The following is a 57,190-nucleotide window of genomic DNA, read 5'->3' on the forward strand; positions in this document are numbered from 1 at the left end:
GGCGTTGACTTTTGGCACGCTGTTGAGTTCTCAAGGAACGGTCGCTTCCTTTGTACTCACCCTCTCGGGCTTTCCTCCGGGCGCTTCCCTTCGGTGTTCCAAACTCTATCAGTGTTTTTCCGACCCTCTGACCACCGTCCTGCAGGCATGCAGAAGGTGACCCAGAGATAGGATCTGACGAGTTTGGTTGCTGCCGGGCCAGGACGCGTGCGTCGCTCAGCCCCAAGCAGGAGTACGACTGTACACGCGGCGGCGGAGCGGGTGCAAATCGATATGCGGTATGGTCTAGACCACTTCGAGGTGCTCGCGCGGAACCGGCACTTCAGGTGACATACGCTGCTGAACAGTGTGCCGTCCGGTACCTACAGGGACGGCCATATCGATCTCCACCCCTGGGAGGCTTCCCATGACCACCGTGACGTCCCCGCTCGCAGGACGCGCCATCGGACTGGCAGCCGTGCCGGATCCGGTCTTCTCCCAGGCCATGGTCGGCCCGGGTACAGCGATCGACCCCGTACGTGAGCCCTCCGAGGCCGTCTCACCCGTGGACGGCGTCATCGTCTCCCTCCACCCGCACGCGTTCGTCGTCGTCGACGAGAGCGGACACGGCGTGCTCACCCACCTCGGCATCGACACCGTGCAGCTCAACGGCGAGGGTTTCGAGCTGCTGGTGAACAAGGGCGACACCGTGCGGCGCGGGCAGGGCATCGTGCGCTGGAACCCGGCCGCCGTCGAGGCCGCCGGCAAGTCCGCGGTCTGTCCCGTGGTGGCGCTGGAGGCCACGGCCGAGGCCCTCTCCGATCTTCGCGACAACGGCGATGTGAAGGCCGGCGACAGTCTCTTCCTCTGGAAGTGATGTCAGTGCCGTCGCATGACGGCGAGTACGACAACCAACGCGGCGGCGGGGCCCGCCGCACTATCGGAGACGGGTGAGATGGAGACAACGCTGCGAGGCGTCGGCGTCAGCCACGGTGTGGCGATCGGCGAGGTTCGGCATATGGGAACGGCGGTGCTGGAGCCGCCCGCGAAGCAGATACCGGCGGAGGAGGCGGAGCGCGAACAGGGGCGCGCCCGCAAGGCCGTGGAGGCTGTGGCCGCCGACCTGATGGCGCGTGGCAATCTCGCCGGGGGCGAAGCCCAGGCGGTGCTCGAGGCGCAGGCCATGATGGCTCAGGACCCCGAGCTGATGGCCGACGTGGAGCGGCGGATCGCCGTCGGCAGCACGGCGGAGCGGGGCGTGTACGACGCCTTCGCGTCCTACCGCGAACTGCTGGCGAACGCCGGTGAGTACCTCGCGGGTCGCGTGGCCGACCTCGACGACGTGCGGAACCGGATCGTCGCCCGTCTGCTGGGAGTCCCGATGCCGGGTGTCCCGGACAGTGACGAGCCCTACGTGCTCGTCGCCCGTGACCTAGCGCCGGCCGACACGGCGCTGCTCGACCCGACCCTGGTGCTCGGTTTCGTCACCGAGGAGGGGGGTCCCACCAGCCACAGCGCGATCCTGGCCCGGGCGCTCGGCGTTCCGGCCGTGGTGGCACTGCCGGGTGCGGGTGAGCTCGCCGAGGGCACGATGATCGCTGTCGACGGCAGCACCGGTGAGATCTTCGTGGAGCCGAGCGACGAGAAGAAGGCTCAGCTCGAAGCCGCTGCGGCCGAGCGGCGGGCGGCGCTGGCCGCTTCCACCGGGCCCGGCGCCACGGCGGACGGGCACAAGGTGCCGCTGCTGGCGAACGTGGGCGGCCCCGCCGATGTGCCGGCCGCGGTCGAGGCCGGTGCTGAGGGTGTGGGTCTGTTCCGTACCGAGTTCCTCTTCCTGGACGACAGCAAGCAGGCGCCGTCCGAGGAGAAGCAGATCGCCGCGTACCGGCAGGTGCTGGAGGCGTTCCCCGAGGGGCGTGTCGTGGTGCGGGTGCTGGACGCGGGCGCTGACAAGCCGCTCGACTTCCTGACGCCGTCCGACGAGCCCAACCCGGCTCTGGGTGTGCGGGGCCTGCGGACCCTGCTCGATCACCCGGAGGTCCTGCGCACGCAGCTGACCGCGCTCGCCAAGGCCGCTGAGGGCCTGCCGGTCCACCTCGAGGTGATGGCCCCGATGGTGGCGGACCGTGCGGACGCACGGGCGTTCGCGGACGCCTGCCGTGAGGCGGGGCTCCGGGCGAAGTTCGGTGCGATGGTCGAGATCCCGTCGGCCGCGCTGCGGGCGCGTTCGATCCTGCAGGAGGTCGAGTTCCTGTCGTTGGGGACGAACGACCTGGCGCAGTACACCTTCGCCGCCGACCGGCAGGTGGGGGCGGTCTCCCGGCTGCAGGATCCGTGGCAGCCCGCGCTGCTCGACCTGGTGGCGCTGTCGGCCGAGGCTGCGAAGGCCGAGGGCAAGAGCTGCGGTGTCTGCGGTGAGGCCGCGTCCGACCCGCTCCTCGCGTGTGTGCTGACCGGTCTGGGCGTCACCTCTCTCTCGATGGGTGCGGCGTCGATCCCCTACGTGCGGGCGACTCTCGCGAAGTACACGCTGGCGCAGTGCGAGCGCGCTGCCGCGGCGGCGCGTGCGACGGACAGTGCCGAGGACGCGCGCAGTGCGGCGCAGGCGGTGCTCTCGGGCGAGTAGGTCCGGCTCGGCAGGCCGATGACGGTCCCGGAGGGGCGCTCCACCGCGGTGGGGCGCCCCTTCAGGGTTTTCAGTGGTGGTGCCCCTGGCGGGGTGCCTCTTCCCCGAGGTCGGGTGGCGGGCAGTAGTCGACGTTGGATTCCGGGGAGATGAGGTCGCCGGATTCGATGTCGGTGCAGTAGGCGTCGAAGACCTCTCCCGCGGTGAGGGGGGCGAGTCCGTGGGAGCGGAGGCGCCAGCCGTAGACCCGGTCGGGGGTGTCCGGGGCGCTGACGCGGACGACGAGTCCGCCGGGGCTTTCGGTGGCCAGGCCGAGGGCGAGGACGGTGGTGAACTCGAGGGCCTCGGACTCGTCGAGTGCCGGAGCGTCCCCGGTGCCGTCGGTGTGGAGGGCTGCGATGAGCGTCTCGGGTGATCCGGTGACGCTGCAGACGAGGTGCCGGTCGCCGGGTGGGGCGGTGTCGAGGATGCGGGCAAGGAGGTCCGCGGCGCGGGTGAAGGCGGCTCGTCCGATGTCCTCGCCGCAGGAGGCGCAGGCGCCCAGGCGGGCGAGGAGCGTGGTCGCGTACTCCCAGGTGGCCTGCCGGACGGCCTCGTCGACCAGGGCCGTGAGCAGGTCGGGCAGGGGCCGGCCGTCGTACGGGAGGGTCGGGCCGGTGAGGGCGAGCTGTGCCGTGAAGCGGGTGCGGCTGGACGGGCGGTCCGGGTCCAGGTCCTTCCGCCTGCAGAAGTCGGCGTACTCCTCCGGGTCGAAGAGGGCGACCGCGGTGTGGCTGCCCTGCAGTGCGCGGGTCCGGAGGAGGCCTTCGACCTGTTTGAGGTAGGTCGCGTGGTCGTCGAAGGTGAAGGTGCGGTAGCGCCGCATGGCGCGGAAGTCGTGTTCGTCGGTGAGCAGGCCGATGGTGCCGGCGATTTCGCGGCGCAGGACGCGTCGCATGGTCCGGCTGTCGGTGTGCGCCATGTGTTTCCCCCTGTGCACGGTCGATCAATGCTCACTCACAGTAATCGCCAGCACTGACAGTCCGGACCGGGAGCCTCGGTGACGGGGTGTGCCGCGGATCAGGCTCGTTTGCGGGCCAGGTCCTCGTAGAAGCTCAGCAGGTCGAGGTTGTCGATGGAGCCCGGGTTGACCGCCTTCTCCAGGGGGGTGCCTTGCAGGAGGCGCTTGACGGGGACCTCGATGCGCTTGCCGGTGAGGGTGTGCGGGATGCCGGGCACCTCGATGATCTCGTCGGGGAGGTGGCGCGGCGACAGCTGCTCGCGGATGGTCCGCTTGATGCGGTCGAGCAGTCCGTCGTCGAGGGTGGCGCCGGGCGCGAGGTGGACGAAGAGGGGCATCCAGTAGCCGCCGTCGGGCTGCTCGATGCCGATGACCAGGGATTCCTTGATCTCGGGGAGGCGCTCGACGGCTTCGTAGATGTCGGCGGATCCCATGCGGACGCCCTGACGGTTGAGGGTGGAGTCGGAGCGGCCGTGGATGATCACGGAGCCGCGTGAGGTGACCGTGATCCAGTCGCCGTGCCGCCAGACGCCGGGGTAGGTGTCGAAGTAGCTGTCGTGGTAGCGGCTGCCGTCGGGGTCGTTCCAGAAGTGGATGGGCATCGACGGCATGGGGTTGGTGACCACCAGCTCGCCGACCTCGTCGATGAGCGGGTTGCCGCTCGGGTCCCAGGACTGCAGGTCGGTGCCCAGGCAGGGCGCCTGGAGTTCGCCGACGTGGACGGGGAGGGTGGGGACGGCTCCGGCGAAGCAGGAGCAGACGTCCGTGCCGCCGCTGACGGAGGCGATCCACAGGTCGTCGCGGACCTCGTCGTGGAGCCAGCGGAAGCCGTCGGGCGGCAGGGGCGAGCCGGTGGTGGCGACGCACTGGACGGACGAGAGGTCGAAGTCGCGGGAGGGGTGCACCCCGGCCTTGCGGCAGGCCATGACGTAGGCGGCGGAGGTGCCGTAGAGGGTGGCCTTCGTGCGTTCGGCGATCCGCCACTGGGCCCCGGTGTCCGGGTATCCGGGGCTGCCGTCGTAGAGCACGATCGTGGTGCCGGTGAGCAGGCCGGAGACGAGGAAGTTCCACATCATCCAGCCGGTGGACGTGTACCAGAAGAAGCGGTCCTCGGGGCCCAGGTCGCAGTGCAGGCCGAGTTGCTTGAGGTGCTCGACCAGGATGCCGCCCTGGGACTGGACGATGGCCTTGGGCAGGCCGGTCGTGCCGGAGGAGTAGAGCACCCAGAGGGGGTGGTCGAAGGGCACCTGCTCGAAGACGGGGTCCGTGTCGGCGGAGGTGAGGGCCGACCAGTCCAGGGCGCCCTCGGGTGCGTCGGTGCCGAGGAGCGGGATGTGCACGACGGCGCGCAGGGTGGGCAGTTCGCGGCGCAGTTCGGCGACGATCTCGCGGCGGTCGTGTTCCTTGCCGCCGTAGCGGTAGCCGTCGACGGTGAAGAGCACGACGGGTTCGACCTGCTGGAAGCGGTCCAGGACGCTGCGCGCTCCGAAGTCGGGTGCGCAGGAGGTCCAGACGCCGCCGACGGCCGCTGTGGCGAGGAGGGCGACCACGGCCTGGGGGATGTTGGGGAGGTAGCCGCTGACGCGGTCCCCGGGGCGGACGCCGAGGGCGCGCAGTTCGGCGGCCAGGGAGCCGACCTGGCGGCGAAGTTCCGACCAGGTGACCGGGCGCGGTTCGTGCGTCTCGTCCACGTGGAGGAGGGCGGGTTCGTCGGCGCGGGTGCCGGCGGCGCGCAGGGCGTGTTCGGCGTAGTTGAGGGTCGCGCCGGGGAACCACTGGGCGCCCGGCATCGAGCGGTCGCCGAGCACGCGCGCGCAGGGCGTGGAGAACCGTACGTCGAACCACTCGGTGACGGCGGTCCAGAAGGCTTCCAGGTCGTCGACGGACCAGCGCTGCAGGGCCGCGTATCCGCCGTCGGCGGGGGCGCCGTGGTGGTCGGCGGCCCAGGCCTGGAAGCTGGTGATCCGTGCCCGTGCGATGCGCTCGGGGTCTGGCTGCCAGAGCGGCTGAGGACTTGCGGTCGACATGGTCGGCTCCCGGACTGTGCGCGTCGTGTGCGTCCTCCGCGCACGGGCTGGGGTGTGCGCGTGACGCGGCTGGGACGGACAATGCCACGTGATCGACTTCGGCACCAGGGTGCGCCCCACATAGTCCGTGTCGTGAAGATGTGGTCTTGGCACGGGTGAACGGCAGTTGAACGCGACGCGCTCGGGCGGCGGTCAGTGGCAGGGTGAGCAGCATGAACGGTCGTGACCTGGTGCGTTCGGTGAAAGCGGTGGGCTCGGTGGGGGCAGCGCAGGGTGTGCGTACCGTACGAGCAGCGTGGCGCAGGCGGCGGGCCGACGCCACCGGGCTGCCGGCGCGCGGGGCGGAGCGGGCGCGGGTGCCCGGGGCCGTGCGGGAGGTGGAACCGGGGCCGGGGGGCGGTGTGGTCCGCTTCAGCCGGTCCGACCTGCGGATTCTCGTGGCGGTGAACGGCGCCGTCTTCTGGGGCTGGGACGGCGCGGAGCCGGAGCCGTCGTATGCGCTGGCCGGTCGCTGTCCGGAGCCGGATCCCCGGGCGGTGCTGGAGCCGGACAAGGACGGTGGCTGGCGTGTGGTGGCGGAGCGGGTCACGGTCGTGGTGTCGCGGCACGGCGCGGTCGAGGTGCGCACGCCCGGGGGTGTGACGCTGCGGCGTGATCTGCCGCCGCGGTGGTGGGAGCCGGTGGGCGGCGGGCCCGCGCGGTGGATGCAGCGGTCGGAGGTGGCCGCCGACGCCCGGTTCTTCGGGCTGGGCGGACGGGCGTCGGGACCGCGGCTGCCGGACGGCGCGTACCGGCTGTGGAACACCGGCCCCGGACGGGCCTCCGGGCCCGGTGACGACCCGCTCTCCGTCACGATGCCCGTGCAGATGGTGGTGGCCGACGGCGGCACCCACCTGGTGTTCCACGACAGCACGTGGGACGGCACGGTGACCTTGCGGGAGGGAGAGGAGGGCGCGGGTTCCGGGCACGACCGGGCCGGGACGAGTGAGCTGCGGATGGACGGCGGCCCGCTGCGCTGCTGGGTGATGGTGGGCACCCCCGCGCGCGTGCTGCTCGCCTGGGCCTCGCTCACGGGGGCTCCCGCGCTGCCGCCCGCCTGGGCGCTGGGTCATCACCACGCGCGGTGGGGGTTCGGCAGTGAGCAGGAGGTGCGCCGGGTCGTCGCGGGGTATGTGGAGCACGGTCTGCCGCTGGACGCGGTGCACCTCGGCATCGATCATCTGGACGCGCATCAGGTGTTCACGGTCGACGAGGACCGTTTCCCGAAGCTGCCCGTGCTGGCGGAGGAGCTCCTGCGGGACGGTGTCCGGCTGGTGTCGGTCGTCGGCCCGGGCGTCGAGGCGGTGGCCGGGAACGCCGTGTTCGACGCGGGCACGGCCGGGGACGCGTTCGTGCGGGACGCGGTGGGGCAGGTCGTGGAGGGGGTGGTGGGGCCCGGGGAGGCGGTGTTCCCGGACTTCACGCACGCGCGCGTGCGTGAGTGGTGGGGTGGTCTGTACGAGGAGCGGCTGGCGCACGGGTTCTCGGGCTTCTGGCACGACCTGAACGAGCCGACCTCGTTCACGGCCTTCGGGGAGCCGACCCTGCCCCGGTCGGCACGGCACGCCCTGGAGGGGAGGGGTGGTGACCATCGCGAGGCGCACAACGTGTACGCGCTGTGCATGGCCAGGGCGGCCTTCGAGGGGTTGCGGAAACTGGCTCCGGAGGCACGGCCGTTCCTGCTCTCGCGCTCGGGGTGGGCCGGCATGCAGCGCTACGGCGGGACGTTGTCGGGGGACGCGGCCACCGGCTGGCCCGGTCTGCGGGCGTCCCTGGCGCTGGTCCTGGGCCTCGGTCTGTGCGGCGTGCCGTACGCGGGGCCGGACGTCGGGGGCTTCGGCGGGGACCCGTCGCCCGAGCTGTACCTGCGGTGGTTCCAGCTGGGCTCGTTCCTGCCGCTGTTCCGTACCCACGCGAGTGCGCGGGCGGGGCGCCGGGAGCCCTGGGAGTTCGGTTCCGAGGTCCTGGAGCACGCGCGCGTGGCGCTGATGGAACGCCGCCGGCTGCTGCCGTACTTCGTGACGCTGGCGCATCTGGCCCGCCGTACCGGGGCGCCCTACGTGCGGCCGGTGTGGTGGACGGCGCCGGAGGACCGGGCGCTGCGCGACTGCGGGGACGCCTTCCTGCTGGGTGACTGCCTGCTGGTGGCGCCGGTGCTGGATCCGGGCGTGGACCGGCGTGCGGTGCGGCTGCCGCGGGGGCTCTGGTACGACACGCTGACGGAGCGGGCGTACCAGGGGCCGGCGCAGGTGCTGGTGGACGCGCCCGTGTCCCGGGTTCCGGTGTTCGCGCGCGCGGGTGCCGTTCTTCCCGTGCGCGGGGAGGACGGGGGTCTGGAGCTGGAGGTGTGGGCGCCCGCCCGGGGGCGGACCGGGAGCGGGCTGGTCGTGCCGGACGGGGGCGAGGGCTGGGACGAGCCGGAGATCGAGCGCTACACGGCCCGGTGGGCGGGCCCGCGGCTGATCGTCGAGCGGGAGGACGGCGGGGGCGAGCCGTCCCACCCGGTGCGGGTCCGCGGGGCCGGTGGGCCCCGAGGTCAGTAGCGGCCCTCGAACCAGGCCCGTACGGCCACGGTGTGCAGGGGGAAGGCGAGCTCCTCGGGCCTGCGCAGGAGGTGCCAGCCCTCCGTCTCGTCCGTGGCGGCGGAGGGCGGCAGGCCCTCCGCCGGGCGTCCCGGGAGGAGACCGAAGAGCAGCAGGTGCCCGTCGGGTGCGCTCATGGCGTCGACGAGCCGTACGTCGCGCGCAGCCGCGTCGATTCCGGTCTCCTCCGCGAGTTCGCGCACGACGGCCTGGCGCCAGTCCTCACGGTGGTCGACGTAGCCGCCGGGCAGGGCGACGCCCCCGCGTGCGGGCGCGACGGTTCGGGTGATGACGACCAGGGCGGTGCCCTTGGTGTCGTACACGGGCTGGAGGGCCACCGCGACCGGGAGGGGGTTGCGATAGGCCACGGCGCCGCACGCGGGGCAGGTGCGGGGCCAGCCGGAGACGCCCTCTCCGTAGGGCGCGCCGCAGCTCGAACAGTGGGAGTCCGGCGCGGAGTTGGAACTGGAGTGCTGAGTTTCGGACACGCGGCGGACTGTAGCCGATCACTCGGACGACGTCGCGGGCGGGCTCAGTGCGGGTGGCCGAGCGACCTCCTGGAGACGGGGAAGTCGAAGTAGGTGTCCGGATAGGGCTCGGGCTTGAAGGTGTAGTGCCACCACTCCTCCGCCAGGTTCACGAACCCCTGGCCTTCGAGGGTGCTCTTGAGCAGCAGCCGGTTGGCGCGCTGGATGCCCTGGACGCGGGGGTCGAGCGTGTGCGAGAGGGTGTCGAAGCAGTCGAAGCCGGTTCCCATGTCGGCAGAGTTGTCGGGGAACCTCTCTTCCTGGGGCGCCACGCAGGGCACCAGGGGTTCTCCCGGGCGGTACGGGCGGGCCGGTCCAGCCGGGAGCCGGACGAGGGTGACGTCGAGTGTCGAGCCACGGCTGTGGCCCGACTTCTCGGCGATGTAGCCGTCGCTGAACAGCCGGGTCTTGTCGACGTTCGGGTAGAACTCGCCCTTCATCGCCTGGTCGTCGAGTTCCTGGGCCCAGCGGACGAAGTGGTCGACCGCGCGCTGCGGCCGGTAGCAGTCGTACACCTTGAGCGTGTAGCCCTTGCGGAGCAGCTTCCGTTGCGCCCGGTGGAGTGCGTCGGCGGCGGGGCGGGTGAGGAGGCAGGCCGGCTGGACGTAACCGTCGATGCGCTCGCCGACGAAGTTGTGCGGGGTGAAGTAGCGCATCTCCTGGAGGATCGTCGGGTCCACGCTGCGCAGCGCCACGAAGTCCCGCGGTGCCTCGGGCTCGGTCCTGGCCTGCGCTGCCGGGGTGGGGACGGTCGCCGACAGCAAGGCGGCGAGCGTGGTGAGCAGGCCGCGTGCCACGGTGGTGAGTCGGGTCATGCCCCTGCGTCTACCAGGCCCGGGTGCCGCTGCGGAAGCGCGGTGCGGCGACTGCCCGCCGACGGCGCGTCAGCTCCCTGCCCTTCTCGTGCGGGCCGTGCCCCCGTACCTCCCCGTTCCTACGCTCTGTGACCGCGCCGGAATGCTGCGTGAACGTCTCATGAACTGCGCTCGGGCGTACGCCGGTCACGCCATCATGCTCGCGTGCACTCCTGGACGGACACTCTCCGCTTCGCTTTCCAGCCGGTGGTCAACCTGACGACCGGCGCGGTCGCCGGACTGGAGATACTCGCCCGCCCGGAGAGCGGCGACATCCTCGCGGAAGCCCGGCGGGATCCGGAGTCGGACTGCCGGCTCGCCGTGTCCGCGGTCCGCGCGGCGGTGCGCAAGGAGACGCTGCTCCCGCTGTACGTCAACGTCTTCGCCGGCACCCTCGCCGACCTCGGCGGGCTGCCGTCGCTGCACGACGCCGTGCGCGAGGCCGGACGGCTCCCGTGGGAGGTGACGATCGACCTCTGCCCGCCGTACGCGCACGTGCCGCAGCCCGCGCTGCTGGAGGCGGTGGCCGCGCTGCGCCGCCAGGGCTTCCGGATCTGCGCGGACGGGGTCGGCGACGGGGACCTGCCCCTGCGGCTGCTCGGCGACCTCGCGCCGGAGCTGGTGAAGCTGGACGCCTCGCTGCTGGCGCGGCCTGCGGTCGTGCGGTCCATGCGGACGCTCTGCGACGAGCTGGGCGCGCTGCTGGCCGTCGAGGGCGTGGAGACGGAGGGACAGTGCGCCGCGGCCCTGGCGGCCGGGGCCCAGCTGGCGCAGGGCGAGCTGTTCGCGCCGCCGGCCCGGCTGCCCGCCGCGGACGTGTACGTCCCGCCGCGCTCCCCCGCCGACCTGTGCGCGCCGCGGCCGGGGCCGTCGGTGCGGGAGTTCGTGCGGCCCGCCGCGCTGCTGCCCGCCACGGCGTCGGCGGGCCAGGTCCGGGCGCTGCTGACCGGGTCACCGGACGTGTCCGGCGTGCTGCTCGTGGACCCCGCGGGGGTGCCCGTCCGGTCGGTGCACCGCTCCCGCTTCCTGCTGTCGATGTCGGGACGCTACGGGCACGCGCTGTACGCCGACCGGCCTGCGGCCAAGCTCGGGGACCCGCCCCGGACGGTGGGCGTCGACGCGACGGCCTGGGAGGTCCTGGACGTGGTCGCGGTCGGCGCGCGTGACCGCACCTCGGACGATGTGGCGGTGGTGGACGCGTACGGACGGTGCGTGGGGGTCGTCCGGCTGGCGGACCTCGTGCGGGCGCTGGCCGAGACGCGGGTGGAGGAAGCGGCCGGGCTCAATCCGCTGACGCGGCTGCCGGGCTCGGACGCGATCACCGGCGAGGTGGACCGGCGGATCGCCGCCGGGCGGCCGTTCGCCCTGAGCTGGCTGGACATCGACCACTTCAAGCAGGTCAACGACGGGGCGGGGTTCGCGGCGGGCGACGAACTGATCCGGGCCGTGGGGCGGGCCCTGCAGCAGGCCGCGACGGACAGCACACGTGTGGGGCACATCGGCGGGGACGACTTCCTGGTGCTCACCGATCCGGAGGGTCTTGATCCGCTGGCCTCCTCCGTCCTGGACGCGCCCTGGTCGGCGGGGGGCCGGCCGGTCACCCTGTCGCTGGCGACGGTGGTGTGCGCGCCGGGCAGCGTGACGGATCACCGGCAGGCCGCGGGATGTCTGGCACCGCTGAAGAAGGCGGCGAAGGCGCTGCGCGGGGCGAGTTGGGTGCTGGGCCGGGCCGGGGTGCCCGGTCACGAGACCCGCCGGGGGATGGCACCGGCGGCGGCACCGGCGGGCTGCGGGGTGGCGGAGCCGGGCGGGCGTTAGGGCGGCGGGACCTCCGGCAGGCCAGGTGGGTCTTCTTCGGCGGAATGTCCGGGCGGCGGCACCGGGGTGGCCCGGCCGCCGAGGAGAGGGAGGGCCGAAGAGAGGGAGGGCCGGGGAGAGGGAGGGCCGGGGCCGAGCCGCAGCGGGGGCGGTGCCGTACGGCTCAGGGTGCCCCGGCCGGACGGGGCCGCGTCCGTCCCCTCGGAGGAATCAGCCCGTCCGGTTGAGAAGCCGCCAGGTCAGGTAGATCCTGGACACTAGCAAGCGCGGTGTCGGGGACGGCTGAGCGAGTGCCGACGGCGAGGTTCGGTACGGCCGGGCACCGGGCGGAGGCCGGACACCATCCACCGGGCCTCGCGGGCCGCACCCGCGGCGCGCGGGTCCGAACCAGACCTGAACAGACAGACGAGCCCCCGGGCGCCGCCACGGCCGTGCAACCGGCCCCGGCCCGGCAGTCGCCCGGCGACCGTCACACGGCCGTCAACCGTTGCGGTCGGCGACCTTGACGCCTTTCGGATGCCGGTGAACACTTCCGGTGTCAGTCGACATCGCCGTACATACTCGGCGTATTCCGGCACTGCGGCGCGCGGACGCGCCGGCGCCAAGGCCCCTTCCCCCACGGGCGAGTCGGCTGCGACGGCACGCCGTCACGGACGCCGGGCGGGGCGCGGGACCTCCCTGCCCTCGGCTGAAGCAGCCATGGGAAAACGCACCCTGCACGTGAGGCCCGGGGTGGATCGTCCCGGGTCACGGCCTAGGAGCCGCCATGAGTAACGGAGACATCTTCTTCGGCGAGTTGATCGGCACCGCCATCCTGATCCTGTTCGGTGCCGGCGTGTGCGCCGCCGTCACCCTCAGGTTCTCGAAGGCGCGGGCCTCCGGGTGGATCGTGATCGCGTTCGGCTGGGGTTTCGCGGTGCTGGCCGGCGCGTACACCGCCGCTCCCCTCTCCGGAGGACATCTCAACCCGGCCGTCACCCTCGGCCTCGCCGTCGACACCGGCGTCTGGGACAAGGTCTGGGTCTACGTCCTGGGACAGATGGCCGGTGCCATGCTCGGGGCCGTGCTGGCCTACCTGGTGTACTTCGCCCAGTTCCAGGCCAACACGCGCAAGGGCGGCACGACCGAGGGAACGGCCGACGAACCGGTCCCGACCCTGGGCATCTTCTCCACGATCCCCGAGATCCGGAACCCGGTCGCCAACCTGATCACCGAGATCCTCGCCACCATCGCCCTGGTGCTGCCCCTGCTGGCCCTGGTCGGCAACAACCGGCACGTGGAGGGCATCGGCATCGGGCAGATCGCGGGTCAGGGGGAGGGCATCTACGGATCCGGCATCGTGATCCTGCTGGTCGCCCTGCTGGTCGTCGGCATCGGTCTGTCCCTGGGCGGTCCCACCGGCTACGCCATCAACCCGGCCCGTGACCTCGGACCGCGCATCATCCACTCCGTCCTGCCGATCCCGAACAAGGGCACCTCCGACTGGGGTTACTCGTGGATCCCCGTCGTCGGTCCGGTGATCGGCGGCTTGCTGGGTGGCGTCATCTACAACGCAGCCTTCTGAACGAGCCCGAGGGGTAGTCATGACGGACAACGCCGAGAAGTACGTTGCGGCCATCGACCAGGGCACCACGTCGAGCCGCTGCATCGTCTTCGACCAGAACGGCGCGATCGTCGCCGTCGACCAGCGCGAGCACCGCCAGATCTTTCCCAAGCCGGGCTGGGTGGAGCACGACGCCACCGAGATCTGGTCCAAGACGCAGGCGGTCGTGGCCGGCGCGCTGGCCAAGGCCGGTCTGCGGGCGGATCAGCTGAGCGCGATGGGCATCACCAATCAGCGCGAGACGACGCTGCTGTGGGACCGCGCGACGGGCAAGCCGGTGCACAACGCCGTCGTCTGGCAGGACACGCGCACGGCGGCCCTGTGCAACCAACTGGGCGGCTCGGACGGGCAGGACCGGTTCCGCGAGCAGACGGGGCTGCCGCTGGCCACGTACTTCTCCGGGCCCAAGGCGGCCTGGCTGCTCGACAACGTGCCCGACCTGCGCGCGCGTGCCGAACGGGGTGAGATCGCCTTCGGCACGATGGACTCCTGGCTGATCTGGAACCTCACCGGCGGCACGGACGGCGGGCAGCACGTCACCGACGTGACCAACGCCGGCCGCACCATGCTGATGAACCTGGAGACCCTCCAGTGGGACTCCTCGATCTGCGCGGCGATGAACATCCCGGAGGCCATGCTGCCCGAGATCCGCTCCTCCGCCGAGGTGTACGGCACCGCGGTCGGGCAGCTGGCCGGCGTACCCGTGGCCTCGGCGCTCGGCGACCAGCAGGCCGCCGTGTTCGGCCAGGCCTGCTACGACGTGGGCACCGCGAAGAACACCTACGGCACCGGAAGCTTCCTGCTGCTCAACACGGGCAACCGGCCGGTGGCGTCGAAGAGCGGTCTGCTCACCACGATGGGCTACAAGATCGGCAACGAGGCGCCGGTCTACTGCCTGGAGGGTTCGATCGCGATCACGGGTGCCCTGGTGCAGTGGTTCCGGGACCAGCTCGGCATCATCCGCACCGCCGACGAGATCGAGCCGCTCGCGGCGAGCGTGGAGGACAACGGCGGTTCCTACATCGTGCCGGCGTTCTCGGGTCTGTTCGCGCCGTACTGGCGCTCCGACGCCCGTGGCGTGATCACCGGTCTCACCCGCTACGTCACCAAGGCACACCTGGCGCGCGCGGTGCTGGAGGCGACGAGCTGGCAGACGCGCGAGGTCGTGGACGCCATGTACCAGGACTCCGGGGTGCGCATCACCACCCTGAAGGTCGACGGCGGCATGACGAAGAACAACCTGCTGATGCAGCACCAGGCGGACGTGCTCGACGTCCCGGTGGTGCGCCCGAAGGTCTCCGAGACCACCTGTCTGGGCGCCGCCTACGCGGCCGGCCTGGCCACGGGCGTCTGGAACGACCTGGACGAACTCAAGGCGCACTGGCAGAAGGACGTCGAGTGGACGCCTTCCATGGAGGCGTCGGTCCGGGACCGCGAGTACCACAACTGGCGCAAGGCGGTGGAGAAGAGCTTCGGCTGGGAGGAGAGCGAGAGCTGACCGCACGCGCGCGCAGCGGCGTTCCCGTACGGCGGCCCGTACCCCGGTCGGCGGGGGTACGGGCCGCGCCCGCGTTCCCGCGGCGTCAGTTGGCCACCGTCTCGCGGCGGCCGGCCGCGAAGGCCATCGCGTGCTCGACGACGCCGATGAGCGCCTCCTTGACGGATTCGCGGTCGCGGGCGTCGCACATCAGCAGCGGCACCCCGGCGTCGAGGTCGAGGGCCCGGCGGACATCCTCGACGGGGTAACGGGGGGCGCCCTCGAAGCAGTTGACGCCGACGAGGAAGGGTATCGAGCGCCGTTCGAAGTAGTCGACGGCGGCGAAGCAGTCCTCCAGGCGGCGGGTGTCGGCGAGGACGACCGCCCCGAGCGCTCCTTCGGACAGCTCGTCCCACATGAACCAGAACCGTTCCTGCCCGGGGGTGCCGAAGAGGTACAGCACGAGGTCCTCGCGCAGGGTGATGCGGCCGAAGTCCATGGCCACGGTCGTGGTGTGCTTGCCTTCGACACCGCTGAGATCGTCGACCGGGCGTCCGGCCTCGGTGAGCAGTTCCTCGGTGCGCAGCGGCCTGATCTCGCTGACCGCGCCGACGAGCGTGGTCTTGCCCACGCCGAAGCCGCCGGCCACCAGGATCTTGAGCGTGACGGGCTCGACCGGAGGCTTGCCGCGCTCAGAACGCCCGAAGATCATCGGTCTCTTCTCCTGCTTGATCCTGCTTGATGGGGGTCGTGCGACGGCGGACCGTAGCCTCCGCCACCGGGGTCGCGATCCTTGGCGCTCCTCACAGGGCCCGCAGGCCGTTGATCACGTCGCGCAGAATACTCTCGTCCGGCAACTCGGCAGGAGGCACGGGCCGGTTGACGCGGACGAACTCCGCGTCCACGAGGTCGCCGACGAGGACCCGAACGACCCCGATGGGCAGGTCGAGTTCGGCTGCGAGTTCGGCGACCGACTGCGGGTCCTCACGGCACAGTTCGACGATGTCCACGTGCTCCGGGGAGAGCATGTGGTCCGCTTCCGGGTCGTCCGCGTGCGGTTCCGCGACCACGACCGCGATCAGGTCCAGGCGGTGCTGGCCCTGACTGCTGGTGCGGCCGCGCGTCATGGCGTACGGACGGACGACCGGTCCGGCCTCGTCGTCGAACCAGTGGCTTCTTCCCTGACCGTCAGCGCTCATGTCATCCCACTACCCGCCCGCGGGCAGATCGGTGCGCGGAGCGGCGCCCAGATGCACACCGACCCGCTTGACGAGGAGCGTCATCTCGTAGGCGACCTGGCCGACGTCCGAGTCGGCGTCGGAGAGGACGGCGAGGCAGCTGCCGTCGCCGGCGGCGGTCACGAACAGGAAGGCGTCGTCGAGTTCGACGACCGTCTGGCGGACGTTGCCGGCCTCGAAGTGGCGCCCCACGCCCTTGGCGAGGCTGTGGAAGCCCGAGGCGACGGCGGCCAGGTGCTCGCTGTCCTCCCGGGTCAGGTCCCGTGACACGCCCGTCGGCAAGCCGTCGCTCGAGAGCACGAGCGCCTTGCGGATGCTCGCGACGCGGTCCACCAGGTCGTCGAGGAGCCAGTTCAGCTCCCCCTTGCCGTTCGCGGTGTGGCCGGTCGCCTTCGGTGCGGTCATCGACCGTCCCCCTCTGTCGTTCCTTGTGGTGCTGTGCCGCCGGGCGCTGCGTCGCCCGCGGCGTTCTCCCTACGGCCGCGCTGCCAGCCGCGCTGGAGCGAAGCCATACGGCTGCGTACTTCGTCGGCGTCCCGTTCGGCGGGATCCGTCCGGTCGTCGGTGCGCGGATCGGGTCCGCGCTTCAGCTGCGGGGCCAGGTTGGCCTGCCTGACGCGCCGGGGCAGCGGCGCGGTGCCGGAGTCGTCGTCGCCCGGGCGGGCGGCGCCGCGGCCCGGCCGTGCGGGGGTGGAGCGAGGGTCCGTGCCCTCGCCGGCGGTGTTCGGTCCCCGGCTCCCGGTGTCGGATTCCCTGCCCGCGGGGTCCGTTCCCCGGGCCACGGGATCCGTTTCCCGGGCCGCGGGTTCCGTTCCGCGGCGGCGGGACGGGAGGGGCGGGGGCGTGTCCGGCTGCGGCTCGGGACGCGGGCCGCCCGCCGGGGCGCCGTCGGTGCGGCGCCGCGCGGGGAGCGGGGACGCGGCTTCCGGTCCGGGCCGTTCGCCGGGCCGTCCGCCGGCGGGTTCCTCACCACGGCGACGCGACGGGAGCGAGGCGGCGGGAGAGACCGCGGGCCCCGATGCGCTCTTGCGGGCGTCCGGGACCTCCTCGTCGGCCTTGCCCCGCCGGGAACGCTGCTCGGTGACCGGGCGGCCGTGCGAGCTGACCAGCTTGGGGGTGCGGCGGCGGGGCAGCGGGACCGGAGCGTTCAGCTCGCCCCCGGCCTCGGTGCCCTCCCGTGCGCCGCGGACGTCTCCGGTCGGCTGAGACGCGTCGGAGCGGCGGCCGGCCGTCTCCTCCGGGGCGCGGGTGAGGGAGTGGCGGGGGCGGAAGAGGCCGCCGTGCTCGCCGTCGTCACCCTCGACGGCGTCCGGGAAGTCGTCCAGGGCGTCCAGGTCGACGGGACCTTCCAGCTCCACCGGCCCGTCCAGCAGGGAGGCCGGCAGGCCGGAGCGCGATCCGGACGCCTTGGACAGGGCGGCACGGCGGCCGTCCTGCGGCGCGCCCTCGTGCGCCGTGAGCTGGGGCCGGTCGAGCCGGAAGCCGACGCCGTTCGTGTCGGGCACGTCGTCCGTCAGCAGGGCGTCGGGAATGAAGACGACGGCGGTGGTGCCGCCGTACGGGGAGGGCTGCAGGGAGACCCGGACGTTCTGCCGCTGGGCGAGCCGGCTGACGACGAACAGGCCGAGCCGGTCGGTGTCGGACAGCTCGAACTCCGGCGTCTCGGCGAGCCGGAGGTTGGCGTCGAGCAGCGCCTCGGCCGCCATGCCGAGACCGCGGTCGTGGATCTCCAGGGTGAAGCCGTTGGCCACGCGCTCGCCCAGGACCTGGACGGCGGTGTGCGGCGGCGAGAACACCGTGGCGTTCTCCAGCAGTTCGGCGACGAGGTGCGTGAGGTCGGCGACGGCCGGACCGGTGACGGCGATCCGCGGGAGGCGGCGGACCTCGATGCGCTCGTAGTCCTCGACCTCGGCGACGGCCGCGCGGACGACGTCCATGAGCTGGACGGGCTTGCGCCACTGCCGGGAGGGCGCGGCACCGGAGAGGATCACGAGACCTTCGGCGTGCCGACGCATGCGGGTGGTCAGGTGGTCCAGGCGGAACAGGTCGGCGAGTTCCTCGGTGTCCTCGGTGCGGCGCTCCATCGCGTCGAGCAGGGTGAGCTGCTTGTGCAGCAGGACCTGGCTGCGGCGGGCGAGGTTGACGAACACCTCGGAGACGCCGGCGCGCAGTTCGGCCTGCTTGACGGCGGCCTCGACGGCCGCGCGCTGCAGCGTGTTGAGGGCCTGGCCGACCTCGCCCATCTCGTTCTTGTCGTACTCGAGACGTGGCACCTCGGTCTCGACGTCGACCTGTTCGCCCGCGGAGAGGCGGCGCATCACGCTCGGCAGCCGGACCCCGGACGCCTCGTGGGCCTCCAGGCGCAGCTGCCTCAGGTCGCGGATGAGGGTGCGGCCGACACGCACGGACAGGAACAGGGAGAGCAGCAGGGCGATCAGGCCGAGGGCGCCGGCGATGACGACCTTGGTGATGACGCCCACGGCCACCGGGTGGACGCGGTCCTGGTAGCGGTCGTTGGCCTGGTCGTTGAGGGTGCCGAGCTCGTCGAGCACGTTGCCGGCGGCGCTGTCCCAGCTCTTGGCGGTGACGCCGCGCGGCGTCCCGGCTCCCGAGTCCAGGGCCGCTTCCTCGGCCACGCGCAGGGGCGCGGAGGAGGCGTTCTTCCAGAAGGTCTGGTAGCGGTCGCGCTCGGCGACGGGCAGCAGGTGCAGGTTGACGTCGTACATCAACGTGCGCTGGGCCACGAGGGCGGAGATGTCGCGCTCCTCGGAGCGGGTGATCCGGCCGACGACGAGGGCGGAGCCGAGGAGGGCGTCCTCACGGGAGAGCAGTTCGCGGGCGCGGGCCAGGTTGACCAGCGCGCGGTACTGCTTGTCGAGTTCGACGTTGTCGACCACGTGCAGGTCGGCGAGGAGCACGTAACAGGGGTCGACGAGCCGGTTGTAGAGATCGAGGGCCTGGGAGCGGTCGACGGTGCCGTCCTCGACACTGCGGCGCAGTGACTCGATGCCCTCGAAGGCGTCCAGGACCGCGGTCAGCCGCTCGTCGCCGGCCTCGCCCATCGCCTCGCGGACGTCCGGGTCCCCGGCGTTGCGGCGGATCCCGCCCACGGCCTCGTCGGTGGCGGTGCGGCTGCGCCGGAGCGCGGCGAGCCCGTCGGAGGCGCGGGGGTCGGCGAGGTGGACCAGCGTCTGGCGGCGTTCCTCCTGGAGGACGCGGACGGTGTCCTCGACGGGGTAGCCGATCTTCTCGACGACGGTCGACACGTCGAACAGGTCGGCCGCCTCACGCCCCGTGAGCACGGTGGCGAAGGACCAGATCGCGGTGAGGGACACCAGCGGCACGAGAAGCAGCGCCACGATCTTCCGGCGGATGGACTTCCCGCGAAAGCGCATGGCCTCCCCCAGCTCGGGCCCCCGGGGCTACCGGGGGTACACATGTGCGTCAACAAACGGCGCGAGCCTACTACCGACGCACAGCGAACTCGAAGACCGGGCCAGAGGCCGACCTTCCGCGCCAGCGGCGAGGCACGCCGAGTTGTCCCGGCATTGCGGGAGTTGTCTCCCCGAAACCGGTGGTGGCGGCGCGGGGCCGCCGTCGGGGCCGGCCAAGGCGGTTGGCCGAATTTTTTCGGTTCCCGGGAATCTTCGTGACGGGTCGTTCGTCCTTCACTACGGGAAACGGGGGCGGAATCGGCAACAGGAGCCGCATCCTGCACCCGGGCGGCGTAAAACAGCGCAAGCCGGGCAGCCACTGGGGAGCACGGGTCTTCGGAAACGAGCGAGCGGTCTGCTGGCGGTGGGGAGTGACACGGTGATGGGCACGGCGGAGCGGCGCGAAGCGTCCAGGGTCGGCGGGGCGCGGGTGACGGGGCATCGGATATCCGAGGCGGCCGATCGCGGCGATCCGACGGACCGGGTTCCCTCGGCGGACGGAGCACGAACGGCGGACGGGGTCCGGCCGGCGGAGCCGGCTCGGCCGGCTGGGGCGGTGGGCCGGGTCCGGCCCGTGGACCGGGGCGGCAGTGAGCAGCAGTACTACCGGCCCCTCTGGGTCGAGGAGCCGGCGCGGCGCCGCCGGCTGCCGGATCCGGTCCGTACGGCGGCCGTGCGGGCGGTGCTTCTCATCGCGGTGACGCTGATCCAGGCGATGGTGGCCTTCCTGTGCACGATGGCGGGTTCCTGGCTGGCGTTCCCGATGGTGATCAGCAGCGTGGTCAGCACGATCGCGGCGACGTGGGGGGCCCTCGACGTGTGGGTGACCCGCCAGGTCTGGAACCAGCGCCACGGCGTGGTGTCCGAGCCGAGCAGCACGGCTCGGGCGCTGCGGCGTGAGCGGCGCCGGGCCCGGCGTCAGGAGCGGGCCGCGGCACGGGGTCAGGCGCGGATACGCCGGCGGAGCGGGGCCGGGCAGTTGTCCCACTCGTAGACCGCACGCTCGTCCACTGTCCGGCGGCGGAGACCGGGGGTGGGATCGGCGCGCGTTCCTGGTCCCGGCCGTCGCCGGACCCGGTCGTCCCCTCGTCCGCTCACGCGGTCGGCCCCTGCTCCCCCGCTCACCCCACTGCTCCCGCTTCCCCGCTCACGCGGCGGATCCCTCCTCGGCCGCGAGGTGGACGTGGATCACGCCGTCGTCGACGGTGACGCGGTGGGTGCGGACGGGGCGGCGGGCCGGGAGGCAGGTGGGCAGGCCGGTGCGCAGGTCGAACGAGGCGGCGTGCAGCGGGCATTCGACCAGGCAGCCCTCCAGCCAGCCCTCGGAGAGGGAGGCGTCCTGGTGGGTGCAGGTGTCGTCGATGGCGTGGAGATCACCGTCGTCGGTGTGGAACACGGCGACGGGCGGTGTCGTCTCGACGCGGACGGACTCGCCCTTGGGGAGGTCTTCGAGGCGGCAGACGGGAATCACGGGCCCCCCTCTCGGTCCGGACGGGCCGGACCGTTCGGCCAGACTGCAGACAATGGGTGAAGTGCCGGACGGGGCGGCTCCGGACACGGAAGGGCGTCGGTGCAGGTCGTCCGGCCCGGCCGTCGGAGGCGACACCGGGCTGGGCGCTCGTCCCCTTCCGGGATCCGGACGCTTCGGTAACATGATGTTTCACATGGCGCACGAGCGAGCGCTGTGCGCAACAGAATCCGGGCGGGGCATCCGTCGCGTCAAGGGTTTCCCTCAGATGCGGCCCGAAGAGGGGCCCACAGGTGGTGAGAGTTGGCCATGGCCCGCGCGCAGAGGCATTCCTCCCGCGAGGAACAGGCGACGGACGGCGCGGCGAAGCCGGTCGGCAGAGGCGCGGCGAGCGCCGTCCAGTCCGTGGACCGCGCCGTGAGCGTGCTGGAGATCCTCGCCCGGCACGGCGAGGCGGGCGTCACCGAGATCGCCGACGAGCTGGACGTGCACAAGTCCACGGCGTTCCGCCTGCTCGGCGTCCTGGAAAACCGTGGCCTGGTGGCCCAGGCGAAGGACCGCGGCAAGTACTACCTGGGCGCCGGCGTCCTGCGCCTCGCGGGGGCGGCGGCGGTGCGGCTGGACGTCTCACAGGAGGGCGTCCCGGTCTGCCGGGAACTGGCCGACGAACTGGGCGAGACGGTCAACATCGCGGTCCTGGACGACGACGCGGCGGTCAACATCATGCAGGCCAGGGGCACCGCCTCGGTCACGGCGCAGAACTGGCTGGGGCGCCGCACGCCGCTGCACGCCACGTCCAGCGGGAAGGTGCTGCTCGCCCACCTCCCCGCCACCCTGCGCGAGGGCCTGCTGGCACGCCCGCTGCACCGCTTCACGGAGCGCACCGTCACCGTCGCGTCCCTGCTGCGCGGCGAGTTGGACACCGTGGTGGAGCAGGGATACGCGATCACGGTCGAGGAGCTGGAGATCGGGCTGGCGGCCGTGGCGTCCCCGGTCCGGGCGCACGACGGCACGGTGATCGCCTCGCTCAGCGTCTCGGGGCCGGTCTACCGGCTGAGCCCGGAGCGGCTCCCGGACGTCGCCAAGCGGACCGAGGCGGCGGCGGCCGAGCTGTCCCGCCGTATGGGGTACGGCTTCTGACGACGCGGCCGGGCGGGTGGCCCCGGCGTGGGCGCACGGCGCGGGACCAGGTGTGCGTCCTGGGTCCCGCGCCGTTGTGTGCGGGCGGACTTCGTGGGTTCCCAGCCGTTTTCCCCACGTCGACGTGAATCGGGGCCGGGCGTCTTGACGGCCGCCGGACGGCATTCCCACTATGTTCCTCATCGCGCAACCCATCGTGCGCTGCGCAACAAGCAGAGGAGCTTGGTCGTGCCTCACGAGGTCCGTGCCGTAGACACTGTCGAGCAGGGCGCACCGGTCGAGGTGGAGGAGGCGGTCGCGACGACGCGCCGGAGTGGGGTGCCGCGCCCGGTGGTCGTCCGGTGAGCGCGGTGCGCGTGCAGCGCGTCGTCACCTCCGGCACGTCCGGCCCGGACGGGGAGACGTTCGGCGTCGCCACCAACGTCTGGCTCGTCGGCGACGACGAGGAGGTGCTGATCGTCGACGCCGCGCACGACGCCCGGGCGATCCACCGGGCCGTAGCCGGGCGCCGGGTCACCGCGATCGCCTGCACGCACGCGCACGACGACCACGTCGACGCGGCACCCCGGCTGTCCGTCCTGACGGGCGCGCCCGTCCTGCTCCACCCCGACGACCACGAGCTGTGGTCCCGCACGCACCCCGCCCGCACACCCGACGGCGACCTCGTGGACGGCCGGATCCTGACGGTCGCCGGCATACACGTCCGGGTCCTCCACACCCCGGGCCACACCTGGGGCAGTTGCTCCCTCCACGCTCCCTTCCTCGACGCCGTGTTCACCGGTGACACCCTTCTCCACGGCGGCCCCGGCCCCACCGGCCGCTCCTGCTCGGACCGCCCGGCCATCGAGGCGTCCCTGCGCGGCCGGCTGCTTCCCCTGCCCGGCGCCACCGCCGTCCACGCCGGGCACGGCCCGGACACCACGATCGCCGCCGAGCGGCGCAACGTCCCGGCTCCCTGAACCTCCGCCGCCGGCCCGTACCGGCACCCGGGCCTCCACAGCACCGGACCCACGCACCTCCCCCGCACGCCCCACTCCCCCAAGCCTTCCCCCGTCCCGGCAAGGAGGGGCATGTCCAGCACACCCGTCAACCCCCGCGTGGTCGTCGTCGGCGCCGGTATCGTCGGCTGTTCCCTCGCCGACGAGCTGACCGCCCGCGGCTGGACCGACGTCACCGTCCTCGAACAGGGACCCCTGCCCGCCCCCGGCGGCTCCACCTCGCACGCGCCCGGTCTCGTCTTCCAGACCAGCCCGTCCAGGACCCTGACCGCCTTCGCCCGCTACACGGTGGAGAAGTTCGGCTCCCTCGACGTCGACGGCGTCCCCTGCTTCCAGCAGGTGGGCGGCCTGGAGCTGGCCACCACGCCCGAGCGTCTCGCCGAGCTGCACCGCAGGGCCGGGTACGCCGCCTCCTGGGGGGTGCGCGGCGAGGTCGTCACCGCCGCACGCTGCAAGGAACTGTGGCCGCTGATCGACGAGTCGGTGGTCCTCGGCGGCTTCCACACCCCCGACGACGGCCTGGCCCGGGCCCTGCTCGCGGCCCGTGCCCAGATGATGCGGGCCACCGCGCGGGGCGCCCGGTTCCTGGAGCGGCACACCGTCACCGGCATCGAACGGCGAGGCGGCCTGGTGACCGCCGTCGCCACCGACCGGGGCACCTTCCCGGCCGACCACGTCGTCTCGGCGGCCGGCTTCTGGGGCCCGGTGATCGGCCGCATGGCCGGGGTGGACGTGCCGTTGCAGCCGCTGGCCCACCAGTACGCCAGGACCGGGCCGCTGCCGGAGCTGAGCGGCGCCACCGCGGAGGCCTCGAAGCCCATCCTGCGCTTCCAGGACCGGGACCTGTACTTCCGCGAGCACACCGACCGCCTCGGCATCGGCTCCTACGCCCACCGGCCCCTGCCCGTCGACCCGTTCGCGGTCCCGCCGTACGACGAGGCGCGCGCCCGGGACATGGACATGCCCTCCTCGTACCCGTTCACGGCGCGGGACTGGGCCCCGAGCTGGGAGGACTGCCGGCGCCTGATGCCCGCCCTGCGGCACGCCGGCGTCGAGGCCGGTTTCAACGGCGTCTTCTCCTTCACCCCGGACGGCATGCCGGTGCTCGGCGAGTCGCGGCACCTGCGCGGCTTCTGGCTGGCCGAGGCGGTCTGGGTCACGCACTCCGCGGGCGTCGCCCGGGCGGTCGCCGAGTGGATGGTGGACGGGCGGCCCTCGCTCGACCTGCACGAGTGCGACCTGACACGGTTCGAGGAGGCGCAGCGGTCACCGTCGTACGTCCTGGAGCGCGGGGCGCGGCAGTTCGTCGAGGTGTACGACGTCATCCATCCCCTGCAGCCGATGGAACAGCCGCGTCCGCTGCGGGTCAGCCCCTTCTACGCCCGGCAGCAGCAGCTCGGCGCGTACTTCCTGGAGGGCGGGGGCTGGGAACGCCCGCACTGGTACGAGGCGAACGCCCCGCTGGTGGACGCCCTCGGCCCGCTCCCCGAACGCGACGCCTGGTCGGCCCGCCACTGGTCCCCGGTCGCGGCGGCCGAGGCGCGGGCGACCCGCGAGGGCGTCGCCCTCTACGACATGACGCCCCTGCGCCGCCTGGAGGTCTCCGGTCCCGGAGCCCTCGCCTTCCTCGACCGCATGAGCAGCAACAACCTGCGCAAGAAGCCCGGCGCTGTCACCTACACCCTGCTGCTCGACGAGGCCGGCGGCATCCGGTCCGACCTCACCGTGGCCCGTCTCGCCCCGGACCGCTTCCAGGTCGGTGCCAACTCCCCCGCCGACCACGACCGGCTCCTGCGTCACGCACCCGGCGACGTGGTGGTCCGGGACATCACCTCCGGCACCTGCTGCGTCGGGGTCTGGGGCCCGCTCGCCCGCGACCTCGTCCAGCCGCTCACCCCGGACGACTTCTCGCACGAGGCGTTCGGCTACTTCCGGGCCAGGGAGACCTACGTCGGGCACGTCCCGGTGACCGCGCTGCGGCTGAGCTACGTCGGTGAGCTGGGCTGGGAGCTGTACACCACGGCCGACCTGGGGCTCCGGCTGTGGGACACGCTGTGGGAGGCCGGAAGGGAGCTCGGCGTGGTCGCGGCGGGCCGCTCGGCGTTCAACTCGCTGCGCCTGGAGAAGGGCTACCGGGCCTGGGGCATCGACATGACCGGCGAAGACGACCCGTTCGAGGCGGGCGTCGGTTTCGCCGTGCGCATGGACAAGGAGGGCTTCGTCGGGCAGGACGCGCTGCGCGGCCGCCAGGAGCCCTCCCGCCGCCTCACGCCGCTCCTCCTCGACGACCCGGCCGCCGTCGTCCTCGGCAAGGAGCCCGTGTACGCCGGCGGGGCACCCTCCGGATACGTCACCAGCGCGTCGTACGGCTACACCCTCGGCCGCTGCGTCGCCTACGCCTGGCTGCCCGCCGGGCTCACGGCCGGCACGGGCGTGCACATCGAGTACTTCGGCGAGAAGGTCCCGGCCACGGTCGCCGACGAGCCGCTGTTCGACCCGAAGATGTCCCGCATTCGCCGGTAGGAGGCGTTCCCCCGTGACGACGACCCCGCGCACCCCGAGCCTGATCGCCACCCTTCCCGGCCGCTGCTACACCGACCCGGACGTCTTCCGGCGGGAGCAGGAGCACGTCTTCGAGTCACTGTGGTTCTGCGCGGTCCGCAGCTCCGACCTGGACCGGCCGGGCGCCTTCCGTACCGTCCGGGTCGGCCGTGAGAGCGTCATCATCACCCGGACCCGCAGGGGGGATCTGCGCGCCTTCCTCAACGTCTGCCGGCATCGCGGGGCCCGGCTGTGCACGGAAGAGGCGGGCGAGATCCGCCGCACGCTGCAATGCCCGTACCACGCGTGGACGTACGACCTCGACGGCACGTTGATCGCCGCGCCCAACTTGATCAGGATGCCGGACGTCGACCGGGTCGCGTACGGGTTGATCAAGGTGGCTCTGCGCGAGTGGCTCGGCTACGCCTGGGTGTGCCTGGCGGACGAACCGCCCTCCTTCGAGGACACGGTGGTGCACGCGGCCGTCGAACGGCTCGGCGACGCCGCCGCGATCGAGCACTACGGCACGGACAACCTCGCGCTCGGCAAACGCATCACCTATGACGTGAAGGCGAACTGGAAACTGATCGTCGAGAACTTCATGGAGTGCTACCACTGCGCGACGATCCACCCCGAACTGACCGAAGTAATCCCCGAGTTCGCCGGCGGCTACGCCGCCCAGTACTACGTGGGGCACGGCGCCGGGTTCGGGGAGGCGGTCGAGGGCTTCACCGTCGACGGCAGCGAGGGCTTCGGGAAGCTCCCCGCGGTCAGTGCCGAGCAGGACCGCCGCTACTACGCCATCACGGTCAAGCCGACGGTGTTCGTCAATCTCGTCCCCGACCACGTCATCCTGCACCGCATGTTCCCGCTCGCCGAGGACCGCACGGTCGTCGAGTGCGACTGGCTGTACGCGCCGGAGGTGGTGGAGTCGGGCGCGGACGTGTCGAAGTCCGTGGAGCTCTTTCACCGGGTGAACGCCCAGGACTTCGCCGCCTGTGAAAGAACGCAGCCCGCGATGTCTTCCCGCGCGTACCGCGAGGGCGGTGTGCTGGTCCCCAGCGAGCACCACATCGGGACCTTCCACGCGTGGCTCCTCGAACGGCTGGGGGGCGAGCACGACGGACCCGTCCATCCGGCCCCACCGGCCCCAGGGAACACCCGTTGAGGAACCGCCCATGAGAAAAGCCGCACAGTCCACCGGCACCCACGGCGACGACGACGCCGAACTCGCCGCGTTCGGCTACAGACCCGAGCTGAAGCGCACCCTCGGCACCTTCCACACCTTCGCCGCCGGCATCAGCTACATCTCCATCCTGACCGGGACGTTCCAGCTGTTCTACTTCGGCTACGGCAGCGGCGGACCCGCCTACTGGTGGTCGTGGCCCATGGTCTTCGCCGGCCAGTTCACGGTCGCGCTGTGCTTCGCGGAGCTCGCCGCGCGCTACCCCGTGGCCGGTTCCGTCTACAACTGGTCGAAGAAGACCGGCAATCCGCACCTCGGCTGGCTCGCCGGCTGGATGATGCTGATCGCCTCGATCGTGTCCATAGCGGCCGTGGCGCTGGCCTACCAGTTGACGCTGCCGCAGATCTCGTCGTTCTTCCAGTTCGTGGGGGACGGCACCGGCACGTACGACGTGGCGACCAACGCGGTCGTCCTGGCCGCGGTCCTGATCCTGTTCACGACCCTCGTGAACGCCTTCGGCGTCAGGCTGATGGCCCGGATCAACACGGCGGGCGTGTTCATCGAGTTGATCGCCACCGTCGTCCTGATCGTCCTGTTCGCCGTCCACATCACGCGCGGCCCGCAGGTCGTCATGGAGACGCACGGCACCGGCGCGGGCTACGGCAACGGGTACCTGGGCGCCTTCCTGGTGGCCTCGCTGGCCTCGGCGTACGTCATGTACGGCTTCGACACCGCCGCCTCGCTCGGCGAGGAATCGCTGAACCCGACGCGGAACGCGCCCCGGGCGATCATCCGGGCCATCGTCGCGTCGTTCGTCCTGGGCGGGCTGATCCTGTTGCTCGCGTTGATGAGCGTGTCCACCCTGAACGGCGAGAAGCTCTCCACGGACGGTCTGCAGTACATCGTGCTGGACGTGCTCGGCCCGACGGCCGGCAAGGCGATGCTGTGGTGCGTGCTGATCGCGGTGACGGTGTGCGCGCTGGCGGTGCACACGGCGGCGGTCCGGCTGGCGTTCGCGATGGCCCGCGACAACAACCTGCCGGCGTCCGCGAAGCTCGCCAGGTGCCATCCGCGGTTCCGGACCCCGGTCCTGCCGACCGTGATCATCGGGGTGCTGGCGCTGGCGATCCTGGTGGTCAACATCCGTCAGCCGCAGATCTTCACCGTCGTCACCAGCATCGGCATCGTCATGATCTACCTCGCCTATCTGGGCGTCACGGTGCCGCTGCTGATCGCGCGGCTGCGGGGCCGGTGGCAGCCGGCGGGCGAGGGCCGCTTCTCGCTGGGCCGCTGGGGACTGCCGGTCAACATCCTGGCCGTGCTGTGGGGCGGTGCCATGACGCTCAACCTGATCTGGCCGCGGGCCGCGGTCTACAACGCCACGGAGCCCTACCACTGGTACCTGCGCTGGGGCGCGGTGCTGTTCGTCGCGGTCATCGCGGGCGGCGGCTTCGCCTACTACTGGTACGTCCAGCGGCACCGCACCGGGGTGCTCGCCGAGCACCGCTCGCAGCTCCCGGCCGCCGCTCCCCTCGCCACGCCGGCGGCCGACTGAGGATTCATGACACGGGCCGCTTGTACATCCTCGTCGCCGTGATCTCGCTGTGCACCGCCTCCCCCGCGCGGGGCTGCTGCGGCAGACCCGGGCGGAGGTGCTCCTCGACGCTGATGTACTTCAGGCCCGCCCGGAGGTCCGCGTCGTTGCGCATGCGGATGACCAGCGGGAACTCGGCCAGCGCGGTGGTGTCGAACAGGCCCGTGGTGTACAGGAGCTGGACACCGAGGGCGTCCGACACCGCCCGCTGCAGTTCCAGCAGGTAGGTGGCGTTGGCGCGGCCGATGGGGTTGTCGAGGAACAGCGTGCCCGCGTGCCGGTGCTTGTCGCGGCCCCGGTCGTTCGAACGCAGCGCGGCCATCGTGCAGTACAGGGCGATGGCGGCGGTGAGCAGCTGGCCGCCGGAGAAGACGTCACCCATCTGCCCGACGGGCACACGCTCGGCGCGCAGTACCGCGTCGGGCTTGAGGATCTCCACGGCGACGCCCTTCGGCTGGAGGGCGGCGGCCACGCCGCGCAGCAGCAGGGACATACCGTCGCGCCGCAGGTCGGAGTTCTTCTTGACGGCGGCGCGGGTCGCCTCGTCGACGACCTCGCCGAGCCGCTCGGTGAGCGTGGCCTGGTCGGGCTCCTCGAAGCGGATGCGCAGGAACTCCTGCCCGGACCACTCGCCGAGTCCTTCGGGCAGCCGGGAGAGCCGCTGGGCGGAGCGCAGGGTCGCCAGGGCCGACTCGACCAGACCGCGCAGCCGGTCCGTGATCGAGTCGCGGTTGCGTTCCAGCTGCGCCAGTTCGTCGGTGAGGACCCTCAGGCGGGGCGCGAAGGCGTCCGCCCACTTCTGGGCGTGCTCGGGCAGCGCGGAGGCGGGCAGTTCGCGGATCTGCTGCCGGGCCGGGGTGCGGACCTGCTCGTAGCGCGTGGAGTTGGCGTGCCGGACGAGGACGTCGCTGGCCTCGCGGACGGCGGCCTCGGCGGCGGACAGGTCGGCGGCGCAGCCGCGCAGCGACCGGCGGGCCTCGGCGGCGGACTGCCGGGCCTCTTCCGGGCTGCCGGGGTAGGGCTCCGTCTCCTCCTGCTCCTCCTCGGTGGGGTGCTCGCGCAGCAGGTCGCGCAGCATCGCGGCGATCTCGTCGAAGCCGCCCGCCGCGTCCTCGGCGGCGCGGTGGGCGTCGAGGAGCTCGGCGTGCGCCTCGCGGGCCCGGTTCAGCGCCTCGGTGTGGGAGGCGAGTTCGGCCGTGGCGGTGCGCAGCAGGGTCTGCGCGTGTTCGGCGTCGCGCGGCCGCAGCTCCTCGGGGAGGTCGGTGTGGGCCTCGCCGTCCTCGGGAGCGAGCCGTTCGGCCTCGCCGCGCAGCCGTCCGAGCTGCTCGCTCGCGGTCGACATCCGGGTCTCCAGCAACTGCACCAGTTCCTCGGCCCGGGCGGCGGCGGCCTGGCGGCTGGGGCCGTCGGAGCCGTCGGGGGATTCGAGGAGCTGCTCCGCGCGCGTGCGGACCTTGTTGCTCAGCCGGTCCAGTTCGGCGCGGGCCGCGCTCTCGTCGCTCTCCGCACGGGCCTGCTCGGCGCGCAGGTCGGCGCCCACCCCGACCTTCTCGTACACCTGGGACGCGGCCCGGTACGCCTCGCGCAGCGCGGGCAGGGACGCCTTGGGGGCGTCGGCGTCGTCCGACGGCACGTCGTCGGGGGCGCCGGCGATCTCGGAGCGCTCGGCGCGCAGGGCGCGGGCGGTGCGGCGGGCGTCGTCGGCGGCGCGCTGGGCGGCACGCCGGTCCTCGTCGGCGGCCCGGGCCCGCTCCAGACAGGCCTGGGCGCCGGCCTCGGACTCGGCCGCCTCGTCGGCCAGTTCGCGCAGCTTGGCCTGCCAGCCGGCCCGTTCGCGCAGGCGGAAGGCGAGCCCGGCGAGGGCGTCGGCGGAGCGGCGCGCCTTCTGGGCCGCCTCCTGCCGCTCGTCCCGCACCCGGGCGGCCTCGGCCGCGGCCTCGTCGGCCTCGGCCCGGACGGTGCGCGCCTCGGCCAGTTCGGCCTCGGTCTCCTCGGCGAACACCCGAGTGTCGTGGGCCGCCCGGGCCAGTTCGGTCAGCCGGCCGGCGGGACAGCCGGTGCGCCAGGAGGCCAGCCGGGCGGCCAGCTCCCTGTCCTTGCCGAGCCGGGCGGCGAGCCTGCGGATCTCCTCGTCCCGCTCGGTCGCCCGGGCGCGCAGCGCCTGCCGTTCCTCGTCGGCGGCGTGCTCGTCGTGCATGGCCGGGTTCGGCGGCACGAGGAAGACGTCGCCGTCGTCGGTGTCCGGGGCGGGGGTCGGGGCGAGCAGGGCGGCGGCGGTGCCGACGGCCACGGCGGAGCGGGGCAGCAGCGCCGCGTCGCCCAGTGCCTGCCGGGCACGGGCGTGGGAATCGGGGTCGGTGATGATCACGCCGTCGACGAGCTCGGGGCGGGCGGCCAGCACGCGGGCGTGGTCGGCCGGGTCGACGGCCTGGGCGAGGTAGCGCCAGCCGGGCAGCGCGGGAATGCCGTGCTCGCCGAGGAACTCGACCGTGGCGAGCACGTCCGGGCCGGGGGGCAGCAGCCCGCCGTCACCGAGGGCGCCGAGGATGCGGGCGTCGTCGGCGGCGGCCGTGCGCAGGTCGAACAGCTGGCGCTCGGCGGAGGAGACGGCGTCGTCGAGGAGGGCGCGCAGGTCCTCGGCGCAGCGGTCGAGCTCCCCGGGGGTGAGCGCTTGCTCGGCGGAGGGGGACACCGCGGACGGCTCGCCCTCCGCGGCGTGCTGCGGCTGGGGGCCGTCCGCGGCGGGGCGGGGCTGCGGGATGCCCGGGCGCGTTCCCGGGGCCAGGCCGAGCAGTTCCGCCAGCCGCTCCTCGCCGGCCAGTGCCTCGGCGGTGCGGCGCTCGGACTCGTAGGCCCGCTCGGCCGCGGTGGCCGCGTCGGCCGCGCGGGCCGCGGTCAGTTCGGCCCGGGTCTCGGTGGCGGCGGCCTCGCGCGCGTGCTCCGTGGCACGGCGGGAGGCCTCGCGGGCGGAGTCCCAGGCCGCGACGGCGGTTTTCTCCGCGTCGCTGGCGGCGAGCGCCGCGCGGGCCGGGTCGGCGTCCGGCGCGCTGTCGTCGAGCCAGCCGGCCCGCACGGCCTCGGCGGTCTCCTGCTCGACCTCGGCGAGGCGCTGCTTGAGGTGCCCGATCTCGCTGCGGGCCCGCTGTGCCTGGGTGGCGGCGGAGGTGGAGTCCCGGTAGGCGGCGTCGCTCACCTCCTGGAGGGCGGCGGAGCGCTCCTCCTCCTCGTTGGCGAGCTGCTCGGCCTTCTCCGCGGCGGCGTGCAGGGCGCGGACGAGGTCGACGGCCGCCTTCGCGCGGGCGGCCAGCGCTGGGGCGGCGTCCCGTTCCGCCTCCTGGATCGCGGCGGACACGCGGGCGACGCGGTCGGCGGCGGCGCGGTGGCGCAGCACCGCCTCGGCGGCCTGCCAGGCCGAGAACAGCGTGCGGGCGTCGGCGAGTTCGCGCTTCTGCGCGGCGGCGGACTTCTCCGCGGCCGCGAGCGCCAGGGACGCGTGCCGGTAGGCGAGTTCGGCGGAGATCAGCGCGCTGCGCTCGCGGGCCGCCTCGGCGTGCGTGACGGCGTAGGCGGCGGCGGTGACCCGCTGGGCGAGATCGGCGGCCCGGGCCCGCTCCCGCACCCCGCGCGCGGAGAGCCTGCGCGCCAGGGTGCGGGTGCGGCGCTCGGCCGCGGTGTGGACGTCCCGCGCCCGCGAGCGGGCCTCGGCGGCCTCGACGATCCGGCCGAGCAGGTCGACGGAGCCGGCGGTGAAGTCGCGTTCGGCCATCAGCTCGGCACGCCGCCCCAGCTTGTTGCCGAAGCCGCTGACCAGGTCGGCGAGTCCGTCGGTGTCGCGGGTGTCGGTGACGGCGCGCAGCAGCAGGTCGGTGAAGTCGGCGTCCTTCTTGACCGCGAAGAGACCGGCGGCCTCGCCCTCGTCGGCGTTCATCTCACGCTGGTAGCGGAAGAGTTCGGGGTCGAGGCCGAGGTCGCCCAGGTGCTCGATCCAGCGGTCGTGGATCTCCTCCCAGTGCACCTCCAGGTGCGGGTACGTCCGGCCCGCCTCGGTGAGGGCGTCGCGGAAGCCCTTCATCGTGCGGCGCCGCCCGCGCGCCCCCGACTGGCCTTCGACCGGGGGACGTACGGCGGTGGACTCGGCGACGGGGAGGTTGTCCAGGCTCAGCCCGGGGCCGGGCCGGAAGGAGTACCAGGCCTCGGCGAACTTGCGCGGGTCGCTGGAGACCTGCCGCCCGCGCCACTCGCTGACCTTGCCGACGACGACGCACTCGCCGGTCAGCACGTGCTGCCACTCCAGCGCGACGTGTCCGCAGTCGTCGGCGAGGAGGAACTTGCGCAGCACGCCGGAGCTGGCGCCGCCCAGGGTGTTGCGGTGGCCCGGCAGCATCACGGAGAAGATCAGCTTGAGCAGCACCGACTTGCCGCCGCCGTTCTCCAGGAACAGCACGCCCGCGGGCGCGGGGCGGCGCGGCGGTCCGACGGGCTCCTCCTCGAAGAACTCCGCCTGGGTGGGGGCGGGGTCGGGCACGATGTCGCCCACGCCCCGCAGGTCGAGCACGGTGTCGGCGTAGCGCGCACCGGCGGGCCCGATGGAGTAGAGGCGGACGCGGGACAGCTCGTACATGGCGGACTCTCGTAGGTCTTCGTCAGGTGGGAGGAGTTCAGGAGGAGTGGAACGGCAGCCCGGCGTCGGCGACCAGGTCCAGGTCGTCGCTCTCCTCGGGGGGCAGCAGCGTCGGGGTGCCGTCGGTCACCGGGACGACGCCCAGCTCCAGCAGCTCGGCCAGGGCGGCGCTGCCGGCCAGGTCGCGGACCTGGAGCTGATAGCGGGCGGTGGTGCGGTACGTGCCGCCGTTGTCGTCGCCGGTGCGCTGGAGGAAGCCGGAGTCGGTGAGGAAGGCGACGGCCTTGGCGACGATGCCGGTGGTGGAACCGGCCAGCCGGCGGGCGTCCTTGGTGGCGCCGGTGGCGCTGCGCCGCATCCAGATCCGCCAGGCGGCCTCCAGGCCGGGCGCGTCGGTGGCCGGGTCGGTGTTCTCGCCCTGCTCGGCGGCGCGTTCCTCCAGGCGGCGGCAGGCCTGGCGCACGAAGGCGTCGACGCCGTTGACCGTGACGCGGCCGATGTAGCCGTCGTCGGCGAGGTCCTCGGGCCGGGGGAACGCCATGGCGGCGACCGCGAGATGGGCCAGTCCGTGCAGGAAGCGGTCGCCGCCGTCGGCGGAGGTGCGACGCGCGTAGTCGCCCATGCGGACGGCGAACACCGAGTCCTCGGCGGCGGTCACGGCCATGCCCGCGCGCGGGGACACCTCCAGCACGATCAGGCCGAGGCCGGTGGCCACGGCGTCGGCGAGCCGCGCGAACGGCGGGTCCTCGCGGTAGCGGCGCAGCAGGTCCGCGTACTCCTGGTCGCGGGCGGGCTGCAGCTTGGGCTGCAGCCCGAACGACACGAGCCGCGCCGCGTCGGCGGCGTCGGCCGGTGTGACGGCCGCGGTGGCCGCCGGGGCCGGGCTCTCCGCGTCGCCCCACTCGACGTGCTCGCTCACGACGTGAACTCCTTGACCTTGTAGACGAGAGTGCGGCCCACGCCCTCAGGGGCGCGGGGGACTGCGCGACCGGCCACGACGGCGCCGCGGCCGGCCACCGGGGGAGGCATCACGCGGCCTCCGTCCTGTCCGCCGCCATCCCCGCCGCGTCCAGCAGCGCGGTGCCGACGATCAGATCGGCCCCGCCGAACTCGGGGTCGTCGAGCTCGGTCCCGTCGTCGACGGCGAACAGCAGCTTCTGCTCCCCCTGCCGGTAGGCCGTGCCGACCGGCGGACTCGCGGCGTGCACCGCCAGCAACGCGACCAGGTACGGCAGCTCGGGATCCTGCCGGCGGGCCTCGGCCAGCAGGCCCGACAACCGCCGCGGCGCGTCCGCCGGCAGGTCGAGCAGCTCCTGCGCCGCCGCCATCTGCTCCTCGCTGAACCGGCTGTCGTCCGGTGTGGCGATGAGGTCCGGCTCGGGCATCTCGGCGCCTAGGTGCTCCCGTTCGACGGGCGGCGTGAGCAGTATGTCGACGAGGTCGGTGATCCGGACGGACACGGGCGTGCGCAGCCCGGTGCCCCGGCCGAAGAAGGCGTCCGTGACCCGCACGGCCTGCTCCAGCGGCAGGGGCAGCAGGGGCGACAGGAGGTGCCCGTAGAGGTCCGTCCCCGAGGTGGTCATCGGGGTCGCGAAGGCCTGCCGGTCCTGCTCGGCGCGGAACAGGGGCCCGGCCTCCAGCAGCCGGGACTGCAACTGGGTGTGCCGCCGGATGCAGTCCTTGACGATGTCGACCAGCTCGGCGGCGCGGCGCTTGTGCTCCGGCTCCTCGGACTCGTCGCGTGCCTTGCGGATGTTCGTGAGGATCGCGTTCTCGTGGCGGTAGCGGTCGGCCACGTGCTCCAGGGCCTCGGCGATCATGTCGGGGACGGCGTTGAGCCAGTCGACCGCGCGCACGTTGCGCCGGGTGGCGTCCAGGGCCTTGCGCAGGGTTTCCGCGTACTGCACGGTCCGGTAGCGGGCCTGCTCCGCCGCGAGCTGGGCGTCGGCGAGGCGGCCGCGGCTGATCAGCACCTCCAGCTTGACCTCGGCGGCGATCTGGGCGCTGGTGACGTCCGTGTCGAGGGCGCCGACGAGGACGTTGACCGCTTCGTCCGTCGTGCGCAGGTACACCGCGCCGCCCGGACCGGGGACCTCCTCGATCAGCTTGAAGTCGTAGTCACGGCGCACGTACGTGCCGTCCGCGCCGAACGTGCCGTACACCGCGCGGAAGCCGCGGTCGACGCTGCCGACGTTGATCAGGTTCTCCAGCACCCAGCGGGCCACCCGCTCGTGCTCGGCGGCGGGGCGCTGCGGGGCCTGGGCGGCGATGCGCGGGATGAGACGGGCGACGATCTGGTCGTGGTCCGCGCCCGTGTCGAAGTCCATGTTCAGGGTGACCAGGTCGATGGCCGCGAGGGCGACCTCCGCCATGCCGTAGACCGAGTACTCACCGGCCAGGTTGGCCTTGCGCGCGTCGAGGTCGTGCAGCGGCGCCGTGCAGGCGAGCGCGCGCAGGCGGCGCGCCAGGCCCTCGTCGGCGGCCGGCCCCGGCGCGGGGCGCGGCCCCGCGCTGAGCTGGGGCGGAACGCTGTCCGTCGTTGCAGGCGAAGTCACGGTGCACAGACTAGGTCCTGGGTCTGACATCATCCCAAACGACGCGGTACGCCTCCGCCGCCGCCCGGCCCCGGCTTGTCGCCCGGCCCCCACCTGTCGCCCGGCCCCCACCTGTCGCCCGGCCCCCGCCGCCCGCGGCCCTCGACCGCCCCGGCCTCAGCCGTCAGCCGTCCTCGCCGACCCGGCGGCGGTACACCTCGACGACCCGTTCCAGCGAGTCGTCGAGATAACCGGCGAGCAGGCTCTCGGCCCGGGCCCGGTCCCCGGCCTGAAGGGCCTCCAGAATGGCGACATTCCGGGCGATGTAGGGTTCGTGCAGCGGCTGCGGCTCGTCCACCACGTGGAAGGCCAGGCGCAGTTCGGCGAAGACGCTGCGCATGAGTTCGTCCGTGCGCTCGCTCGCGGCGAGCGCGACCAGTTCCCGGTGGAAGTGGATGTTGGCCGTACCCACTCCCTTCCAGTCACCTTCGCGGGCCGCCCGCCGCCCTTCCTCCACCGCGGCGGCGAGTCCGTCCAGCCCGTAGGGCGGCTCCCCCAGGCTTCGGACCACGGCACACTCGACCAGGCGCCGGGTGCGGTAGATGTCCTCGACGTCCTCCACCGCCAGGACCCGGACGAAGACGCCGCGGTTCAGCTCGTGGACGAGCAGGCGTTCGTGCGTGAGCAGCCGGAACGCCTCGCGCAGCGTGTTGCGGGACACACCGAGCGCGCCGCCGATGCTGTCCTCCGACAGCCGCGTCCCGGGCGGGAAGTACCCCTCGGCGATACGGCTCCTGAGGATGTCCGAGACCCGTTCCGCGGTGCTGGTGCGCCCCAGGAGGGCCCGGTCGTCGGCGAGGTCCTTCAGCTGCTCTGCCATGCCGGGATTCAATCGCAGATCCCAAGAACGAACCAACATGGGTATTGAGGGATCGTTGAACAATCCTCTACGGTGCTACGCACGGCGTCACCTCCCCCGCACCGCGGCGCCGACCGCTTCCGCACGGCACGGCTCACACCCAGCACCCTCCGTCCTCCCTCTGCGAGGTGCCCATGAGCACGACCCCTCCACCGCAGGCCCTGACCGACGACACGCGCTCCGCGCCCGCTGGACCCGCCTCCGACGACGGGGCGTTCGGCTGGCTGCGGGCCCTGGGCCCGCGCGGCCGCCGCGCGTTCACCGGCGCCTTCGGCGGCTACGCGCTGGACTCGTACGACTACTTCACACTGCCGCTCAGCATGGTGGCGCTGTCGGCCTACTTCGGCCTGAACAGCGGCCAGACGGGCTTGTTCACCACGGTCACCCTGGTGGTCTCCGCGGTCGGCGGCGCCCTCGCCGGCGTCCTCGCGGACCGCATCGGCCGGGTCAAGGCCCTGATGATCACGGTGATCACGTACGCGGTCTTCACCGTCGCCTGCGGCTTCGCGCCCAACTACGAGACGCTGCTGGTCTTCCGGGCCCTGCAGGGCCTCGGCTTCGGCGGCGAGTGGGCGGTCGGCGCCATCCTGGTCGCCGAGTACGCGAGCGCCAAGCACCGGGGCCGCACGCTCGGCGCGATCCAGAGCTCCTGGGCGGTGGGCTGGGGCCTCGCCGCGATCGTGTACACCGTCGTCTTCTCGCTGGTCGACGACGACCTGGCCTGGCGCATCATGTTCTGGACCGGGGCGCTGCCCGCGCTGCTCGTCATCTGGCTGCGGCGCAGTGTGCACGACGCGCCCGCGGCGACCGCGGCACGCGAACAGAGCGCGGAGAAGGGCTCGTTCCGGGCCATCTTCCAGCCCGGCCTGCTGCGCGTGACGCTCTTCGCCGGACTGCTGTCGACCGGCGTCCAGGGCGGCTACTACACGCTGGCCACCTGGGTGCCGACCTACCTGAAGTCCGAGCGCGACCTGTCGGTCGTGGGCACCGGCGGCTATCTGACCTTCCTCATCTCGGGCGCCTTCATCGGGTACCTGACGGGCGGTTACCTCACCGACAAGCTGGGCCGGCGGCGCAACATCTGGCTCTTCGCGCTGCTGTCGGCTCTCTGCATCCTGGCGTACGCGAACATCCCGAGCGGCGCCAACACCCTGCTGCTGGTGCTCGGTTTCCCGCTCGGGTTCTGCATGTCGGCGATCTTCAGCGGTTTCGGCTCGTACCTGGCCGAGCTGTACCCGACCGCCGTGCGCGGCACGGGACAGGGCTTCACGTACAACACCGGGCGCGCGGTGGGTGCCGTGTTCCCGACGACGGTCGGATTCCTGGCGGACAGCTGGGGCGTGGGCGGCGCGCTGGTCTTCGGCGCGATCGGCTACGGCATCGCGGCGCTGGCGCTGCTCGGGCTGCCCGAGACGCGCGGGAAGGAGCTCACGTGAACCGCACGAGCACCGAGGACCGCCCCGTGGTCCTTCTCGACGGGCACGCGCGCGCGTGGAGCCCGGAAACGGCCCGGGCGCGCTTCCGCGACGGCCTCACCGGCCCGACGGCCGGGGTCGCGGGCGGCCACACCCAGGTCAACCTGATCTCGGTGCCCGCCGACTGGGCCTACGACATGCTGCTGTTCTGCCAGCGCAACCCCAAGCCCTGCCCCGTCCTCGACGTCACGGACGCCGGGTCCTGGACGACCGTGCTCGCCGAGGGCGCCGATCTGCGCACGGACCTGCCGCGCTACCGGGTCTGGCGGGACGGCGAGCTGGTCGACGAGCCGGCCGACGTCCGCGGGTACTGGCGGGACGACCTGGTGTCGTTCCTCATCGGGTGCAGCTTCACCTTCGAGTGGGCGCTCAGCGAGGCGGGCGTGCCCATCCGCCACGTCGAACAGGGCCGCAACGTCCCGATGTACGTGACGAGCCGGCAGTGCCGTCCGGCGGGGCGGCTGCACGGACCCCTGGTGGTGTCGATGCGGCCGGTGCCGCCCCGGCACCTGGCGGCGGCGATCCGGGAGAGCAGTCTGCTGCCGGCGGTGCACGGCAGCCCGGTGCACTGCGGCGATCCCTCGGCGCTGGGCATCGAGGACCTCGGCCGCCCCGACTTCGGCGACCCGGTGGAGGCCGAGCCGGACGACATCCCGGTGTTCTGGGCGTGCGGGGTGACCCCGCAGGCGGCCGTCATGGCCTCCCGCCCGCCGTTCGCCCTCACCCACGCCCCCGGGCAGATGTTCCTCACCGACGCCCGCGACGAGCAGTACCGCGTGGCCTGACAGGAGACACTGGACTCATGGCCTGCATCGACCTGAACGCCGACCTCGGCGAGGGCTTCGGCCGCTGGCGGCTCACCGACGACGAACGGCTGCTGTCCGTCGTCACCAGCGCCAACGTGGCGTGCGGTTTCCACGCCGGGGACGCGGTCACCATGCGCCGGGTGTGCGCGCTGGCGGCCGAGCGCGGGGTGCGCATCGGCGCCCAGGTGTCCTACCGGGACCTGGCCGGGTTCGGGCGGCGGGCCATGGACGTGCCGCCCGCCGAGCTGGCGGCCGAGATCGCCTACCAGATCGGCGCCCTGGAGGTGTTCGCCCGCGCGGCCGGCTCCCGCGTGGCCTACGTCAAACCGCACGGGGCGCTCTACAACCGGGTCGTGCGTGACGAGGAGCAGGCCGCCGCGGTCGTCGAGGGCGTGCTCCTCGCGGACGCGGCGCTGCCCGTCCTCGGCCTGCCCGGCTCACGCCTGCTGGAGCTGGCCGGGAAGGCGGGGCTGCCGGTCGTCACGGAGGCGTTCGCGGACCGCGCCTACACCGACGCGGGCACCCTCGTGCCCCGCTCCCGGGAGGGCGCGGTCGTCACCGACCCGGACGCCGTCGTCGAACGGTCCCTCGGTCTGGCCGCCTCCGGCGAGGTGGTGTCCGAGTCGGGGGCGCGCATCGAGGTGCGCGCGCGGTCCCTGTGCCTGCACGGTGACACGCCGGGCGCGGTGGAGCTGGCCCGGCGCGTCCGGGAGCGGCTGGAGTCCTCCGGGGTCCGGGTGGAGGCGTTCGCATGAAGGTGCTGCCCGTCGGCGAGGACGCCCTGCTCGTCGAGGTCTCCTCGGGCGACGAGGCGCAGGCCCTGCACGCCGAGCTGCTGCGGCGCCGCGCGGAGGGCTCGCTGCACGCGCGCGAGATCGTCCCGGCGGCCCGCACGGTCCTGCTCGACGGCCTCGACGCGCCGGGCCGGGTGGCCGCCGAACTGACCGCCGCCGACCTCCCGCCCACTCCCCCGCCCGCAGGTGACGTCATCGAACTGCCCGTGCGCTACGACGGCCCGGACCTGGCCGACGTCGCCGCGCACTGGGGCGTGCCCGAGCCGGAGGTCGCCCGCATCCACGCGGGCACCGAGTTCCGGGTCGCCTTCTGCGGCTTCGCACCCGGCTTCGGCTACCTCACCGGCCTGCCGCCCCGCTACGACGTCCCGCGCCGCGCCACCCCGCGCACGGCCGTCCCGGCCGGGTCGGTGGCGCTGGCGGGCCCGTACACGGGCGTCTACCCGCGCTCGTCGCCGGGCGGCTGGCAGCTGATCGGCACGACGGACGCCGTGCTGTGGGACCACGCGCGCGTGCCGGCCGCGCTGCTGTCGCCGGGGGCGCGCGTGCGGTTCGTCCCCGAGGCGGGGTCATGACGGACCGCGCGCTCGCCGTCGTACGCGCCGGGGCCCTGACCACCGTGCAGGACCGGGGCCGGCCCGGGCACGCCCACCTCGGGGTGCCCCGCTCCGGGGCACTGGACGGACCCGCCGCGCAGCTCGTCAACCGGCTGACCGGCAACGGTCCCGGAGCGGCGGTACTGGAGACCACCCTCGACGGCTGTGCCGTCCGGCCCCGCTCGGCCGTCACGGTGGCGGTGGCGGGCGCCCCCTGCCGGGTCACGGTGGACGGGCGGCCCGCCGCCTGGGGCGCGCCGGTGCGGGTGCCGGGCGGCGCGCTGCTGGACATCGGCCCGGCCCTGTCGGGTGTGCGCGCCTACGTGGGCGTCTCGGGGGGCGTCGCCGTCGAGCCGGTACTCGGCAGCCGCTCGACCGACCTGCTGTCGGGGCTCGGCCCGGCGCCCCTCACGGACGGCACGGTGCTGCCGCTGGGCCGGCCCTCCGGGGTCCACGCGCGCGTGGACGTCGCCCCGCAGCCGGCCCCGCCGGCCGAGCTGGTCCTGCGGGTGACGCTCGGCCCGCGCGCGGACTGGTTCACACCGGAGGCGCTAGGGGCCTTCGTCTCCCGCGCCTACCGCGTCTCCCCGGCGAGCAACCGCATCGGCCTGCGCATGGACGGGCCCGCCCTGGAGCGGGGCCGGCCCGGGGAACTGCCCAGCGAGGGCATGGTGCTGGGCGCCGTGCAGGTCCCGCCGGACGGCCGTCCGGTGGTGTTCCTGGCCGACCATCCGACGACCGGGGGCTACCCGGTGATCGCTGTCGTCCGCCCCGCCGATCTCCCGGCCGCCGCCCAGGCCGTGCCCGGCACCCCCGTGCGGTTCGTGGCGGTACGCCGCCGCTAGGCAGGTCCCGGTCGGACGCCGTCCGCACGACGGGGACGGCCGTTCGCGCAGCTGCCCGCGCCCCGCGGGACACGGTCCCCGTCAGGCCACCTCCGTCTGCTCCCCCAGGGACAGTGCGGCCAGGGCCGCGGACACGGCCGCCGAGGCCCGCAGGTCGAGCCGGGCGCTGGTGCCCCGCGCGCGGTGGCGGAGTTCGTCGGCGGCCAGGGTCAGCAGCTGGGGCAGCAGGTCGGTGCACCGGCGGGCCACCCAGCCGGTGCCGGCGGTGGCCAGCCACCACAGGCTCGCCGACGCCGTCGGGCCGGGTGAGTCCGGTTCCGGGGACGGCGCCGGCCCGGTGGCGAGCCCGTGCCCGGCGAGCAGCGCGTGGAAGCGCAGGGCCAGCTGCCGGTGCCCCCGCTCCCCCGGATGCAGCCGGTCCGCGCTCCACATGGCCCGGTCGGTGACCCAGTCGCCCTCACAGGCGTGCAGGTGCAGCGCCCCGTACCGCTCGGACAGGGCGTGGACCACCGTGTTCACGGCCCGTTGCCGCCGGGCCAGCGGACGCGCCAGCGCCCCCGGCAGCCCGAGCATGGTCCCCGGGTCGGGCAGGCAGGCCGTGAGGAGGACCGCGCCCTGCCCGGCGCAGGCCGCGTACACCTGGTCCAGCCGGGCCGCCACGGCCCGGATGTCGAAGGTGCAGCGCAGGGTGTCGTTGACGCCGACGACGACGGACACGAGGCCGGGCCGCAGCTTCAGGGCGGCGGGCAGCTGCCGTTCCAGCACGTCCCCGGTCTGCGCGCCGCTCACGGCGAGGTTGGTGAACCGGACGGTTTCCTCGCCCAGCCCGGCGGCGAGCAGCGCGGCCCAGCCACGCCACCCGTCGTCCACCGGGTCCCCCACGCCCTCGGTGAGCGAGTCCCCGAGGGCCACGAACGTCAGCGGCCCCTCGCGGCGCGCGGCACCGTCGTGCCGGGCGGATCTCATGCCACTCCCTCCGGCAGGAACGGCCGCACGGGTACGGCCGCGTCATGGGCGGCGAGGAACGCGTCGACCGCCGCGTCCCACCCGAAGCACTCCGCACGCGCGCGTGCCGCCTCGCGGCGGTCCGCCTCCAGGCCTTCGAGGAGCAGGTCCACGGCGTCCGCGAAGGCCTCCCCGTGGTCCGCGGCGACGGCCCCGGCGGAGCCGATCACCTCCGGCAGCGCGGACGAGGAACTCGCGACCACGGGTGTGCCGCAGGCCATGGCCTCCAGCGCCGCGAGGCCGAAGGTCTCGGCGGGCCCGGGTGCCAGGGCCACGTCGGCGGACGCCTGGAGCGCGCCGAGCAGGGCGCGGTCGGAGACGTGCCCGAGGAAGGTGACGGGCAGGCCACTCGCGCGCACCCGCTGTTCGAGCCGCGTCCGCAGCGGGCCGTCCCCGGCCACCACCAGCACCGCCCGGCGGCCGCGCCGCCGCAGTGCCTCCAGGGCGTCCAGCGCCGTGCCGGGCCGCTTCTCCACGGAGAGCCGCGAGCACATCACCAGCAGCGTCTCGTCCTCGCGGGCGTGCCGCGCCCGCAGCGCCGCGTCGCGCAGGTCCGGGTGCCGCCGCACCAGGTCGACGCCGAGCGGGGCCCGGACGACGTTGCGCGCCCCGATCCGCACGAACTCGCGCTCGGCGAACTCGGTGGTGCACACCACGCGCGCGTACGTGTGGGCCGTCCGGACGTTGAGGGCGTCGGCGGCACGCCGGGCGGCCGGCTCGGGCAGGCCCCAGGTGCGCAGGACGCCGTCGGCGGTCTCGTGGGAGACCATCACGGCCGGGACGCGGGCGCGTCGTGCCCACTTGCCGGTCCACCGCAGGGTCGTGCGGTCGGACACCTCCAGCCGGTCAGGCGCGAGGTCCTCCAGCAGCCGGGCCACCCGCCGCCTGTCGGTGAGGACGCGGTAGCCGCCGGTGCCGGGCAGCAGCGGGCCGGGAAGGGTGATCACCCGGCCCTGCTCGGTCTCGCGGTCGCTCGCCCGCTCGCCGGGGACCACCAGGACGGGTTCGTGGCCGGCCTGCCGGTAGCCCCTGCCGAGTTCGCGCAGGGCGGTGCGCAGTCCGCCGGAGGCGGGGGCCACGAAGTTGGCGAGCCGGACGATCCGCAGTCCGCGGCCGGCGCTGTGGGCGTTCATGCCGCCACCGCCGTCCGCCGCCCGGCGAGCACGTGCGCGTAGTGCCCGATCAGCTGGTCGCCGACGGCCGCCCAGGTGCGGCCCTCGACGGTGGCGCGCGCGGCGGTGCCGAAGGCGGCGCGCAGCGCGGGCTCGGCGGCCAGGGCCCGGACCGCGTCCCGCACGGCGGTTTCGTCGCGCGGCGGCACGAGCAGCCCGGTGTGCCCGTGCGCGACCAGGTCGAGCGGTCCGCCCGCGGCGGGTGCCACCACGGGCAGGCCGCTGGCCATCGCCTCCTGGACGGTCTGGCAGAACGTCTCGAACGGGCCGGTGTGCACGAACAGGTCCAGCGAGGCGAAGACCCGGGCGAGGTCGTCGCCGGTGCGGCGGCCGAGGAAGACGGCGCCGGGCAGCGCCTGCTCCAGCGAGGGCCGGCTGGGGCCGTCGCCGACGATCACGACGCGGACGCCGTCCAGACCACAGGCGCCGGCGAGGAGCTCTACCTGCTTCTCGGGGGCGAGCCGGCCGACGTAGCCGACGATCAGCTCGCCGTTCGGCGCGAGCTCCCGGCGCAGGGCCTCGTCGCGGCGGCCGGGCCGGAACCGTTCGGTGTCGACACCGCGCGGCCACAGCCTGACCCGGGGCACGCCGTGGGTCTCCAGGTCGTTCAGGGCGGCGCTCGACGGCGCGAGGGTCAGGTCGGCGGCGCCGTGGACGGAGCGGATGCGCCGCCATGCGGCGGCCTCGCCCGCGCCCATGTAGGTGCGGGCGTATCCGGCCAGGTCGGTCTGGTAGACGGCGACGGCGGGGATGCCGAGCCGGGCGGCGGCGGCCATGCCGCGCACCCCGAGGACGAAGGGGCTGGCCAGGTGGACGACGTCGGCACGGTGCTCGACGAGGGTGGCGGCCAGGCGGCGGCTGGGGAGGGCCACGCGGACCTGGGGGTAGCCGGGGAGCGGGAGGGAGGGGACGTGGACGACGGGGCACGGCGCGGACGCGTCGGGCTTGTTGCCCGGCGCGGGGGCCGGGGCGACGACGACGGGGGCGTGACCGCGCTCGACGAGGTGCCGGGCGGTCTGGAGCGCGCAGTGGGCCACGCCGTTCACGTCGGGGGGAAAGGATTCGGTCACGATGACGACACGCATACCGGTGTTGTCGCCGTGCCGGACGTGGCCGCGTCAACGTCGATCTTTCCGGCCGAGGAACGTCCCATGAGCGTTCCGAGGCGCACCCGCGCAGGTCAGGCCGTATCCACGCCCTCCTGACCCGCGGGTCACCCGACGTTCATCTCCCTGGCCTGATGCGGCCTTGGCAATCCCTCGCGGAGGGGGTCACACGGTGGTTTCCCCCGGGCCGATCCGGCTGCGTACGGCCGTCTGGACCTCGGCCTCCTCGGCGGGGTCGGCGGCGAGCCGGCGCAGGCGTTCCACGACGCGGGCGTCTCCGGTCTCGGCGTGCCGGGCGGCGAGTTCGCGGGTGGTCTCCTCGCAGTCCCAGAGGCATTCGACGGCGAAGCCGGTGGCGAAGGAGGGGTCGGTGGCGGCGAGAGCGCGTGCGGTCCGGCCGCGCAGGTGGGAGGAGGCGGTCTCGCGGTAGACGTGGCGCAGGACGGGGGCGGCGCAGGCGATGCCGAGCCGTCCAGTGCCGTCGACGAGGGTCCACAGGGTCGGTGCGTCGGGGCCTTCGCCCCGTACGGCCTCCCGGAGGGCCGCGAGGACCAGGTCGCGGTCCTGGGCTCCGCCCCGGCAGGCGAGGACGCGTCCGGCGGCGGCGCCGAGCGCGTCGGGCCGTCGGGCCCAGCCGCGCGCCCGGTCGACGGCGGCGACGGAGCGCATCCGTTCGAAGGCGTCGACGGCGGCGTCCACGACGACCGCCGAGCCGGTGGCCACGGCGCCCTCGATCAGGTCGAGGGCGTCGGGATCGTTGCCGTCGGCGAGGTAGCGCAGGGCGGTGCACCGGGCACCGTCTCCGCCCTCCCTGGCCGCCTCGACGATCTCGGCGCGGTCCTCGGGTCCGGCCACGGCACTGAGACAGCGGGCGGCCGGGACGTGGAGCGCGGCGCCGCGTTCGAGGCCTTGCTGGGCCCAGTCGAAGACGGCCTGCACGCTCCATCCGGGGCGGGGCCCGGAGGGGCGCATCTGCCGCTGCCAGCGGTCGAAGCAGCCGGCTTCGTGGGCGGCACGCACGCGCGTGGCGACGGATGCGCGGGGGTCGTCGGCCCACAGCCGCCACGGCCGGGGCTCGAAGGCGTCGCGGACGGCGGCGGCCAGCTCGGCCTCGCCCTCCGGATCGGCCGGGAACCGCGCGAGGACGGGCGCGGCCAGCGCGCGCAGACCCGCGTCGTCGTCCCGCAGGGCCAGTTCGTCGAGGGCCCAGGCCCAGTTGGTGCCGTGGGCCGCGTACCTGCGCAGCAGTTCGAGCGCGTCGCGCCTGCCGTAGGAGGCGAGGTGCCCGAGGACGGCGAGGGCCAGTCCGGTGCGCGACTCGTCGGCGTCGAGGACGTCCTCGGCGTCGAAGAGGTGGGCCTCGATCTCGTCCAGCTCCCCGTCGAGGTCGAGGTAGAGGCGGGCGTAGTAGAGGGAGCGGTTCTCGACCTGCCAGTCGTGGCGGGGATCGCGCAGCACGCAGTGGTTGAGCGCCGCGAGCGCCTCGGGGCGCGGGGCGGTGAGCGCGTGCAGTGTGCCGTCGCCGCGGCCCCGCTGGAGCAGGCCGAGCAGCGTACCGCTGGGCGCTATGACCGGATCGAACATGGGAAACAGCCTCACATCAAGCGTCGACGCAACCGGGGACGTGTACTACCTGGCCGCGTGACAACACGTCGGAGTGCCCGCCGTTTCCTGCTTGCTGTAGACCATCTTCCTCTGCCTCTCGTCGGTGGCCCTTGCGGACCGCGTCACGGCCCGCGCGGTGCGGCAACACCTGCCCAACCATCACGTCCGTGAACCACGTCGTCATGATGACCCGGCACTTCCGTCTGCCGCGACCGAAATTTCGGCGGCCCCGTTCCGCCTCCCCCGTTCCTGGTGTCCTTGCAGGTCGGACCGGTCGGCCTAGTGCTCGCCGAACAGTTCGAGCAGTTCTGTCCGGCCGAACATGCGGGCCGTGTCGACGGCCGACGGCGTGCCGGCCCGGGGGTCGGCGCCGCCCTCGAGGAGGGCCTTGATCACGTCCGTCTCGCCCTTGAAGACGGCCCCCGCGAGCGGGGTCTGGCCGCGGTCGTTGATCCGGTCCGCCTCGGCGCCGCGGGCGAGCAGCGCGCGCACCGCGTCGGAGTGGCCGTGGTAGGCGGCGAGCATCACGAGCGAGTCGCCGCGGTCGTTGGTGAGGTTGGCCGGGACGCCCGCGTCGACGTACGCGACGAGCGCCTCGGTCTGTCCCCGCCGGGCCAGATCGAAGATCTTGGTCGCCAGCTCCACGACCTCGGGGTCGGGGGCTTCGGTCATCCGGTGGACCGCCTCTCCATCGCGTCACGCCAGGTGGTGCAGGGCCGCGCGGGGCGCGGCCGTACGAGTGAATCGCCAGGGTACTGGCTCGCGCGGCACATGACCCGATGTGCCCGAGGTAAAGATCACCACAGACGTGCCCGAGCGCAACAGGCCCCCTCTCGGGGACCACGGACCACTCCGCCAGCCGGGGGAAATCGTCGGAATTTCACCCAGTTGCACCTTTTATCGTATGGATACATCCTGTGAGCCTGGAAGTACTCATGGTGACTGTCCCCGCGAACCAGGAGAACTCAAATGATCCTGTCCATCTCAGGCGTGGTCCTGCTCGGCATCGTCGTCTTCATCTTCTTCCGCAAGGACGGCCTGAAGGCCTCCCACGCGGTGGTGGCGATGCTCTTCGGCTTCTACCTGGCGAGCACGGCCATCGCCCCGAGCATCAAGGCGGGCGGCGAGAGCCTGGCGAGCCTCCTCGGCGGCATCAAGTTCTGACGGCCCCGCTCCCCGTACGCACCCCGCCCGTACGCACCGACTGGAGGCAGCAGTGGCCCGGCGTCCCCTTCCCCGCATTCTGAGCAACGGCAGCGCGCAGCTCGCCCGGAGCCGGGAGCTGGCCCGGACGGCCGCCGACAGCGCCACGGACGTCCTCCACCCGCTGATCACGATCGCGCGGGGTCTGCGCCGGCTGGCAGCGGCCGGGCGGCGCAGATGGACCGAGACCCCCAAGGAGAGACGGGGGGCGCTGCTGTTCCTGGTGACCTCCGTCATCCTGGTCGTGGCCCTGGTGCCGTACGGACCGCTGCTGGCCGCCATCACCCTGATGGCGGCCGCGGCCTGGCAGGGCCGGGACCGCGCCCCGGCGGCTCCCGACGGGCCCGACGAGTCGCAGACGCAGCGCCTGAAGTCGCTGTACGAGGCGCTCGTCCCGTACTTCTCCACCGCCGAGGACCCCGAGCCGCTGTACGCGCACGGCGGCGCGTGGGACAAGGCGTTCCCCACCTACGCGTTCGACGGCGGCGGCCGGATCTCCCACCTCGTGGTGCGCTACCCGGCGTACTTCACCGACGGTGAGGCGGAGGCCCGCGCGCGGATCGAGCACCTCCTCGCGGCCAAGTCCGGCCGGGGCCGCGAATACCACTTCACGTGGGACGAGGAGGGCAACCAGTTGACGCTCGGCGTGCTGCTGCCCCTCCCCGTCGACATCACCGCCCAGCACTTCGTCACCGCGCCCGGCGAGACGGTCCTGGGCTTCACCGACCCGACCCAGGTCCGCCGCACCCTCCCCCTGGGGTTCGGCGAACAGCAGCGGGACGTCCCCCCGGTCGTCTGGCGCACGGGCCTGCGCTCCACCGAGCCTCACCTGCTCGCCCTCGGCCAGCCGGGCAGCGGCATCTCGACCTTGCTGCGTTCCCTCGCCCTGCAGGCGCTCCGGCACGGTGACGTGGTGATCGTCGACGGCGGTGGCACCGGCGAGTACGCCTGCCTGACCGGCCGGGACGGCGTACTGGCCGTCGAGTGCGGTCTCAGCGGGGCGACGGCGAGCCTGGAATGGGCCGCCACGGAGACGGAACGCCGTCTCATCGCGGCCAACCGCGCCCACCAGGCGGGCCACCCCCCGCCGGACGACACCAAGCGGCCGCTGTGGATCCTCCTGGACCGGCCGACCGCCTTCACGCATCTGGCGGCGGCGGACGACCGCAAGGACCCGCAGTCCCTCCTCCAGGTGCCCCTGCGGCACGGCCGTCCGGCGAACGTGACGGTGGTCGTGGCCGACCAGCTGGACAGCTGGGAGGCCCTCAGCGAGCCGGTGCGCCGGCACACCCGCGCGCGAGTGGTCCTCGGCCCCGCGACGGCGGACCAGCTGGAGGCGGTCCTGGGCGTGCCCCCGCACACCACGCCGATCGACCAGATCCCGCCCGGCCGCGGTTACGCCCGTCTGGGCACCGGCCCGGTGCACCGCCTCCAGGTCCCGGCCACGCCGAACCCCTTCGACGACGCGGCGCCCGAGGCACACCGGGAGGCGGTCCTCGCCCTCCTGCCGCCCCGCACCACCCCGGCGGACGGGGAGACGGTCCCGGAGCCGGACGGCACCCCGGGCGAGCCGGAGCCGGTACCGACGGAGCCGGAACCGCAACCCGCGGCGGCGGCACCCCGGCCGCCGGAACCCCAGCCCGAGCCGGCCCCGGACCTCACCGAGGAGCCCTTGCCGGACCCGGTCCCGGTCCTGACCAAGGAACCCCTGCCGGACCCCGTCCCGACCCTCACCAAGGAACCCCTGCCGGACCCCGTCCCGGTCCTCACCAAGGAACCCCTGCCGGACCCCGTCCCGGTCCTCACCAAACCGGCGGAGACGAAGCGGGGCTAGCCCCGCCGGATGCCGGGCGCAGGGGGCGTTCCGCCCCCTCGTTCCGCCCCCTGCGCCCCGAAGCCCCGCGCTCCCGGACTCCTACGCCACGAACGTACGCGGCGCCTCCGCGCCCCCCACCCCGCCCGTGCCGGACTCCACCAGGCCGGCCGCCGCGGCCAGCCGTACCGCCGCCTCCTCGGCCACCGCCCCGCCCACGGTGAACGGCAGACGCACATACCCCTCGAACGCCCCGTCCACCCCGAACCGTGGCCCGGACGGCACCCGCACACCCACGCGCTCCCCCGCCTCCGCGAGCCGCGACCCGGACAGCCCCCCGGTGCGCACCCACAGGGTCAGCCCGCCCTGCGGCACCTCGAACTCCCACCCGGGCAGCTCCCGGCGCACGGCCGCCACCAGCTCGTCCCGGTTCGCCCGGGCCTGCTCCCGCCGCACCTCCACGGCCTGCTCCCAGCCCCCCGTGCCGAACAGCCAGTTGACGGCCAGCTGCTCCAGCACCGGCGTGCCCAGATCGGCGTAGGCCCGCGCCGCCACCAGGCTGCGGATCACGTCCGGAGCGGCCCGGACCCAGCCGATGCGCATGCCGGCCCAGAACGCCTTGCTCGCCGACCCCACGGTGATCACCGTCGAACCGGCCGGGTCGAAGGCGCACACCGGCCGCGGCATCCGCACCTCCGGGTCGAGCCACAGCTCGCTCATCGTCTCGTCGGCGATCAGCACCGTCCCCGCCGACCGCGCCGCGTCCACCAGCCGCCGCCGCTGGTCCTCGTCGGCGAGCGCGCCCGTCGGGTTGTGGAAGTCGGCGACGACGTAGGCGATGCGAGGCGCGGCGTCCCGCAGGACCTGGCGCCAGCGGTCCATGTCCCAGCCGGTGAGCCCCTCGGCCATCGCGACGGGCACCAGCCGGGCCCCGGCCTCCCGCATCAGCTGCAGGATGTTCGCGTAGGAGGGCGACTCGACGGCGATGCGTTCGCCCCGGCCGCCGAAGAGGTGGCAGATCGCGTCGATGGCGCCCATCGCCCCGGTCGTCACCATGATCTGCTCGGGCATGGTGGGGATGCCGCGCGCGGTGTAGCGCTCGGCGATCATCGCGCGCAGGGCCGGCAGCCCGGCGGGATAGTCGCCGTGCGTGTGCGCGTACGGCGGCAGTTCCTCCAGCGCGCCCTGCACGGCCCGGGTGAGCCAGGGCTCGGGGGCGGGCAGCGCGGCGCAGCCCAGGTCGATCATCGAGCCGAGGGCCTCCGGCGGCAGCGGCTCCAGCCCGCGCGCGGGCAGCGGGTTCCCCGCGGGCACGGCGGTCCAGCTGCCGGCGCCCCGGCGCGACTCCAGGAACCCCTCGCCGCGCAACGCCTCGTAGGCGGCGGCGACGGTGGTACGGCTGACGGAGAGGGACAGGGCGAGTTCCCGCTCGGCGGGCAGCCGGGCGGCCACCGGAACCCGCCCTTCGAGCACCAGCAGGCGGATGCCGTCGGCGAGCGCGCGATAGGCGGGCGGGCGGCGGGTGCCGGGCCCCGCCGGGCGGTCCTGCTGGGAGCTGAGCAGCCGGGCGAGCTGTGCCGCCCCCACGGCCGAGGTCCACTGCGCCATCGGAATCAGTCCACCTTCCCCGGATTGGCCCTGGATGGCAGCTCCATCCACGCCACAGGGTGTCATGCATCAGTCCACCAACACCACACGGGGGCACATCATGGCCACGCGGGGACGTCTCGCCCGGCGGCTCGTCCAGCTGTACGCGGGACTCGCGCTCTACGGCGCGAGTTCCGCGCTGCTCGTCCGGTCGGGGCTCGGCCTGGAGCCCTGGAACGTCCTGCACCAGGGGCTCGCCGAACGGACGGGACTGTCCATCGGTGTCGTCCTGACGATCGTGGGCGCCGCCGTCCTGCTCGCGTGGATCCCGCTCCGCCAGCGGCCGGGCCTCGGCACGGTCTCCAACGTGCTGGTGATCGGCATGGCCATGGACGCGACGCTGGCCCTCGTCCCCGGCGCCCACGGCTGGGCCCTGCGCGTGACCCTGATGACGGCCGGGATCGTCCTGAACGGCGCGGCGACCGGCCTCTACATCGCCGCCCGGTTCGGCCCGGGCCCGCGCGACGGCCTGATGACCGGACTGCACCAGCTCACGGGCGTCTCCCTCCGCCTGGTCCGCACGGGCATCGAGCTCACCGTCGTGGCGACGGGCTTCGCGCTGGGCGGCACCGTCGGGATCGGCACCCTGCTCTACGCGCTGTCCATCGGCCCGCTCGCCCAGCTGTTCCTGCGCGTGTTCGCCGTTCCCGCGGCATCCCCCGGCAGCACGGTCGTTGCCACCGGTCAACCGGAAGGAGCGATACTGCGACCGTGACCCCGCGGATACGCCACCCCTATCTCGACCATCCCGGCCCGATCGCGTTCGCCCACCGGGGCGGGGCCGCGGACGGCCTGGAGAACACGGTGCGGCAGTTCCGCGTCGCCGTGGAGGCCGGATACCGGTACATCGAGACGGATGTGCACACCACCCGGGACGGCAGACTCGTCGCCTTCCACGACACGACCCTGGACCGGGTGACCGACGGCGCGGGCCGGATCGCCGACCTGCCCTGGCAGGAGGTGCGGCAGGCGCGCGTCGCGGGGCGGGAACCCGTACCGCTCTTCGAGGAGTTGCTGGAGACCTTCCCGGACGTGCGCTGGAACGTGGACGTCAAGGCGGAGGCCGCCCTGCTCCCCTTCCTCGGCCTGGTCGGCCGGACCGGCTCCTGGGACCGGATCTGTCTCGGCTCGTTCTCCGAGGCGCGGGTGGTGCGCGCCCAGCGCCTGGCCGGACCCCGGCTGGCCACGTCGTTCGGCACCCGGGGCGTGCTCGGTCTGCGGCTGCGCTCGTGGGGACTGCCGGCGGCGGTGCGCGGCTCGGCGGTCGCCGCGCAGGTGCCGCGGACGCAGTCCGGCATCCGGATCGTCGACCACCGCTTCGTCCGCGCGGCCCACGCGCGCGGGATGCAGGTGCACGTCTGGACGGTCAACGATCCCGAGGGCATGCACCGGCTTCTCGACCTCGGCGTGGATGGCATCATGACCGATCACATCGACACGTTGCGCACGGTCATGGAGGACCGCGGCGTCTGGGTCTGAGACCCCGGGCCCGGCGCCTCCGCGCGTTCACGGGGAAGCGAGGGCACGGGTGGGCACCGACACCCTGCGGACACCGCCCGCCGACGGGGCGGATCTCAGACGCGAGCAGCGCGGCTGGTACTTCTACGACTGGGCCTGCTCGGTCTACTCCACGAGCGTGCTCACCGTCTTCCTCGGCCCCTACCTGACCTCGGTCGCCGAGTCGGCCGCGGACGCCGACGGGTACGTCCACCCGCTCGGCGTCCCGGTGCGCGCCGGGGCCTTCTTCGCCTACTCGGTGTCCCTGTCGGTGATCGTGGCCGTACTGGTCATGCCCTTGGTCGGAGCCGCCGCGGACCGCACGGGCCGCAAGAAGCCCCTGCTCGCGGCCGCCGCGTACACCGGCGCCGGGGCCACCACGGCGATGTTCTTCCTGGACGGCGACCGCTACCTGCTGGGCGGCGCCCTGCTGATCGTCGCCAACGCGGCGCAGTCGGTCGCGATGATGCTGTACAACTCCTACCTCCCGCAGATCGCCCCGCCCGAGCAGCGGGACGCGGTGTCCTCGCGCGGCTGGGCCTTCGGCTACGCGGCGGGCTCCCTGGTCCTCGTCGTCAACCTGGTCCTCTACACCGGGCACGACGGCTTCGGCCTCTCGGAGGGCACGGCCGTCCGGATCTGCCTGGCGTCGGCCGGCCTGTGGTGGGGCGCTTTCGCGCTGATCCCGCTGACCCGGCTGCGCGACCGCAGGCACAGCGCCGGCAAGGCGGCGCTCCCCGGCTTCCGGCAGCTCGCCGCGACCGTGCGCGACATGCGCCGCCACCCGCTGACCCTCGCCTTCCTGCTCGCCTACCTCGTCTACAACGACGGCATCCAGACGGTGATCTCCCAGGCCTCGGTCTACGGTTCCGAGGAGCTGGGCCTCGGTCAGTCCACCCTGATCGGGGCCGTCCTGCTGGTGCAGGTGCTGGCGGTGGCCGGCGCGCTGACGATGGGCCGGCTGGCCCGGACGTACGGCGCCAAGCGCACGATCCTCGGCTCGCTGGTCGCCTGGACGGTGACGCTCGCGGCCGGGTTCTTCCTGCCCGCCGGGGCGCCCGTGTGGTTCTTCGTGCTGGCCGCCGGGATCGGCCTGGTCCTCGGCGGCAGCCAGGCGCTGTCCCGCTCCCTGTTCTCCCATCTCGTCCCGCCCGGCAAGGAGGCCGAATACTTCTCCGCCTACGAGCTGAGCGACCGCGGGATGAGCTGGCTCGGGCCACTGCTCTTCGGGCTCACCTACCAGCTGACCGGGAGCTACCGGGACGCGATCATCTCGCTGGTGGTCTTCTTCGTCCTCGGTTTCGTCCTGCTCGCGCGGGTACCGGTGCGGCGTGCCGTGGCAAAAGCGGGGAACCCGGTTCCTGACAGGATTTAGCACTCAGCGCGAAAGGGCTGTAGTGTACGCGTTTGGCCTGCCAGGCGTACCGTTACTGCGCGTCAAAGATGGCGAAACGCTGGGTTACATCTGCCATCAGATGTGACAAACCGGGCGTCGGTGGGTACAACAAGGGCGGCTACGACGGCGACGCATGACCCGGAACGGGACTCGGAACGGGAATCTTTACCGCCGACCGGACGTTGACCGGATGACGACGACAGCGACACCTGTCCTGTGGGCGACAAGCCCGGGAGGCACGATTCATGAGTGAGCGAGCTCTTCGCGGCACGCGCCTCGTGGTGACCAGCTACGAGACGGACCGCGGCATCGACCTGGCCCCGCGCCAGGCCGTGGAGTACGCATGCGAGAAGGGGCACCGCTTCGAGATGCCCTTCTCGGTCGAGGCGGAGATCCCGCCGGAGTGGGAGTGCAAGGTCTGCGGGGCCCAGGCACTCCTCGTGGACGGCGACGGCCCGGAAGAGAAGAAGGCCAAGCCCGCGCGTACGCATTGGGACATGCTGATGGAGCGGCGCACCCGCGAGGAACTCGAAGAGGTCCTCGAGGAGCGTCTGGCGGTTCTTCGCTCCGGTGCGATGAACATCGCGGTTCATCCCCGGGACAGCCGCAAGTCGGCCTAGGTCCCCGCAAGGCCTGGCGATCGATCAGCGCACATCGACAACCGCGGGCGCCGTACGGAAGTACGGCGCCCGCGGTTTTGTCATGCGGTGGCGCGGTTGTCCTCGCGCCCCGATCAGTACGTCAGCGGCGGGCGCGGCCGCTCCGGGGCACCGCCCGGCTCGTCCCTGACGACCTCGCCCTGGACGACCTTGCCGTCGGGCCGGTACATACGGGCCTGCCGGAAGGCGCCGCCCAGGCTGCCCGGGTCCGCTTCGCGGAGCTTGCGCTCGAAGGTCCGCTCGGCGGAGCGGCTCACGGCCTTCTGGACCGGGGGCAGCAGCAGGAGCAGGCCCACCGCGTCCGACACCAGGCCGGGGATCATCAGGAGCAGGCCGCCCAGCATCATCAGGCCGTTGCCCTCGCTGTCGGGCCGGGCCGCCTCGGGCAGCACACCGCTCTGCTGCTGTTGCAGCGCCTCGGAGAGCCTGCGGAAGGCCCGCCGGCCGGCCCGCTTGATCACCACCGAGCCGAGGACGGCGCCCGCCAGCAGGACCAGAAGGACCACCAGGCCGTTCGTCGCCCCCGCGACGAGGGTGAGCAGCCAGATCTCCAGCACGAGCCAGGCGGCGAACCCCAGGGGCAGGAACGTGCGCAGCCGGGAGCGCCGGGGCCGGGCGGGGTGGCTGGGGATCTGAGCGCCAGTCGTCATGCCCCCAGTGTGCCTGGCCACGGCTCAGCGCGGGATAAGCCCCCGGGCAGGCCGCTTCCGCGTACGGCGGAGCGGCGGGGCCGCGGGGTGCTACGGCGCGGAGGGCCGGGAACCGCGCCCCGTGACCTTGCCGACGCGCTCCCCCACGCCCCAGGCCGTGACCCGCCACAGCGCCTCGACCAGGATGTCGCGGCTCATCTTCGAGTCGCCGAGTTCACGTTCGACGAAGGTGATGGGCACCTCGACCACGTGGTATCCGGCCTTGACGGCGCGGCGGGCGAGGTCGACCTGGAAGCAGTAGCCCTGGGAGGCCACCTCGTCGAGGCCGAGGCCCTCCAGGGTCTCGCGGCGGAACGCGCGGTAGCCGCCGGTGATGTCGCGCAGCGGCAGGTCGAGCGCCAGCCGCGAGTAGAGGCTGCCGCCCCGGGAGATCACCTCGCGGGACTTCGGCCAGTTCACCACCCGGCCGCCCGGCACCCAGCGCGAGCCCAGCACCAGGTCGGCGCCCTTGAGGGCGGTGAGCAGGCGGGGCAGTTCCTCGGGCTGGTGGGAGCCGTCGGCGTCCATCTCGACCAGCACCCCGTAGCCGCGCTCCAGGCCCCAGCGGAAGCCCGCGAGGTAGGCGGCGCCGAGGCCCTCCTTGCCCTTGCGGTGCAGCACGTGGACGTGGTCGTCCGAGACCGCCAGTTCGTCGGCGAGCTTGCCCGTGCCGTCCGGGCTGTTGTCGTCGGCCACGAGCACGTGCGCCTCGGGGACGGCCTCGCGCACCCGGCCGACGATGGGCTTGATGTTCTCCGCCTCGTTGTAGGTCGGGATGATCACCAAGGCCATGCCGAGCGGGCCGAACTTCCTCCCCTGGGCTTCTGCCGCGAGGGTTCCGTCGCCGTCGTTCACTGCTGCCCCTTCATGTCCGTACGCAGGGGTCCACCATAGTGGCCCTCGCCTGCGATGACGTGACAGGACGTTCGAATGGTGGTGTCGAATCCGCGGGACGCGGGCAGGAATGCGCCCTCGCGGCGCGCGCGGACGGCGGATGGGGGCCCGGCGCCCTTCGGGCCGACCTCGGATCCGCCGGCTGCGGATCGACCGAAAGCCGTTGTCTACTGAGCGCCCGGGCCCCACCCGGGGTCACACCTCCCCGACCGGCCGGAACGTTCCCTCGGCGCTGCGCCGGCCTGAGCCTGGCTCCCAGTGGCGGTGCCCCGGTGCGGCACACCGTCCCTGACCCGGCGGCGCTGCGGCGAGTGCGCGAACGCTCCCCGGTCGGGCGTCCGGTGGTGGACCCGGCCGAACCTACCGGCCCCCCGCGGCCGCCTGTCAACAGCCGTCCGACCTGCGCATCCGGCGGCAAAGCCCTGGTCAGTGCGGTGGATGCGCAGGTCGCGCGCGCGGGGCGCGGCGCCCGTTCGCACGCGCGCCACCCTCGTAGATCACTCGCCCGGCCGTACGAAGACCGTGCGCCCGCCGACCACGGTCCGCAGGCAGACGGGCAGGTCGCAGCCCGGGGTCAGGTCGGGCAGGCCCGGGGTGCCGGAGCGGGGGTCCGTCGACCAGCGGGCGACCCGGTCGTCGGGGGCCTGGACGACGAGTTCGCCGGTGCGCCACACGGCGTAGTCGGCCGGGGCGCCCGGGACCAGGACCCCGGCGTCGTCGCGTCCCACGGCCCGCCAGCCGCCGCGCGTGTGCGCCGTGAACGCGGCGCGCACGGAGACGCGGTGCTCCGGCGTGCGGTGGAAGGCGGCGGCCCGCACCGTGCCCCAGGGGTCGAGCGGGGTGACCGGGCTGTCCGAACCGAAGGCGAGCGGCACACCGGCGCGCAGCAGGGCGGCGAAGGGGTTCAGGGCACGGGCCCGGTCCGTTCCGAGCCGCTGGGCGTACATGCCGTCCTCGCCGCCCCACAGGGCGTCGAAGGCGGGCTGGACGGAGGCGGTGAGCCCGAGTTCGGCGAAGGCGGCGATCGCCTCGGGGGTGAGCAGCTCGGCGTGCTCGACGCGGTGCCGTGCGGCCCGGATCCGGGCGAGACCCAGCTTCTCGGCGGCGGCCCGGGCGCCCTCGACCACGGCGTCCACGGCCGCGTCGCCGATGGCGTGGAAGCCCGCCTGCAGCCCCGCCTCGGTGCACGCGACGACGTGCGCGGCGACGGCGGCGGCGTCGAGGTACGCCCGGCCGGTGTGCCCGGCGTCGGCATAGGGCTCGTGCAGGCAGGCCGTGTGCGAGCCGAGGGCGCCGTCGACGAACAGGTCGCCCGCGGCGCCGGCCGCGCCCAGCTCGCGCGCCTTGGCGACGTCCCGCTCGGCCCAGTAGCCGACGACGCGCGGTCCGGCCTCCTCGCCGGCGAGGCGCAGCAGGCCGGTGAAGTCGTCCTCGGAGGAGATCTCCGGGCCGGCGCACTCGTGGACCGTGCCGATGCCGAGTGAGGCGGCGTGCGCGAGGGCGGCGCGCTGGGCGTCGGCGCGCTGCCCGGGCGTCACAGCCGCGAACGCGGCGGCCCGGACGGCGTGGTGGGCGTCGGCGGTGAGCGGCCCGTCCTCGCGCGGCGCGCCGGGGACGAGGTCGAGCAGGGCCGTCGTGACGACCGCCGAGTGGACGTCGATCCGGCTGAGGTACAGCGGCCGGTGCCCGGTGGCCTCGTCCAGCTCGGCCCGCGTGGGCGGCCGGCCGCCGGGCCAGCGTGCGGCGTCCCAGCCGTGCCCGAGCAGAACGCGGTCGGCCGGGC

45 protein-coding genes (1 of these 45 cut by a window edge) are annotated in these 57,190 nt (G+C 73.5%); 23 read left to right on the forward strand and 22 right to left on the reverse strand.

Annotated elements, in window-relative coordinates; translation table 11 throughout:
• Positions 1-406: 406 nt before the first annotated feature.
• Together ACF07N_RS34795 and ptsP are read left to right on the forward strand one after the other, a co-directional pair.
• Positions 407-856: a PTS glucose transporter subunit IIA gene (locus ACF07N_RS34795; RefSeq protein ID WP_094056410.1), complete on the forward strand. Its 450-nt coding sequence runs from the start codon at positions 407-409 to the stop codon at positions 854-856.
• A 78-nt stretch (positions 857-934) separates the two neighbouring features.
• The gene (gene ptsP / locus ACF07N_RS34800) at positions 935-2,605 is read left to right on the forward strand and encodes a phosphoenolpyruvate--protein phosphotransferase (RefSeq protein ID WP_383348640.1); all 1,671 of its coding nucleotides are present in this window, start codon (positions 935-937) and stop codon (positions 2,603-2,605) included.
• A gap of 70 nt (positions 2,606-2,675) precedes the next feature.
• Here ptsP and ACF07N_RS34805 read toward each other — a convergent pair whose 3' ends face one another.
• Together ACF07N_RS34805 and ACF07N_RS34810 are read right to left on the reverse strand one after the other, a co-directional pair.
• The gene (locus ACF07N_RS34805; protein WP_392120732.1) at positions 2,676-3,566 is read right to left on the reverse strand and encodes a hypothetical protein; all 891 of its coding nucleotides are present in this window, start codon (positions 3,564-3,566) and stop codon (positions 2,676-2,678) included.
• 98 nt (positions 3,567-3,664) lie between these two features.
• Positions 3,665-5,632: an acetoacetate--CoA ligase gene (locus ACF07N_RS34810; RefSeq protein ID WP_392120734.1), complete on the reverse strand. Its 1,968-nt coding sequence runs from the start codon at positions 5,630-5,632 to the stop codon at positions 3,665-3,667.
• A 212-nt stretch (positions 5,633-5,844) separates the two neighbouring features.
• Between ACF07N_RS34810 and ACF07N_RS34815 the strand changes: the two genes are divergently transcribed.
• Entirely contained in the window at positions 5,845-8,214 is a 2,370-nt protein-coding gene (locus tag ACF07N_RS34815; RefSeq protein WP_392120736.1) for a glycoside hydrolase family 31 protein, read from the forward strand.
• Here ACF07N_RS34815 and ACF07N_RS34820 read toward each other — a convergent pair.
• Together ACF07N_RS34820 and ACF07N_RS34825 are read right to left on the reverse strand one after the other, a co-directional pair.
• Entirely contained in the window at positions 8,208-8,741 is a 534-nt protein-coding gene (locus ACF07N_RS34820; RefSeq protein ID WP_392120738.1) for an NUDIX domain-containing protein, read from the reverse strand. The two genes, ACF07N_RS34815 and ACF07N_RS34820, sit on opposite strands and share 7 nt — an antisense overlap.
• Positions 8,742-8,785: 44 nt before the next feature.
• Entirely contained in the window at positions 8,786-9,595 is an 810-nt protein-coding gene (locus tag ACF07N_RS34825; protein ID WP_392120740.1) for a M15 family metallopeptidase, read from the reverse strand.
• 204 nt (positions 9,596-9,799) lie between these two features.
• Between ACF07N_RS34825 and ACF07N_RS34830 the strand changes: the two genes are divergently transcribed.
• The 3 genes from ACF07N_RS34830 to glpK all read left to right on the forward strand — a co-directional run bounded on the left by ACF07N_RS34830 (position 9,800) and on the right by glpK (position 14,553).
• Positions 9,800-11,452: a GGDEF domain-containing protein gene (locus ACF07N_RS34830; protein ID WP_383334824.1), complete on the forward strand. Its 1,653-nt coding sequence runs from the start codon at positions 9,800-9,802 to the stop codon at positions 11,450-11,452.
• A gap of 766 nt (positions 11,453-12,218) precedes the next feature.
• Complete coding sequence (locus tag ACF07N_RS34835; protein WP_383334826.1) at positions 12,219-13,016, forward strand: MIP/aquaporin family protein; 798 nt, start codon at positions 12,219-12,221, stop codon at positions 13,014-13,016.
• 19 nt (positions 13,017-13,035) lie between these two features.
• Positions 13,036-14,553 carry a glycerol kinase GlpK gene (gene glpK / locus ACF07N_RS34840; protein ID WP_392120742.1) on the forward strand — a complete coding sequence of 506 codons (1,518 nt, stop codon included), beginning with the start codon at positions 13,036-13,038 and terminating at the stop codon, positions 14,551-14,553.
• 85 nt (positions 14,554-14,638) lie between these two features.
• Here the strand turns inward: glpK and ACF07N_RS34845 are convergent, their stop codons facing one another.
• The 4 genes from ACF07N_RS34845 to ACF07N_RS34860 form a co-directional block, all read right to left on the reverse strand.
• Positions 14,639-15,244: an ATP/GTP-binding protein gene (locus tag ACF07N_RS34845; protein ID WP_383334830.1), complete on the reverse strand. Its 606-nt coding sequence runs from the start codon at positions 15,242-15,244 to the stop codon at positions 14,639-14,641.
• A gap of 91 nt (positions 15,245-15,335) precedes the next feature.
• Positions 15,336-15,731: a DUF742 domain-containing protein gene (locus tag ACF07N_RS34850; protein WP_383334831.1), complete on the reverse strand. Its 396-nt coding sequence runs from the start codon at positions 15,729-15,731 to the stop codon at positions 15,336-15,338.
• A gap of 9 nt (positions 15,732-15,740) precedes the next feature.
• On the reverse strand, positions 15,741-16,175 hold the full coding sequence (locus tag ACF07N_RS34855; protein ID WP_383334833.1) for a roadblock/LC7 domain-containing protein: 435 nt from the start codon (positions 16,173-16,175) through the stop codon (positions 15,741-15,743).
• Positions 16,172-19,165: a nitrate- and nitrite sensing domain-containing protein gene (locus tag ACF07N_RS34860; RefSeq protein ID WP_392120745.1), complete on the reverse strand. Its 2,994-nt coding sequence runs from the start codon at positions 19,163-19,165 to the stop codon at positions 16,172-16,174. Before ACF07N_RS34860 ends, ACF07N_RS34855 begins: the two co-directional genes overlap by 4 nt.
• A gap of 421 nt (positions 19,166-19,586) precedes the next feature.
• On the opposite strand from ACF07N_RS34860, the gene ACF07N_RS34865 reads away from it, so the two are divergent.
• Entirely contained in the window at positions 19,587-20,198 is a 612-nt protein-coding gene (locus ACF07N_RS34865) for a hypothetical protein (RefSeq protein WP_392120747.1), read from the forward strand.
• A 153-nt stretch (positions 20,199-20,351) separates the two neighbouring features.
• Here the strand turns inward: ACF07N_RS34865 and ACF07N_RS34870 are convergent, their stop codons facing one another.
• Entirely contained in the window at positions 20,352-20,675 is a 324-nt protein-coding gene (locus tag ACF07N_RS34870) for a bifunctional 3-phenylpropionate/cinnamic acid dioxygenase ferredoxin subunit (RefSeq protein WP_383334839.1), read from the reverse strand.
• Positions 20,676-20,981: 306 nt separating this feature from the next.
• On the opposite strand from ACF07N_RS34870, the gene ACF07N_RS34875 reads away from it, so the two are divergent.
• The 5 genes from ACF07N_RS34875 to ACF07N_RS34895 all read left to right on the forward strand — a co-directional run bounded on the left by ACF07N_RS34875 (position 20,982) and on the right by ACF07N_RS34895 (position 28,092).
• Positions 20,982-21,812, forward strand: a complete 831-nt coding sequence (locus ACF07N_RS34875) for an IclR family transcriptional regulator (RefSeq protein WP_392120749.1) — start codon at positions 20,982-20,984, stop codon at positions 21,810-21,812.
• A gap of 341 nt (positions 21,813-22,153) precedes the next feature.
• The gene (locus ACF07N_RS34880; RefSeq protein WP_392120751.1) at positions 22,154-22,771 is read left to right on the forward strand and encodes an MBL fold metallo-hydrolase; all 618 of its coding nucleotides are present in this window, start codon (positions 22,154-22,156) and stop codon (positions 22,769-22,771) included.
• Positions 22,772-22,882: 111 nt separating this feature from the next.
• Positions 22,883-25,333, forward strand: a complete 2,451-nt coding sequence (locus ACF07N_RS34885; RefSeq protein WP_392120753.1) for an FAD-dependent oxidoreductase — start codon at positions 22,883-22,885, stop codon at positions 25,331-25,333.
• 13 nt (positions 25,334-25,346) lie between these two features.
• A complete protein-coding gene (locus tag ACF07N_RS34890; protein WP_392120755.1) occupies positions 25,347-26,519 on the forward strand; it encodes an aromatic ring-hydroxylating dioxygenase subunit alpha in 1,173 nt (390 codons plus the stop codon).
• Between the two features lie 10 nt (positions 26,520-26,529).
• On the forward strand, positions 26,530-28,092 hold the full coding sequence (locus ACF07N_RS34895; RefSeq protein WP_392120757.1) for an APC family permease: 1,563 nt from the start codon (positions 26,530-26,532) through the stop codon (positions 28,090-28,092).
• A gap of 4 nt (positions 28,093-28,096) precedes the next feature.
• Here ACF07N_RS34895 and ACF07N_RS34900 read toward each other — a convergent pair whose 3' ends face one another.
• The 4 genes from ACF07N_RS34900 to ACF07N_RS34915 form a co-directional block, all read right to left on the reverse strand.
• Positions 28,097-32,752: a hypothetical protein gene (locus ACF07N_RS34900; protein ID WP_392120759.1), complete on the reverse strand. Its 4,656-nt coding sequence runs from the start codon at positions 32,750-32,752 to the stop codon at positions 28,097-28,099.
• 37 nt (positions 32,753-32,789) lie between these two features.
• Complete coding sequence (locus tag ACF07N_RS34905) at positions 32,790-33,671, reverse strand: hypothetical protein (protein WP_383334853.1); 882 nt, start codon at positions 33,669-33,671, stop codon at positions 32,790-32,792.
• 109 nt (positions 33,672-33,780) lie between these two features.
• Positions 33,781-35,307 carry a hypothetical protein gene (locus ACF07N_RS34910; RefSeq protein ID WP_383334854.1) on the reverse strand — a complete coding sequence of 509 codons (1,527 nt, stop codon included), beginning with the start codon at positions 35,305-35,307 and terminating at the stop codon, positions 33,781-33,783.
• A 163-nt stretch (positions 35,308-35,470) separates the two neighbouring features.
• Positions 35,471-36,166, reverse strand: coding sequence for a GntR family transcriptional regulator (locus tag ACF07N_RS34915; protein ID WP_383334856.1), 696 nt, complete (start codon positions 36,164-36,166; stop codon positions 35,471-35,473).
• A gap of 173 nt (positions 36,167-36,339) precedes the next feature.
• Between ACF07N_RS34915 and ACF07N_RS34920 the strand changes: the two genes are divergently transcribed.
• Genes ACF07N_RS34920 through ACF07N_RS34940 form a run of 5 tightly spaced genes read left to right on the forward strand, consistent with a single transcriptional unit; the run spans position 36,340 to position 40,721 of the window.
• Positions 36,340-37,641 (forward strand): MFS transporter, encoded by a 1,302-nt coding sequence (locus ACF07N_RS34920; RefSeq protein ID WP_392120762.1) that lies wholly within the window; start codon positions 36,340-36,342, stop codon positions 37,639-37,641.
• Entirely contained in the window at positions 37,638-38,465 is an 828-nt protein-coding gene (locus ACF07N_RS34925; protein WP_383334860.1) for a putative hydro-lyase, read from the forward strand. The genes ACF07N_RS34920 and ACF07N_RS34925 overlap by 4 nt, the downstream gene beginning before the upstream one ends.
• 17 nt (positions 38,466-38,482) lie before the next feature.
• On the forward strand, positions 38,483-39,241 hold the full coding sequence (locus tag ACF07N_RS34930; protein WP_392120764.1) for a LamB/YcsF family protein: 759 nt from the start codon (positions 38,483-38,485) through the stop codon (positions 39,239-39,241).
• Positions 39,238-39,855 (forward strand): allophanate hydrolase subunit 1, encoded by a 618-nt coding sequence (locus ACF07N_RS34935; protein ID WP_392120766.1) that lies wholly within the window; start codon positions 39,238-39,240, stop codon positions 39,853-39,855. The genes ACF07N_RS34930 and ACF07N_RS34935 overlap by 4 nt, the downstream gene beginning before the upstream one ends.
• Positions 39,852-40,721 (forward strand): biotin-dependent carboxyltransferase family protein, encoded by an 870-nt coding sequence (locus ACF07N_RS34940; protein ID WP_392120767.1) that lies wholly within the window; start codon positions 39,852-39,854, stop codon positions 40,719-40,721. The genes ACF07N_RS34935 and ACF07N_RS34940 overlap by 4 nt, the downstream gene beginning before the upstream one ends.
• Before the next feature lie 81 nt (positions 40,722-40,802).
• Here the strand turns inward: ACF07N_RS34940 and ACF07N_RS34945 are convergent, their stop codons facing one another.
• The 5 genes from ACF07N_RS34945 to ACF07N_RS34965 form a co-directional block, all read right to left on the reverse strand.
• Positions 40,803-41,687: an SGNH/GDSL hydrolase family protein gene (locus tag ACF07N_RS34945; protein WP_392120769.1), complete on the reverse strand. Its 885-nt coding sequence runs from the start codon at positions 41,685-41,687 to the stop codon at positions 40,803-40,805.
• Entirely contained in the window at positions 41,684-42,859 is a 1,176-nt protein-coding gene (locus ACF07N_RS34950; protein WP_392120771.1) for a glycosyltransferase, read from the reverse strand. Before ACF07N_RS34950 ends, ACF07N_RS34945 begins: the two co-directional genes overlap by 4 nt.
• Complete coding sequence (locus tag ACF07N_RS34955) at positions 42,856-43,983, reverse strand: glycosyltransferase family 4 protein (protein WP_392120773.1); 1,128 nt, start codon at positions 43,981-43,983, stop codon at positions 42,856-42,858. The genes ACF07N_RS34950 and ACF07N_RS34955 overlap by 4 nt, the downstream gene beginning before the upstream one ends.
• Before the next feature lie 186 nt (positions 43,984-44,169).
• On the reverse strand, positions 44,170-45,588 hold the full coding sequence (locus tag ACF07N_RS34960) for a HEAT repeat domain-containing protein (protein WP_392120775.1): 1,419 nt from the start codon (positions 45,586-45,588) through the stop codon (positions 44,170-44,172).
• A 300-nt stretch (positions 45,589-45,888) separates the two neighbouring features.
• Positions 45,889-46,281 (reverse strand): ankyrin repeat domain-containing protein, encoded by a 393-nt coding sequence (locus ACF07N_RS34965; RefSeq protein ID WP_383334876.1) that lies wholly within the window; start codon positions 46,279-46,281, stop codon positions 45,889-45,891.
• A 297-nt stretch (positions 46,282-46,578) separates the two neighbouring features.
• Between ACF07N_RS34965 and ACF07N_RS34970 the strand changes: the two genes are divergently transcribed.
• Together ACF07N_RS34970 and ACF07N_RS34975 are read left to right on the forward strand one after the other, a co-directional pair.
• Positions 46,579-46,773, forward strand: coding sequence for a hypothetical protein (locus tag ACF07N_RS34970; RefSeq protein WP_030843336.1), 195 nt, complete (start codon positions 46,579-46,581; stop codon positions 46,771-46,773).
• Positions 46,774-46,825: 52 nt separating this feature from the next.
• On the forward strand, positions 46,826-48,646 hold the full coding sequence (locus ACF07N_RS34975; protein WP_392120777.1) for a hypothetical protein: 1,821 nt from the start codon (positions 46,826-46,828) through the stop codon (positions 48,644-48,646).
• Between the two features lie 81 nt (positions 48,647-48,727).
• On the opposite strand, the gene ACF07N_RS34980 is transcribed toward ACF07N_RS34975, so the two are convergent.
• Positions 48,728-50,233 carry a PLP-dependent aminotransferase family protein gene (locus tag ACF07N_RS34980; protein ID WP_383348720.1) on the reverse strand — a complete coding sequence of 502 codons (1,506 nt, stop codon included), beginning with the start codon at positions 50,231-50,233 and terminating at the stop codon, positions 48,728-48,730.
• Between the two features lie 64 nt (positions 50,234-50,297).
• On the opposite strand from ACF07N_RS34980, the gene ACF07N_RS34985 reads away from it, so the two are divergent.
• The 4 genes from ACF07N_RS34985 (at position 50,298) to ACF07N_RS35000 (ending at position 53,785) form a co-directional block, all read left to right on the forward strand.
• On the forward strand, positions 50,298-50,987 hold the full coding sequence (locus ACF07N_RS34985) for a YitT family protein (protein WP_392120779.1): 690 nt from the start codon (positions 50,298-50,300) through the stop codon (positions 50,985-50,987).
• Entirely contained in the window at positions 50,984-51,751 is a 768-nt protein-coding gene (locus tag ACF07N_RS34990) for a glycerophosphodiester phosphodiesterase (protein ID WP_392120781.1), read from the forward strand. Before ACF07N_RS34985 ends, ACF07N_RS34990 begins: the two co-directional genes overlap by 4 nt.
• Before the next feature lie 49 nt (positions 51,752-51,800).
• A complete protein-coding gene (locus tag ACF07N_RS34995; protein ID WP_392120783.1) occupies positions 51,801-53,144 on the forward strand; it encodes an MFS transporter in 1,344 nt (447 codons plus the stop codon).
• Between the two features lie 266 nt (positions 53,145-53,410).
• Positions 53,411-53,785 (forward strand): RNA polymerase-binding protein RbpA, encoded by a 375-nt coding sequence (locus tag ACF07N_RS35000; RefSeq protein ID WP_003977404.1) that lies wholly within the window; start codon positions 53,411-53,413, stop codon positions 53,783-53,785.
• A 113-nt stretch (positions 53,786-53,898) separates the two neighbouring features.
• Here ACF07N_RS35000 and fxsA read toward each other — a convergent pair whose 3' ends face one another.
• The 3 genes from fxsA to ACF07N_RS35015 all read right to left on the reverse strand — a co-directional run.
• On the reverse strand, positions 53,899-54,474 hold the full coding sequence (gene fxsA / locus ACF07N_RS35005; RefSeq protein WP_392120785.1) for an FxsA family membrane protein: 576 nt from the start codon (positions 54,472-54,474) through the stop codon (positions 53,899-53,901).
• 90 nt (positions 54,475-54,564) lie between these two features.
• Positions 54,565-55,368: a polyprenol monophosphomannose synthase gene (locus ACF07N_RS35010; RefSeq protein WP_392120787.1), complete on the reverse strand. Its 804-nt coding sequence runs from the start codon at positions 55,366-55,368 to the stop codon at positions 54,565-54,567.
• 536 nt (positions 55,369-55,904) lie between these two features.
• Positions 55,905-57,190: the 3' portion of an amidohydrolase gene (locus ACF07N_RS35015; protein ID WP_392120789.1), read on the reverse strand. 316 nt of this gene lie beyond the right edge of the window; 1,286 of the gene's 1,602 nt are visible here — the last part of the coding sequence; its start codon lies beyond the right edge, outside the window — the gene reads right to left on this strand; it ends in the stop codon at positions 55,905-55,907.

This window comes from Streptomyces sp. NPDC015242 (assembly GCF_043079125.1).
Lineage (GTDB): Bacteria > Actinomycetota > Actinomycetes > Streptomycetales > Streptomycetaceae > Streptomyces.

Bases quoted from the DNA above. Each gene is read 5' to 3' on its own strand.
- ACF07N_RS34795 (WP_094056410.1), top strand. From the start codon at position 407: ATGACCACCGTGACGTCCCCGCTCGCAGGACGCGCCATCGGACTGGCA.
- ptsP (WP_383348640.1), top strand. From the start codon at position 935: ATGGAGACAACGCTGCGAGGCGTCGGCGTCAGCCACGGTGTGGCGATC.
- ACF07N_RS34805 (WP_392120732.1), bottom strand. From the start codon at position 3,566: ATGGCGCACACCGACAGCCGGACCATGCGACGCGTCCTGCGCCGCGAA.
- ACF07N_RS34810 (WP_392120734.1), bottom strand. From the start codon at position 5,632: ATGTCGACCGCAAGTCCTCAGCCGCTCTGGCAGCCAGACCCCGAGCGC.
- ACF07N_RS34815 (WP_392120736.1), top strand. From the start codon at position 5,845: ATGAACGGTCGTGACCTGGTGCGTTCGGTGAAAGCGGTGGGCTCGGTG.
- ACF07N_RS34825 (WP_392120740.1), bottom strand. From the start codon at position 9,595: ATGACCCGACTCACCACCGTGGCACGCGGCCTGCTCACCACGCTCGCC.
- ACF07N_RS34835 (WP_383334826.1), top strand. From the start codon at position 12,219: ATGAGTAACGGAGACATCTTCTTCGGCGAGTTGATCGGCACCGCCATC.
- glpK (WP_392120742.1), top strand. From the start codon at position 13,036: ATGACGGACAACGCCGAGAAGTACGTTGCGGCCATCGACCAGGGCACC.
- ACF07N_RS34845 (WP_383334830.1), bottom strand. From the start codon at position 15,244: ATGATCTTCGGGCGTTCTGAGCGCGGCAAGCCTCCGGTCGAGCCCGTC.
- ACF07N_RS34850 (WP_383334831.1), bottom strand. From the start codon at position 15,731: ATGAGCGCTGACGGTCAGGGAAGAAGCCACTGGTTCGACGACGAGGCC.
- ACF07N_RS34855 (WP_383334833.1), bottom strand. From the start codon at position 16,175: ATGACCGCACCGAAGGCGACCGGCCACACCGCGAACGGCAAGGGGGAG.
- ACF07N_RS34860 (WP_392120745.1), bottom strand. From the start codon at position 19,165: ATGCGCTTTCGCGGGAAGTCCATCCGCCGGAAGATCGTGGCGCTGCTT.
- ACF07N_RS34865 (WP_392120747.1), top strand. From the start codon at position 19,587: ATGGGCACGGCGGAGCGGCGCGAAGCGTCCAGGGTCGGCGGGGCGCGG.
- ACF07N_RS34875 (WP_392120749.1), top strand. From the start codon at position 20,982: ATGGCCCGCGCGCAGAGGCATTCCTCCCGCGAGGAACAGGCGACGGAC.
- ACF07N_RS34885 (WP_392120753.1), top strand. From the start codon at position 22,883: ATGTCCAGCACACCCGTCAACCCCCGCGTGGTCGTCGTCGGCGCCGGT.
- ACF07N_RS34895 (WP_392120757.1), top strand. From the start codon at position 26,530: ATGAGAAAAGCCGCACAGTCCACCGGCACCCACGGCGACGACGACGCC.
- ACF07N_RS34900 (WP_392120759.1), bottom strand. From the start codon at position 32,752: ATGTACGAGCTGTCCCGCGTCCGCCTCTACTCCATCGGGCCCGCCGGT.
- ACF07N_RS34915 (WP_383334856.1), bottom strand. From the start codon at position 36,166: ATGGCAGAGCAGCTGAAGGACCTCGCCGACGACCGGGCCCTCCTGGGG.
- ACF07N_RS34920 (WP_392120762.1), top strand. From the start codon at position 36,340: ATGAGCACGACCCCTCCACCGCAGGCCCTGACCGACGACACGCGCTCC.
- ACF07N_RS34930 (WP_392120764.1), top strand. From the start codon at position 38,483: ATGGCCTGCATCGACCTGAACGCCGACCTCGGCGAGGGCTTCGGCCGC.
- ACF07N_RS34935 (WP_392120766.1), top strand. From the start codon at position 39,238: ATGAAGGTGCTGCCCGTCGGCGAGGACGCCCTGCTCGTCGAGGTCTCC.
- ACF07N_RS34940 (WP_392120767.1), top strand. From the start codon at position 39,852: ATGACGGACCGCGCGCTCGCCGTCGTACGCGCCGGGGCCCTGACCACC.
- ACF07N_RS34945 (WP_392120769.1), bottom strand. From the start codon at position 41,687: ATGAGATCCGCCCGGCACGACGGTGCCGCGCGCCGCGAGGGGCCGCTG.
- ACF07N_RS34950 (WP_392120771.1), bottom strand. From the start codon at position 42,859: ATGAACGCCCACAGCGCCGGCCGCGGACTGCGGATCGTCCGGCTCGCC.
- ACF07N_RS34955 (WP_392120773.1), bottom strand. From the start codon at position 43,983: ATGCGTGTCGTCATCGTGACCGAATCCTTTCCCCCCGACGTGAACGGC.
- ACF07N_RS34960 (WP_392120775.1), bottom strand. From the start codon at position 45,588: ATGTTCGATCCGGTCATAGCGCCCAGCGGTACGCTGCTCGGCCTGCTC.
- ACF07N_RS34965 (WP_383334876.1), bottom strand. From the start codon at position 46,281: ATGACCGAAGCCCCCGACCCCGAGGTCGTGGAGCTGGCGACCAAGATC.
- ACF07N_RS34970 (WP_030843336.1), top strand. From the start codon at position 46,579: ATGATCCTGTCCATCTCAGGCGTGGTCCTGCTCGGCATCGTCGTCTTC.
- ACF07N_RS34980 (WP_383348720.1), bottom strand. From the start codon at position 50,233: ATGGCGCAGTGGACCTCGGCCGTGGGGGCGGCACAGCTCGCCCGGCTG.
- ACF07N_RS34985 (WP_392120779.1), top strand. From the start codon at position 50,298: ATGCATCAGTCCACCAACACCACACGGGGGCACATCATGGCCACGCGG.
- ACF07N_RS35000 (WP_003977404.1), top strand. From the start codon at position 53,411: ATGAGTGAGCGAGCTCTTCGCGGCACGCGCCTCGTGGTGACCAGCTAC.
- fxsA (WP_392120785.1), bottom strand. From the start codon at position 54,474: ATGACGACTGGCGCTCAGATCCCCAGCCACCCCGCCCGGCCCCGGCGC.